Annotated in this window: 33 protein-coding genes and 4 pseudogenes; 15 read left to right on the top strand and 22 right to left on the bottom strand. The window is 72.5% G+C overall.

What is annotated here, in order from left to right; all coding sequences use genetic code 11:
- Positions 1-182: 182 nt before the first annotated feature.
- The 3 genes and pseudogenes from N5I75_RS22485 to N5I75_RS22475 all read left to right on the top strand — a co-directional run bounded on the left by N5I75_RS22485 (position 183) and on the right by N5I75_RS22475 (position 3,250).
- Positions 183-830: a D-sedoheptulose-7-phosphate isomerase gene (locus N5I75_RS22485; RefSeq protein ID WP_476679905.1), complete on the top strand. Its 648-nt coding sequence runs from the start codon at positions 183-185 to the stop codon at positions 828-830.
- A complete protein-coding gene (gene rfaE2, locus N5I75_RS22480; protein WP_476679903.1) occupies positions 827-2,236 on the top strand; it encodes a D-glycero-beta-D-manno-heptose 1-phosphate adenylyltransferase in 1,410 nt (469 codons plus the stop codon). The genes N5I75_RS22485 and rfaE2 overlap by 4 nt, the downstream gene beginning before the upstream one ends.
- A pseudogene (locus tag N5I75_RS22475) lies at positions 2,233-3,250 on the top strand (glycosyltransferase family 9 protein). The gene rfaE2 and the pseudogene N5I75_RS22475 overlap by 4 nt, the downstream one beginning before the upstream one ends.
- Positions 3,251-3,265: 15 nt before the next feature.
- Here the strand turns inward: N5I75_RS22475 and N5I75_RS22470 are convergent.
- Complete coding sequence (locus tag N5I75_RS22470; RefSeq protein ID WP_476680120.1) at positions 3,266-4,558, bottom strand: MFS transporter; 1,293 nt, start codon at positions 4,556-4,558, stop codon at positions 3,266-3,268.
- Between the two features lie 518 nt (positions 4,559-5,076).
- Between N5I75_RS22470 and N5I75_RS22465 the strand changes: the two genes are divergently transcribed.
- From N5I75_RS22465 to N5I75_RS22445, 5 genes are all read left to right on the top strand, one after another.
- A complete protein-coding gene (locus N5I75_RS22465) occupies positions 5,077-5,823 on the top strand; it encodes an SDR family oxidoreductase (protein WP_476679901.1) in 747 nt (248 codons plus the stop codon).
- Positions 5,824-5,863: 40 nt separating this feature from the next.
- Positions 5,864-6,754, top strand: coding sequence for an NAD-dependent epimerase/dehydratase family protein (locus N5I75_RS22460; RefSeq protein ID WP_476679899.1), 891 nt, complete (start codon positions 5,864-5,866; stop codon positions 6,752-6,754).
- Positions 6,751-7,728: a glycosyltransferase family 9 protein gene (locus N5I75_RS22455; RefSeq protein WP_476679897.1), complete on the top strand. Its 978-nt coding sequence runs from the start codon at positions 6,751-6,753 to the stop codon at positions 7,726-7,728. The genes N5I75_RS22460 and N5I75_RS22455 overlap by 4 nt, the downstream gene beginning before the upstream one ends.
- A gap of 47 nt (positions 7,729-7,775) precedes the next feature.
- The gene (locus N5I75_RS22450) at positions 7,776-9,434 is read left to right on the top strand and encodes a catalase (protein WP_476679895.1); all 1,659 of its coding nucleotides are present in this window, start codon (positions 7,776-7,778) and stop codon (positions 9,432-9,434) included.
- 135 nt (positions 9,435-9,569) lie between these two features.
- Complete coding sequence (locus tag N5I75_RS22445; protein ID WP_476679893.1) at positions 9,570-10,238, top strand: phosphatase PAP2 family protein; 669 nt, start codon at positions 9,570-9,572, stop codon at positions 10,236-10,238.
- Positions 10,239-10,250: 12 nt separating this feature from the next.
- Here the strand turns inward: N5I75_RS22445 and N5I75_RS22440 are convergent, their stop codons facing one another.
- From N5I75_RS22440 to N5I75_RS22340, 21 genes are all read right to left on the bottom strand, one after another.
- Complete coding sequence (locus N5I75_RS22440) at positions 10,251-11,570, bottom strand: glutamate-1-semialdehyde 2,1-aminomutase (RefSeq protein WP_476679891.1); 1,320 nt, start codon at positions 11,568-11,570, stop codon at positions 10,251-10,253.
- A 7-nt stretch (positions 11,571-11,577) separates the two neighbouring features.
- Positions 11,578-12,150: a dTDP-4-dehydrorhamnose 3,5-epimerase gene (gene rfbC / locus N5I75_RS22435; RefSeq protein WP_476679889.1), complete on the bottom strand. Its 573-nt coding sequence runs from the start codon at positions 12,148-12,150 to the stop codon at positions 11,578-11,580.
- A complete protein-coding gene (locus tag N5I75_RS22430; protein ID WP_476679887.1) occupies positions 12,147-13,358 on the bottom strand; it encodes a polysaccharide pyruvyl transferase family protein in 1,212 nt (403 codons plus the stop codon). Before N5I75_RS22430 ends, rfbC begins: the two co-directional genes overlap by 4 nt.
- A complete protein-coding gene (locus N5I75_RS22425; RefSeq protein ID WP_476679885.1) occupies positions 13,355-14,314 on the bottom strand; it encodes a glycosyltransferase family 2 protein in 960 nt (319 codons plus the stop codon). Before N5I75_RS22425 ends, N5I75_RS22430 begins: the two co-directional genes overlap by 4 nt.
- Positions 14,315-14,321: 7 nt before the next feature.
- Positions 14,322-15,611 (bottom strand): hypothetical protein, encoded by a 1,290-nt coding sequence (locus N5I75_RS22420; protein ID WP_476680118.1) that lies wholly within the window; start codon positions 15,609-15,611, stop codon positions 14,322-14,324.
- A 5-nt stretch (positions 15,612-15,616) separates the two neighbouring features.
- The gene (locus N5I75_RS22415) at positions 15,617-16,900 is read right to left on the bottom strand and encodes a DUF4910 domain-containing protein (protein WP_476679883.1); all 1,284 of its coding nucleotides are present in this window, start codon (positions 16,898-16,900) and stop codon (positions 15,617-15,619) included.
- Positions 16,888-17,913, bottom strand: coding sequence for an NAD-dependent epimerase/dehydratase family protein (locus N5I75_RS22410; protein ID WP_476679881.1), 1,026 nt, complete (start codon positions 17,911-17,913; stop codon positions 16,888-16,890). The genes N5I75_RS22415 and N5I75_RS22410 overlap by 13 nt, the downstream gene beginning before the upstream one ends.
- A gap of 3 nt (positions 17,914-17,916) precedes the next feature.
- Positions 17,917-18,567, bottom strand: a complete 651-nt coding sequence (locus N5I75_RS22405) for a PIG-L deacetylase family protein (protein ID WP_476679879.1) — start codon at positions 18,565-18,567, stop codon at positions 17,917-17,919.
- Positions 18,564-19,358, bottom strand: coding sequence for a glycosyltransferase family protein (locus N5I75_RS22400; protein ID WP_476679877.1), 795 nt, complete (start codon positions 19,356-19,358; stop codon positions 18,564-18,566). Before N5I75_RS22400 ends, N5I75_RS22405 begins: the two co-directional genes overlap by 4 nt.
- The gene (locus tag N5I75_RS22395; RefSeq protein WP_476679875.1) at positions 19,355-20,614 is read right to left on the bottom strand and encodes a class I SAM-dependent methyltransferase; all 1,260 of its coding nucleotides are present in this window, start codon (positions 20,612-20,614) and stop codon (positions 19,355-19,357) included. The genes N5I75_RS22400 and N5I75_RS22395 overlap by 4 nt, the downstream gene beginning before the upstream one ends.
- The gene (locus tag N5I75_RS22390; protein ID WP_476679873.1) at positions 20,611-21,825 is read right to left on the bottom strand and encodes a glycosyltransferase; all 1,215 of its coding nucleotides are present in this window, start codon (positions 21,823-21,825) and stop codon (positions 20,611-20,613) included. The genes N5I75_RS22395 and N5I75_RS22390 overlap by 4 nt, the downstream gene beginning before the upstream one ends.
- 2 nt (positions 21,826-21,827) lie before the next feature.
- On the bottom strand, positions 21,828-23,075 hold the full coding sequence (locus tag N5I75_RS22385) for an O-antigen ligase family protein (protein ID WP_476680116.1): 1,248 nt from the start codon (positions 23,073-23,075) through the stop codon (positions 21,828-21,830).
- Position 23,076: 1 nt separating this feature from the next.
- Positions 23,077-24,624, bottom strand: coding sequence for a right-handed parallel beta-helix repeat-containing protein (locus N5I75_RS22380; protein ID WP_476679871.1), 1,548 nt, complete (start codon positions 24,622-24,624; stop codon positions 23,077-23,079).
- Positions 24,625-24,678: 54 nt separating this feature from the next.
- Positions 24,679-26,625, bottom strand: coding sequence for a heparinase II/III family protein (locus N5I75_RS22375; protein ID WP_476679869.1), 1,947 nt, complete (start codon positions 26,623-26,625; stop codon positions 24,679-24,681).
- On the bottom strand, positions 26,622-28,814 hold the full coding sequence (locus tag N5I75_RS22370) for a bi-domain-containing oxidoreductase (RefSeq protein ID WP_476679867.1): 2,193 nt from the start codon (positions 28,812-28,814) through the stop codon (positions 26,622-26,624). Before N5I75_RS22370 ends, N5I75_RS22375 begins: the two co-directional genes overlap by 4 nt.
- A 44-nt stretch (positions 28,815-28,858) precedes the next feature.
- Entirely contained in the window at positions 28,859-30,790 is a 1,932-nt protein-coding gene (gene asnB / locus N5I75_RS22365) for an asparagine synthase (glutamine-hydrolyzing) (RefSeq protein ID WP_476679865.1), read from the bottom strand.
- A 3-nt stretch (positions 30,791-30,793) separates the two neighbouring features.
- Positions 30,794-32,311: a Wzz/FepE/Etk N-terminal domain-containing protein gene (locus N5I75_RS22360; RefSeq protein WP_476679863.1), complete on the bottom strand. Its 1,518-nt coding sequence runs from the start codon at positions 32,309-32,311 to the stop codon at positions 30,794-30,796.
- Positions 32,308-33,684 carry a Wzz/FepE/Etk N-terminal domain-containing protein gene (locus N5I75_RS22355; protein ID WP_476679861.1) on the bottom strand — a complete coding sequence of 459 codons (1,377 nt, stop codon included), beginning with the start codon at positions 33,682-33,684 and terminating at the stop codon, positions 32,308-32,310. The genes N5I75_RS22360 and N5I75_RS22355 overlap by 4 nt, the downstream gene beginning before the upstream one ends.
- On the bottom strand, positions 33,681-34,925 hold the full coding sequence (locus N5I75_RS22350; protein ID WP_476679859.1) for a glycosyltransferase family 4 protein: 1,245 nt from the start codon (positions 34,923-34,925) through the stop codon (positions 33,681-33,683). Before N5I75_RS22350 ends, N5I75_RS22355 begins: the two co-directional genes overlap by 4 nt.
- Entirely contained in the window at positions 34,915-36,231 is a 1,317-nt protein-coding gene (locus N5I75_RS22345; RefSeq protein WP_476679857.1) for a nucleotide sugar dehydrogenase, read from the bottom strand. Before N5I75_RS22345 ends, N5I75_RS22350 begins: the two co-directional genes overlap by 11 nt.
- A gap of 88 nt (positions 36,232-36,319) precedes the next feature.
- Positions 36,320-37,798: a sugar transferase gene (locus tag N5I75_RS22340; RefSeq protein ID WP_476679855.1), complete on the bottom strand. Its 1,479-nt coding sequence runs from the start codon at positions 37,796-37,798 to the stop codon at positions 36,320-36,322.
- 688 nt (positions 37,799-38,486) lie between these two features.
- Between N5I75_RS22340 and N5I75_RS22335 the strand changes: the two genes are divergently transcribed.
- From N5I75_RS22335 to N5I75_RS22305, 7 genes and pseudogenes are all read left to right on the top strand, one after another.
- Positions 38,487-38,714, top strand: coding sequence for a DUF2945 domain-containing protein (locus tag N5I75_RS22335; RefSeq protein ID WP_398195613.1), 228 nt, complete (start codon positions 38,487-38,489; stop codon positions 38,712-38,714).
- The gene (locus N5I75_RS22330; RefSeq protein WP_476679853.1) at positions 38,714-39,055 is read left to right on the top strand and encodes a DUF3140 domain-containing protein; all 342 of its coding nucleotides are present in this window, start codon (positions 38,714-38,716) and stop codon (positions 39,053-39,055) included. The genes N5I75_RS22335 and N5I75_RS22330 overlap by 1 nt, the downstream gene beginning before the upstream one ends.
- Complete coding sequence (locus N5I75_RS22325) at positions 39,042-40,550, top strand: cryptochrome/photolyase family protein (protein WP_476680115.1); 1,509 nt, start codon at positions 39,042-39,044, stop codon at positions 40,548-40,550. Before N5I75_RS22330 ends, N5I75_RS22325 begins: the two co-directional genes overlap by 14 nt.
- A gap of 104 nt (positions 40,551-40,654) precedes the next feature.
- Positions 40,655-43,110 (top strand): annotated as a pseudogene (locus tag N5I75_RS22320) (ATP-binding cassette domain-containing protein).
- A gap of 248 nt (positions 43,111-43,358) precedes the next feature.
- Positions 43,359-43,448: a K(+)-transporting ATPase subunit F gene (kdpF, locus tag N5I75_RS22315; RefSeq protein ID WP_476679851.1), complete on the top strand. Its 90-nt coding sequence runs from the start codon at positions 43,359-43,361 to the stop codon at positions 43,446-43,448.
- An 8-nt stretch (positions 43,449-43,456) separates the two neighbouring features.
- A pseudogene (gene kdpA, locus N5I75_RS22310) lies at positions 43,457-45,130 on the top strand (potassium-transporting ATPase subunit KdpA).
- Positions 45,127-45,326: pseudogene (locus N5I75_RS22305) on the top strand (hypothetical protein); the annotation flags it as partial. The pseudogenes kdpA and N5I75_RS22305, both read left to right, overlap by 4 nt.

The raw sequence follows: 45,326 nt of genomic DNA, 5'->3' as shown, positions 1-45,326 counted from the left end.
GCCCGGGGCTCGCAGCCCGGGGCTCGCAGCCTCGGGGCTCGCGGCCCCGGGGCACAGCGCCCCCCGGCCCTTGGGCGTCCCGCCCTCCCCCGCCCCCGTCCGACCTCATCGACCCCCCCTCGCCCCCCCGAAGGAGGTGCGGGCACGCCGACGCCGTTCCGGCGCGGTACGCCCGACCCGATATGAGTGAACAATCCGCATTCGATGCCGCCCATCATCACTGCCGCTCCCTGGAGCAGGCCCTCGGCCGGCTGCGGCGGGAGGGGCTCGGGCGGATCGCGGAGTGGGGTGGGCGGCTCGCCGCCGCGTTGCCCGCGGGGAGCCGGCTGCTCGCCGCCGGGAACGGGGGCAGCGCCGCGCAGGCGCAGCACCTGACCGCGGAGCTGGTGGGCCGCTACCGCCACGAGCGGCCCGCGTACTCGGCGATCTCCCTGCACGCGGAGACCTCCGCGATGACCGCGATCGGCAACGACTACGGCTTCGACCACGTCTTCGCCCGGCAGGTCACCGCGCACGGCAGGCCCGGCGACATCCTGCTGCTGCTCTCCACGTCGGGCCGCAGCGCCAACCTCATCACCGCCGCCGTCGCGGGCCGGGCCGCCGGGCTGCGCGTCTGGGCCCTCACCGGGCCCGGCCCCAACCCGCTCGGCGAGGCCGCCGACGAGGCCCTCCACATCGACGGCGACACCACCGCCACCGTCCAGGAGACCCATCTCGTCGCCGTACACCTGCTGTGCGAGGCGTTCGACGCGGCGCTCGCCGGACCCGTCGCGGCCACCGTCGGCCGGTCAGCGCCCCGCGTCGTCCCCGTCCCCGGGAACCTGTCATGACCGGCCCGGCCGGCCCGGCCGGCCCGAAGCCGCTCGTCGTCGTCGGGGACGTCCTGCTCGACGAGGACATCGAGGGCGTCGCCACCCGCCTCGCCCCGGACGCCCCCGCACCCGTCGTCGACGTCACCGCCGACCGGCGCCACCCCGGCGGCGCGGGCCTCGCCGCCGCGCTCGCCGCCCGCGCCGGACGCGAAGTGGTCCTGGTCACCGCGCTCGGCGACGACGACGCCAGCGAAGCCGTACGCCGGGGCCTCGCGGGCCGCGTACACCTCGTGGAGCTGCCCCTCGACGGCACCTTGCCCGTGAAGACCCGCGTCCTCGCCGCCGGCCGGCCCTTGGTCCGCATCGACCGGGGCGGCGGCACCCCGGGCGAGCCCGACGCCGCCGTGCGCGACGCGCTCGACCGGGCCCACGCCGTGCTCGTCGCCGACTACGGCCGGGGCACGGCGAGCGCCGTACGGGACCACCTCGCCGAGGTCGCCGCCCGCACCCCGCTGGTCTGGGACCCGCACCCCAAGGGCGACGCCCCCGTGCCCGGCGCGCGGCTCGTCACCCCGAACGCGGCGGAGAGCCGCGCCCTGTGCCCCGGCGGCGACGACACCCTCGGCGCGTACGCCGCGCGCGGCGCCGAACTCGCCGCCCGCTGGCGGGCCGCCGGTGTCGCGGTGACCCTCGGCGAACGCGGGGTGCTCCTGACCCGCCCCGGCTCCGGTACGCCCATGCTCGTACCGCCGCCCTACCGCGCGTCCGGCGACCCGTGCGGCGCCGGGGACTGCTTCGCCGCGACGACGGCCGCCGCCCTCGCCGACGGCGCGCTGCCCGAGGAGGCGCTGCAACGGGCCGTCGCCGAGGCCGCCGCGTTCGTGTCGGCGGGCGGCGCGGGCAACCCGGAGCTGTGGTGCGCGGCGCCCGCGCCCCGTACCGAGGAGGCGCCGGTGACCGACGCGTTCGCCCTCGCCGAACGGGTGCGGGCGCGCGGCGGCACCGTCGTCGCCACGGGCGGCTGCTTCGACCTCCTGCACGCGGGCCACGTCGGCCTCCTGGAGAGCGCCCGGCGCATCGGCGACTGCCTGATCGTCTGCCTCAACTCCGACGCCTCACTGGCCCGCCGCAAGGGCCCGGGGCGCCCCCTCAACAAGGAGGCGGACCGCGTCCGGGTCCTGGAGGCGCTGCACAGCGTCGACGCCGTCGCCGTGTTCGAGGAGGACACCCCGCAGAAGCTGCTCGCGCGGCTGCGGCCCGATGTGTGGGTCAAGGGCGGCGACTACTCGGTCCAGGACCTCCCGGAGGCCCGCACGCTGCGCGCGTGGGGCGGCCAGGCCGTGGTCCTGCCCTACCTCGACGGCCGCTCCACGACCCAACTGGCCCGCCGGGCGGCGGCAGCGGTGCCGCCGGGAGCGGCGTGACGGGGGCGGCGCGGACCGGCGTGCCCGACCGCCCCCGCATCCTCGTCCTCCGCGCCCTGGGCCTGGGCGACCTCCTGGCCGTCGTCCCCGCTCTGCGCGCTCTGCGGCGGCGGTACGGCGGGTACGAGATCGTGCTCGCCGGGCCCGCTCGGCTGGCCGTGCCCGCCGCCGCGACCGGGGTCGTGGACCGGGTGCTGCCCACGACGGCCGCCGGTCGCGCGGTCCCCGCCGAACTGGACTGGACCGGGCCGCCGCCCGAGCTCGCCGTGGACCTGCACGGCAACGGGCCGCCCAGCCACCTCCTGCTCCAGCGGCTGCGGCCCCGGCGCCTCTTCGCGTACGCCCACCCCGGTACGCCCGCGATCGAGGGGCCGGTCTGGCGGGACGACGAGCACGAGCGGGAGCGGTGGTGCCGCCTGCTGTCCTGGTACGGGGTCGACGCGGACCCGGCGGAGCTGCTGATCCCGGCCCCCGCGACGCCGTCACCCGCGCCCGGCGCGGTCGTCGTCCACCCCGGCGCCGACGCCGCGGCCCGCCGCTGGCCGCCCGGCCGGTTCGCCGCCGTGGCCGCCGCGCTGCGGGCCGACGGACACCGGGTCGTCGTGACGGCGGGGGCGGGGGGAACTCGCGCGGGCCGTCGCGGCGGAGGCGGGGCTGCCGGACAGCGCCGTGCACGGCGGCGCGGCGGACGTGCCGTTCGACCGGCTGGCCGCGCTCGTCGCACACGCCCGCTGCGTGCTCGTCGGCGACACCGGCCTCGCCCACCTCGCGACCGCGCTCGGCACGCCCTCGGTCGTCCTGTTCGGCCCCGTCGCCCCGCGTCTGTGGGGCCCGCCGCCCGACCCGCGCCACCGCGTCCTGTGGCACCCCGACCCCGACGACGCGCCCCGGCCCGGCGACGCCCACGGCGACCGCCCGGACGAACGCCTCCTGCGCATCACGCCCGGAGAGGTCGTCGCCGCCGTACGGGACCTGCCCGAGCGCGAGCAGCGATCCCTGACGAGAACCCCGTAGGACTTCGCGGGCCCCTTACGCGGCCGTGCCCAGCGCGGGCTGCGCCGCCACCTCGTGCTCTCCCGCGCGCAGGCGGACCGGCGCGGCGACCCGGCGCCTGCGCAGCAGGTGGCCCGCCGCGACCGAGACCGCGATGACCAGGCCGCCGGAGACCAGGGCGCCGCGCGCACCGGCCACCTCCATGAGCAGGCCGAGCGCGGGCGGGCCCGCGAGACCCCACGCCGTGCTGATGCTGCCCCACACGCCGAGGACACGGCCCCGCATGTGGGCGGGCGGGTCGGTCTGCAGGACGGTCGTGCCCGCCGTGTCCGACACCGTCTCCACGATCGCCATCGGCAGGACGAGGACGAGCAGGACGGCGAACGACGGGGAGAAGCCCGCGACGGCCTGGAGCAGTCCGCCCGCGGCGGCCAGCGTGCCGACGAGCCGCACGGACGGGCGCCGCAGCCGCGCGCCGAGGACCGCGCCCACGATGCCGCCGACCGCGAGGACGGTGGAGACCGTGCCGAACGACCCGGCGCCCCCGGCGAGCGGGCCCGTGACGAGCACGGCCAGGGTCAGGTTGTAGTTCCGGCCGAAGACCGCGCTGATGCCGGTGACGCCCGCGAGGGCCACGAGACGGGGCCGCCGCAGAAAGAACATCAGGCCCTGGCGCACGGTCATGTCCTGGCCGGCCGGTTCGGCGGCCTCGCGGGAAGGAGCGGCCTCGCGGGAAGGGGCGGCCTCACGGGAAGGGGCGGACACGGCCTTGCGCACCGCCCCGTACGCCGGTCGCAGGAACGGGATCACCGAGGCGACGAAGAGGAACGACACCCCGTTGGCGGCGTACGCGGCGGCCGTGCCGAGGAACCCGACCGTGACGCCGCCGAGCGCCGCACCGGCGAGGCGGCCCGCGCTGTGCACGAGCGAGCCCACCCCGATGGCGGAGGGCACGTCCCGGGGCGGTACGAGGTCGTTGCCGAGCAGGGCGCACGCGGGCCCGTCGACGGTGGCGATGACACCGGTGACGGCGGCGAGCACCATCAGCAGGGTCAGGTCGAGCCGGCCGGTCGCCACGAGCGCGGCCGTCGTGAAGGCGACCACGCCGAGCAGCGCCTGGCTGACCGCGGCGGTGAGCTTGCGGGGCAGCCGGTCGACGGCCGCGCCGCCCGCCACGCTCATCAGCAGCGCGGGCGCCGCCTGCACCGACATGGACAGGCCGGTCGCGGCGGCGGACCCGGTGATCTGCAGGACCAGCAGGTTCTGCACGGTCAGCTGCATCCACGTACCGGCGTTGGACACGAAGTTCGCCACCGACCACCAGCGCATGCTGCGGTACTTCAGGGACCGCCACGGCGAGGTGGGGGACGGCGCGGACAGGGCGCGCGCGAGGCGCGGGAAAGGAGAGAAAGACACAGGAGCACTCGGCAGACGAGGGGACGAGTCCGAGAGGACTCAGGTGAGGGATCGTGCGCCGTGCGGATCGGGGGGACATCCCGTGCGGCTCGTCATTGCGCGGCGGCGGATGCTCCGGAGTACGGCGATGACCATCGTGGCAGACGCTCCGGCAGCGCCTTTGAACCGCTCGGACGGCAGCGCGTCACAATTCCCCGAACTCGCCTGCACCGCAACGGATTTGGCGCTTCTGGTGTGCTTGCTCACACGCTTCCGCGACGCCCCTTTCCGCGCCCCGCGACGCCGTATTCCGTGAGGGGCGCCACAGCCGTCGGCCGCCTCGCGCGAGCCCGCGCCCGACATGCCGTGCGGCGCCCCCGGCGTCACAGTGGGAGGAGGAGCGGTCACGGTGCGTGCGCCGCGAGGAACGGCGCGACGAAAGGCACACAGTCATGGGCGACGCAGCACGGGTCGACCTCCGCGGCAAACAGGCCCTCGTGACCGGCGCGGCCCGGGGGCTCGGCGCCTCGATCGCCAGGAGGCTGGCCGGGGCGGGAGCGGCCGTCCTCGTCGCCGACGTCCGCAAGGACCTGGCCGGGGAGCTCTGCGACGAGCTGGGCGGGCAGGGGCACGACGTCCGGTTCGTCGAGATGGACGTACGGGACCCCGGAGCGGTCGCCGCCGTCTTCACGGACCTGGAGGAGGCCGGACGGCCGGTCGACGTCCTCGTCAACAACGCCGCCGTGGACGTCTCCAAGCCGATCGAGCACCTGACGGCCGACGAGGTGACCCGGGTCATCGGCACCAACCTCCTCGGGCCCATGTACCTGTGCCTGGAGACCTACCGGCGCATGATCGCCCGGGGCGGCGGCCACATCGTGAACATCCTGTCCACCGCGGCGAACCGGACGTGGACCGAGGCGGGCCCGTACGCGGCGGGCAAGTCGGGGCTGCGCGCCTTCACGCACACGCTGTTCCAGGAGGCGCAGCGCGACTGCGTGGGGATCGGGGTCACCGGCATCATCGCGGGCGGCATGGAGACGCCGTTCATCATGGAGCGCTTCCCGGACGCCGACACGAGCATGCTGCAGAGCCCCGACATCGTGGCCGACACCGTGCTCTACGCGCTGTCGGTCCCGGCGGGCAGCGTGGTGGGCGAGCTGGTCGTCGTCCCGCGCAGGGAACCGTCCTGGCCCTGAGAGCCTGTGTCCCCCGGTCGCCGGGAAGGAAGGTTGTCCCATGACGACGCCGGCATTGTTCTCCCTGGCGCCGGTCGCCCCGCCGCCCTGGTCGAGGGCGCTGGTCACGGCGGGCACCGGTTTCCTCGGCTCGCACCTGTGCGAGCGGCTGCTCGACGCGGGCGTCGAGGTCGACTGCGTGCACTGCGTGGACCGCGTGGCCGACGCGGCCGGTGACCTCGCGCACCTGGCGGACGCTCCCGGCTTCCGCTTCCTGGAGTGCGACCTCGCCCGTCCCGGCTGTCCCGGCTCGCTCCCCGGGCCCTACGACCTCGTCCTGCACCTCGTGCCTCCGAGCGACGGCCCCGAGGCGACGCGCAACGCCCTCGCCGTGGCCGACCGGGACGGCGCCCGCTTCCTGCTCGTCTCCACCTGCGCGCGGCACGACGCGGAGCGGCTCTGCGAGGAGCTGACCACCGCGCACGCCGCCGCGAGGGAGGCCGACGCGGGCATCGTGCGCGTCTTCCCCGCCTACGGTCCGCGCATGGGCCCGGACGACGGCGGCGGGCTGATCCCCGCGCTGATCCGGCAGGCCCTGGACGGCGGACCCGTGACCGTCCCCGGTGACGGCGGCGCGACCCCCTCGCTCTGCTACGTCGACGACCTCGTCGACGGCGTGCTCCTGGTCGCCGCCAGCCGGTCCGTGCGCCCGGTCGACATCGGCGGCGACCCCGGGGCGAGCGTCGAGCGGATCGCCCGCCGGGTCATCGAGCTGACCGGCTCCCATGCCCGCCTGGAGCTCGGCGGCCCGCCCGCCGCAACGCCCGACGCGCCGCTGCCCGAGACCGGTTTCGCGCACGAGCTGTACGGCTGGACGCCCCGAGTGACCTGGGAGGACGGCCTGAAGCGCACGATCGCCTCCTGCCTCGACCGGACGGGAAACGTGTCGTGAAGGCGCTCGTCGTCTGTCTCGACGGTATGACCGGGGTCCTGCTGTCCGGCCCCGCGATCCGCGCGGTCGGCGCCGGGGCCGAGCACGTGACCCTGCTGTGCGGGCCGCGCGGCGCGGACGCCGCCGCGCTGCTGCCCGGGGTCGACGAGGTGCTCGTCTGGGACGCGCCGTGGGAGGGCGCCCACCCGCCGACGGTCGACGAGGCCGACATCGACGGGCTCCTGCGCAGGCTGCGGGAGGCGGCGTACGACGTCGCGCTCGTCCTGCCCACCTCCGCGCGCGGCCCCCTGCCGATCGCGCTCCTGCTGCGGATGGCGCACGTGCGCCGGATCGGGGCCGAGGGCGCCGACCACCCCGCCACGCTCGTCGACGTCAGCCATCCGCGGCTGCCGGGCCGGCACGACGTCGAGGCGGGGCTCGATCTCGCCGCCGCCCTGGGGTTCGCCCCGAGGGCCGGGGACGACGGCCGGCCGCGCGTCCTGCCCGCCCCCGACACGAGCGGCCTCACCGGCAACGGCCCCTACGTCGTGCTCCACCCGGGCGCCGGAGTGCCCGAGCGCCGCTGGGGCGCCGGGCGCGCGGCCGAGGCGGTGGCGCTGCTCGCCGACGCGGGGCACCGGGTCGTCGTCACCGGCGGCCCCGACGAGAGCGGACTGTGCCGTGAGGTCAGCGGTGACACCGCCGTCGATCTCGGGGGCCGTACCGATCCGCGGACGCTGGCCGGGGTGGTGCGCGCGGCCGATGTCGTGGTCGCGGGCGGCACCGGCCCCGCCCACCTCGCGGCCGCGACCGGCACCCCGGTCGTCTGCGCCCTGCCCCCGGCGGCGTCGGCGGAGCGGCGCGGCCCGTACGGCGTACCGTCCGTCCTCCTCGGGTACCCGGCGGAGGCCACGGCGCAGGACGTGCTGCGCGCGGTGCGGAAACTCATGGCGCGGGGCCCGGCTGTTTGCCCCGGCGAAAATGGGCATAGCTAGATGAACTGAAGGAAGCGGCACATAACGGTTCGAAGGAGTCGACGCACGTGACGGACGCAGCGAGCAAGGGGCCCGGCCCGGACGACGACCGGGAGACGCTCACCAACCGGCAGGGCCACCCGGTCCACGACAACCAGAACCAGCGCACCGTCGGCGCCCGCGGCCCCGCGACGCTGGAGAACTACCAGTTCCTGGAGAAGATCAGCCACTTCGACCGCGAGCGCGTCCCCGAGCGCGTCGTGCACGCCCGTGGTGTGACCGCGTACGGGTACTTCGAGTCGTACGGGACCCTCGGCGACGAGCCGATCTCCCGCTTCACCCGCGCCAAGCTGTTCCAGGAGCGTGGCAAGCGCACCGACGTCGCCGTCCGCTTCTCCACCGTCATCGGTGGCCGCGACTCCTCCGAGGCCGCCCGCGACCCGCGCGGCTTCGCCGTGAAGTTCTACACCGAGGACGGCAACTGGGACCTCGTCGGCAACAACCTGGCCGTCTTCTTCATCCGGGACGCCATCAAGTTCCCCGACGTGATCCACGCGCTCAAGCCGGACCCCGTCACCCATGAGCAGCAGCCGCGCCGCATCTTCGACTTCATGTCGCAGACCCCCGAGGCCATGCACATGTTGATCAATCTGTTCAGCCCGCGCGGCATCCCCGCCGACTATCGCCACATGCAGGGCTTCGGCGTCAACACGTACAAGTGGGTCAACCAGGACGGCGAGAGCCTCCTCGTGAAGTACCACTGGCTGCCCAAGCAGGGCGTCCGCTCGATGACCGAGGAGGACGCCGCCAACGTGCAGGCCGACGGGCTCGGCCACGCCACCAAGGACCTGTACGAGTCGGTCGCCCGCGGCGAGTATCCCGAGTGGGAGCTGGTCGTCCAGACCATGGCGGACCACGACCATCCCGAGCTGGACTTCGACCCGCTCGACGACACCAAGGTCTGGCCGGAGCAGGAGTTCCCGCCGAAGCCCGTCGGCCGGATGGTCCTGAATCGGATGCCCGAGAACTACTTCGCCGAGAACGAGCAGATCTCCTTCGGCACCGGCGTCCTCGTCGACGGCCTCGACTTCTCCGACGACAAGATGCTGGTGGGCCGCACCTTCTCCTACAGCGACACCCAGCGCTACCGGGTCGGCCCCAACTACCTCCAGCTCCCCGTCAACCAGGCGAAGAACGCCCAGGTGCGCACCAACCAGCGTGACGGCCAGATGGCCTACCACGTCGACGGAGGCGGCGGGAACCCGATCGTCAACTACGAGCCGTCCATCACCGGCGGCCTGCGCGAGGCGGAGCACTTCACACCCGACGAGGTCGGCCCCGAGATCACCGGCAGGCTCACCCGCAAGCGCATCCCGCGCACCAACGACTACCTCCAGGCCGGACAGCGCTACTGCCTCCTGGAGGACTGGGAGCGCGACGACCTCGTCAAGAACTTCATCGACCTGCTCTCGCAGTGCGACCGGGCCGTCCAGGAGCGGATGGTCTGGCACTTCCTGCTCGTCGAGAACGACCTCGGCCTCAAGGTCGGCGACGGACTCGGCATCGCCCCGAAGGATGTGGCCCACCTCCAGCCGCTGGCGGGCCAGGACCTGACCGACGAGGACCGCGAGCGCCTCGGCCGCCTCGGCGAGAACCCGCCGCGCGACGTCAGCGGCCTGACGATGACGCACTCCGTCCCGAACGAGCGGCACGTCGTCACCCGGTGACCCGCCACCATCCGCCCGGCACGGCGGCGGCCCGGTCCCGGGCGTTTCGGGAACGGGCCGCGTCGGCGCGCCGCGGAAGGCATGCTTGAAGGGCGCGGCCAAGCGCGGCGGGGCACAGGGGGAGGCACTGTATTCATGGCTGGCCCGACGGTCGGACGTAGCAGCGAGGACCTGACCAACCGGCCGGAGCCCGCCGTGCCGCCGGCGGCGCCGCGCGCGTGGCTCGGCCTCGTCGCCGTGGCCGCCGCGCTGGTGGTCGTCGCGCTCGGGGTGGTGTACGCGGGGCACGGCCAACCGGGCACGGTGGACCGGTGGTTCGTCGACCCGACGGACGACAGCGTGGGGCCGCCGTGGCGGCCGGTCGCCCTCGTCGTCGACTTCCTGGCCGAGCCCGCGGGCTCCGTCGTCGTGATGGCGGCTGTCGTGGCGCTCCTCCTGTGGCGCAGACGGCCGCGCGCCGCCGTGTCCGCCGTCGTCGCGGCCGGGCTCACCGTGGTCGTCGCCTGGCTGGTCAAGTCCCTCGTGGGGCGCACCATCCACGGCCCGGACAACCTGTCCTACCCGAGCGGGCACACCGCCTTCCTCACGGCGGTCGCGCTCGTGGTGGCCCTGGCCCTGGTGCGCCGCACGGCGCTCGTCCTGCTCGTGGCGCTGCTCGCCGGGTCCGTCATGGGCTGGGCGCAGGTCGCCCTGAGCGCGCACTACCCGACCGATGTGCTGGCCGGGTGGTGCACCGCCCTCGCGGTGGCCCCGGTGACCGCGTGGGGCGTGGACCGGGTGGCCGACCGGCGCACCCGGCACTGACCGCCCCTCGGTTCACACCCGGCGCCGGAACACCGGTTTCACCGGCCGGCCGCCCGTCCAGGCCGTCGGGTCCTCCGCGTCCAGCGCCTTGCGGTACACCGCGCACGCCTGGGCCACGACCTCCACCGTGCGATCGATGTCGGCGTCGTCCAGGGCGCTGCTGACCACGAACGACGGGGCGAGGACGCCGCCCGCCAGGAGCTGGCGCAGGAACAGCGTCCGGTACGGCTGCGACGGCCGCCCCGCCTCGTCGAGCGTGGCGAAGACCAGGTTGCTGGCGCGGCCCCGCACCTGTACGTGGTCGGCGACGCCCATGCTCGCCGCCGCCGACCGGACACCCGCCGCCAACCGCTCGCCCAGCGCGTGCAGCCGGGCCGTGATGCCCTCCTCGACGTACGTCGTGAGGACGGCCGTCGCCGCCGCCAGGGAGTGCGTCTCACCACCGTGCGTGGTCGAGAGCAGGAAGACCCGGTCGTCCCCGTGGCGCAGGCCGCCCCGCTCCATCAGCTCGCGGCGGCCCGCGAGCGCGGAGACCGCGAAGCCGTTGCCGAGCGCCTTGCCGAAGGTGGAGAGGTCCGGGGTGACGCCGTACAGGCCCTGCGCGCCCGCCTCCGACCAGCGCAGACCCGTGATCATCTCGTCGAAGACCAGGACGCAGCCGTACCGGTCGGCGAGTTCGCGCAGGCCCGCCAGGTAACCGGGCGGCGGCTCGACATGCCCCGCCGGTTCGAGGATCAGGCAGGCGATCTCGCCCTCGTACCGAGTGAGCAGCTCCTCGGTCGCGGGCAGGTCCCCGTAGGGGAAGCTCACCGTCAACTCGGCCGTCGCGCGCGGGATCCCGGCGGACATGGGGGTCGTCGTGATGAACCAGTCGTCCGTCGAGAAGAACGGGTGATCGCCGCAGATCGCCACCCGGGGGCGGCCGGTGACGGCGCGCGCCAGGCGGACGGCGGCGGTCGTGACGTCCGAGCCGTTCTTCGCGAACTTGACCATCTCCGCGCTCGGCACGGTCGCCAGGAACCGCTCCGCCGCCTCGACCTCCAGGATCGAGGGGCGGACGAAGTTGCTGCCCCGGTCCAGCTCACGGCGGACGGCCTCGGTGACGCGCGGGTGCGCGTGGCCGAGGCTGACCGAGCGCAGCCCCGAGCCGTACTCGATGTACTCGTTGCCGTCGATGTCCCAGACGTGGGCGCCGCGGCCGTGGCTGATGACGGGGGCCAGGTGCTCGGGGTACTGGTCGTCGCCCTTGGCGTAGGTGTGCGCGCCGCCGGGGACCAGGGCGTGCAGGCGCTCGTTCGCCTGCCGGGACTGGGGGAGTTCGAACTCGTCCACGTCGGCCTCAGCTCTCCGGGTTCGCAACGTCGTTCTCCAGGTGCTTCAGGGCCTCGGCCAGGCTCGGCGCCCGCCGGTCCCGTTCCGAGACGAGGGCGGGCGGGAGCGGCCACGGGATCGCCAGCTCCGGGTCGTCGAACGCGATCGTCACGTCCTCGGCCGGGTCGTGCGCGCGGTCGATGCGGTACGAGGTGTCGGCGGTCTCGGTGAGCGCCTGGAAGCCGTGCGCGCACCCCGCCGGGATGTAGAGGGTCTTCTGGGTCTCGCCGGACAGCTCGAAGGCGGCCCGGCCCAGATAGGTCGGCGAACCGGGGCGCAGGTCCACCACGACGTCGAAGATCCGCCCGTACGAGCAGCGCACCAGCTTGGCCTCCCCGGCGCCGGAGCGCAGGTGCATGCCGCGCAGCACGCCCCGCACGGAGCGCGAGACGCTGTCCTGGAGGAAGGCGTGCGGGTCGATCCCCACGGAGCGGACCACGTCGGCGTCGAAGGTGCGGCAGAAGAAGCCGCGTTCGTCGGCGTGCGGCGTCGGTTCGAACAGGTACGCCCCGTCGATCTCCGGGACTGCGGTGGCCTTCATCGTGTCTCCTGCGGTGCAAGTGCCGGGTTCTCGTGCGGGAACAGAGCGCGGGTCAAGGCTCTGAACTGGTGTTTCAGACGGTCGGTGGCGACCGCGTTGTGCTCCTTCAGCGTCCGCCGCACCTCCGCCGCCCCCTTCTCCAGGGACCGGAACTGTTCGAGCAGGCGGTCCGCGTCGACCTCGCGCGCCGGGTGGCAGTGGGCGCCGACGCCCATGCCCGCCATGAGCGCGTCGCTCTTGGCGGCGTAGCTGAGCGCGAGGGTGGGCGTGCCGGCCTTCAGGGCGCAGACGAGGTTGTGGTAGCGCGTGGCCACCACCGCGTCGGCGGCCGCCGCCTCCGCCATCAGGTCGGCGAGGGACGCCGCGTCGGAGGCGGTCACCAGCGGGGAGCCGACCGCGGCGAGGATCGACTCCACCACCGGTACGTCGACGCCGTCGCCGGTGAGCAGCCGGACCTCGCGGCCTTCCTCAACCAGCGTCCGGACGAACCGGGTGACGCCGTCGAGGTAGCGCTCGTAGATCTCGTCGGCGCGGTCGCGGTCGTCGTTGGAGCCGTGGAAGGCCATGACGCCGACACAGACCCGGCCCCGCGCCTCCTCGCGCACCTCGGGCGCGGGCAGCGAGAACGCCAGGTCCGGACAGACCTCGTCGCGGGACGTGTCCACGCCCATCTCCCGCAGCGCGTCACGCGACAGCGCGTCGCGGTACGAGCGGTACGTGGCGCACCGCGCCGACCAGCGGACCAGGGTCCGTGTCGCCCGGACCCCGATCGGCCCCGCGCCCACGCCGACCAGCGCCACCCGCGTCCGCGTCACCTTGCCGCTCGCGCACAGCAGGAACAGGGAGTACGGGAACCCCCACGGCCGCAGCGGCAGCGTGGCCTCCAGGACACCCATGCCGGGGACGATCACGACGTCGTGCCTGCGCACCCAGGCGGCGGTGCGGAAGACATCGACGACCTTGCCGAAGCCCTTGCCCGCGATCGCGCCCGCCCGGGACGCGGTCCGGTACTCCCCGCGGTACCAGTGCAGCCGTGTCGCCGGTATCCCGTACCGGGAGGTGACCGTCTCGGGGCCGCCGCACAAAGCGTCCACGACGGCGTCGGGGTGCTCCTCGCGGAGGTAGCCGAGCACGGCCTCCAGGGAGCCGTCGTTGCCGAGGTTGCCGGAGCCGAGCAGGCCGAACACCCCGACGCGCACCGGCTTCACGGCTGCTCCCCGGCGCGGCTCTCGCGGCCCGCCACGATCGCGTCGAGGTCCACCGTGAGCAGCGCCGGGTCGACCGGCGCCCGGTCCTCGACGCGCTCGCCCGCGCCGCCCGGCCGGGCCCTGGTCGTCATCCACGTCGTGAGGTGGCGGTAGCAGGCGCGCCGGTCGGCGGCGGAGAGCGGGGCGCGCCGCACCGCCGACACGAACCCGAGGACGTACTCGGCGAGCAGCCGGGGCGTCGGGTGGAGCACGCCCGCGCGGCGCGGGTCGAGGTTGACGCAGCGGGAGCGCTTGGAGGGGTTCGCGCGCTCGGCGCGGGTGGGGTGGTCGCGGCGGAAGTAGAGCAGCTCGGGCACCTGGTGGAAGGGGCCGTGCAGGGCGATCTCGGCGACGAACGTGCGGTCGGCGTGGTGGTAGCTGTCGTGCGGCTTGACCCGGCGCAGCACGTCGGCGCGCATGACCCCGTAGAAGTCGTCGCCGCCGGACTCCATCAGCATGGAGCGGAAGCGCTCGGGCGCGCTCGGCGAGGCCGTGTTCAGCGTGTACGCGTACGGGACCGTGATCCGGCCGTCGCCGTCGATGACGGCCTGGTCGGCGTGGGCGAGGACGACGTCGGGGCGCTCGTCGAGCGCGTCGACACAGCGCCGCAGCAGGTCGCGGGCGTACAGGTCGTCGTGCGAGGCCCACTTGAACAGCTCGCCCTTGCACTGCGTGAAGACGTAGTTGTGGTTCGGCGCGGCGCCGATGTTGCGGTGGAGCCGGATGTAGCGGATGCGGGAGTCCTGCGCCTCGTACTTGCGGCAGATGTCCTGCGTTCCGTCGGTCGAGGCGTTGTCGGTGATGACCAGCTCGAAGTCCTCGTAGGTCTGCCCGAGCAGGGCGTCGAGCGACTCGGCCAGGTACTCCTCGCCGTTGTAGACGGGAAGGCCGATGCTCAGCCGGGGGTGGGTGGTCAAGGCGTCCTCACTTCGGGGGTGTGGGGTGATCGTGGTGCTCGCGCAGGGCGGACCGCAGCTGCAGCCACCACACGGCCGAGCCGCACAGGAGCGCGGCGGCGACGCCCCAGGCCGACCCGGACGTGCCGCCGACGACGGCTCCGCCGAGCCCTCCCGCGACGTAGAAGGCGGAGGCGCAGAGCTGGCTGCGCAGACTGCGCCTCGCCGCGCCGAGCGCACGGAGTCCGGCGGCGGCGCCGGTGCCGAGTCCTGCGCCCGCGACGCCGAGCGTGACGGGGACGATGAGCTGGGACGCGCCGCTCCAGACGTCGCCGAGGACGAACTCGCCGAGCCGGTCCGGCATCAGGAGCAGCAGAGCGCCCCAGGCCAGCGCGGCGAGGGCCTGGCCGCCGCCGAGGACGAGACAGAACGCGCCGAGGCGGTGCGGGGCCCGGCGGAGCACCCGGGCCGCCTCCGCGACGGTGACCAGCGACAGCCCCATCAGCACGGCCATGAACGGGCCGAGGAGCAGCTCCGCGCCCCGGACCACGCCGACGGCGCTGACGCCGACGATCGCGCCGAGCCCGTAGGCCCGCAGCTGGCTGGCGCCGCTGTTGGTGACGTTCTCGACGAGGTAGCGGTAGCCGAGGTCGCGGTGGGCGCGCAGCCAGGCGCGGGCCTGCGTCGCCCGGGGCCGGATGCGGGACTGGGACCAGCCGTACAGCGCGGCGACGGCGGCGGACCCGCCCCAGGCGAGCACGAACGCGGCCACGCTGCCCTGGCGTGCCGCGAGGAACAGGGCGGGGACGAGCGCGACGCCCCACACCAGGTCGTTGACGAACGCCTTGCGTCCGGCCCCGGCGGCGAAGAACGCGAACCGCCACGCGTCCTGGAGCAGCAGCCCCGGAAGCACGACACCGAGGCAGGCGAACGCGGGCCCCACCCGGCCGCCGACCACCAGGCCGACGACCAGGGAGACCGCGCCGAGGGAGGCACCGACGCCGAGCGCGGTGCCCGTCGCGCGGGCCGTCGCCGCGCGCCAGGAGTCCTCGGGGACACCGCTGAAGCGGACCATCAGCGGATCGGTGGCCACGCCGCGCGAGACGTTGAGCACCACGCCGTACGTCACCCAGGCCAGGCTGAACACGCCGAACGCGGTGAGTCCGAGCGAGCGGGCCACGTAGATGCCCACCGCGAAGTTGGAGATGCTGGAGGCCGCCTGGTCCGCGAGGCCCCAGGAAAGGCGGCCCGCGACGGCGCGCCGGGCGGAGCCGCCCGTCCGCGCCGGCGCCGGTGCCTTCTCCTCGTCGGTGGTCATCGGCGTCATGCCTTGATCAGTCCGGCGCCGTGCAGGGCGTCGGCCGCGGCGGCGACGGTGTCGAACGGCAGCCCCGCCCGTTCGGCGACGTCCAGGAGGCTGTGCTCGCCGTCGGAGAGGCTGAGCACCCACAACATCGCCATCTGCGCCTCCTTGGCGTCGCTGCGCCCGCCGATCGCGTCGTACAGCCCGCGCCGCCCGAGCTGCGGTTCGCCGTACGGGCTGAGGTTGACGTACGCCCGGTTCCGGTCCAGGACCGCGAACGCCTCCTGGCACACGGCGAGCGTGTCCGCCATCGACTCCGGGGAGACGAAGTCCGGGTTGTCCGCCGAGGTGTGGTACTCCGGGTAGCCCGCGTAGGGGGTCCGGCTGAGCGAGCCCACGCCGAGGTCGAACCCGGGGGAGCAGTACTGCCGCTCGTCGTACCCGTACGGGGTGAACTCCCGGATGGAGTGCGGGCGTTCGGAGCTGCTGAGGACGTGCCGCAGTACCCGGTCGATCTCCGCGTTCCCGCGCCGGCTCTGCTTGTACGTGAGCTGCCCGCGGTCGCCCGCGCAGGCCAGCACGAGCCCGTGCTTCACCCGCTCGATGCGGTCCGCGTTGCGTGCCAGCCACGTGATCGCGCCGATGGTGCCGGGCGCGAAGATGAACCGGTAGGTGTAGTACGGCTGTTGCTCGGCCAGGGCGCGTGCCAGGTACGTCGCCACCGCGACGCCCGCCAGGTTGTCGTTGGCGAGCGACGGGTGGCAGACGTGGCAGGAGACGATGACCTCCTCGGGGACCTGCCCGGGGATCACGTGCTCGGCGTAGGTGAGGTGTCCGTCGGCGAGCGTGGAGTCCACCCGTACCTCGTACTCGCCCTCCGGCAGCGCGTCCAGGGTCTCCTGCGCGAGGCAGAAACCCCACTCCGGCTTGTAGTAGCTGGTGCGGTACGGCACCCAGGACAGGTGGTCGGGCAGCGTGTACAGGTGCGGGCGCAGCTCCGACAGCGGCATCGTCGCCGCCACCGGCACGCTGTAGCCGAGCACGTGCAGGCTGGACGCCTTGAAGTCGACGACCCGGTTCCCCGAGCTGTCGGCGACATAGGCGTCCCGGATGTTCCACTCCTGCGGCACCGTCCAGTCGAGCACCTGCGTGCCCGTCGGCACCTCGTGCATGTCGAGCGGGAGGTACTCGCCGACGATCTCCAGGGTGGCGCGCACGCCGTCCCCGGTGATGCTCCGGCAGAGCGGGTACAGCCGCTCCACCAGGGCGTGCATCTCCTCGCCCGTGCTCGTCATCGGCGCCACCGCAGCGTGTCGTCGACGCTGCCGGACTCGGACGCCGCGCGGAGCACGGCGAGCCGGGTGAAGCGCTGGTCGAAGGCGTCCTTCGTCAGGCCGTGCGCGCGGTAGGCGTCGGCGAGTTCGAGCGCGCCCCGCTTGACCGACCACTCGCAGTCGAAGCCGGGGATCGCGGCGCGGAAGCGGGCGAAGTCGACGCGGTAGGAGCGCGGGTCGGCGCCGTTCTCCCCGGTGATGTTGACCTTCGCCCCGGGCACCGCGTCGGCCACCTGCTCGGCGATCTCGGCGACCGTGACGTTGTTGGACTCGGTGCCGATGTTGAACGCCTTGTCGTGCACGGCCTCGCGCGGCGCATCGAGGGCGGCGGTGAAGGCGCGCGCGATGTCGGCGGCGTGGACGAGCGGACGCCAGGGCGTGCCGTCGGAGAGGACGAGGACCTCACCGGAGAGCAGCGCGTGGCCCACCAGGTTGTTGAGGACGATGTCGGCGCGGAGCCTGGGGGAGTAGCCGAACGCCGTGGCGTTGCGCATGTAGACCGGCGTGAAGTCGTCGTCGGCCAGCGCGTGCAGGTCGTCCTCGACCCGCACCTTCGACTCGGCGTACGGCGTCACCGGGCGGAGCGGGGCGTCCTCGCCGACCAGTTCGTCACCGCCCGCCGCGCCGTAGACGGAGCAGGTGGAGGCGTACAGGAAGCGGCGCACCCCGGCCTCGCGGGCGAGGCGGGCCAGGTGGACGGAGGCGTGGTGGTTGATGTCGTAGGTGAGCTGCGGTGCGAGCGCGCCCAGGGGGTCGTTGGAGAGCGCGGCCAGGTGGATCACGGCGTCCACCCCGGCGACGTGCTCCGCCGTGACGTCGCGTAGGTCGACCCGCGTCCCCGGCGGGTCGTCGGGGGTGGGGCCGAGGACACAGTCCGCGAACAGGCCGGCGTCCAGGCCGACGACGTCGTGTCCGGCGGCCTTCAGGACCGGGGCCATGACGGTGCCCAGGTAGCCCTGGTGTCCGGTGAGCAAAACGCGCAAGGTTCAATCCCCCAGGTCGAGAGTGAGTTTGGTGACGGCGAAGGCTTCGGCGTAGCGGGCGTGGCACTCGATCCCGCGGATCCGGGCGAGGCCGAGGAAGGCCTCGCGGTCGTACCAGGGACGGTGGCGCTGAGAGGCGTAGTGCTCCTGGAGCAGTTGCACCTTCCGCTCGGCGGTCTCGTCCGGCAGCGGCTGGTACGCCGCCATCCGGCCGAGGTCGCCGTCCCACTTGACGATCTCGTAGCCGAGGACGAGGTGGTCGCGGAAGGCGGTGGTCATGAGCTGGGCCAGGCCCCGGTGGTCCTGGTGCGCGTCGTCGGTGCGGGGCGCGAGGACGAGGTCGGGCTCGGTCCGCGCGCGGAGCTCCTCGACGGCCGCCTTCGCCTCCTCCCACTGCGCGGGAAGGCGGCCGTCGGCCAGCTTGAGCACGGTCAGGCGCAGGTCCGCGCCGGGGCAGAAGGCGGCGAGGGCCGCCTGTTCCTCCTGCTCCCGTTCGGTGCCGCCGCCGGAGAGCACGAGGGCGTCCACCTTGATGCCGGGCTGCGCCTCGCACAGGGCGAGCAGGGTGCCGCCCGCGCCGATCGCGATGTCGTCGCAGTGGGCGCCGACCGCGACGACCCCGGCGAGCGGGCGCCCGGCGCCGAGCCGGATCACGCGCGCACCCCGGCGCTGTCCTGCTCCCACACGGCCCACGGGCGGTCGCCGCGCGCGTAGGCGGCGTCGAGGGCGGCCCGCTCCTTCACGGTGTCGGTCGGCTTCCAGAACCCGCGGTGCTTGTACGCCACCGCGCGCCCCTGCTTGGCCAGTTGGGCGCAGCCGTCGGCGACGAGGTCACCGTTCTCCGGTATGTGGTCGAAGACCTCCTGGCGGAGCACGAAGTAGCCGCCGTTCTCCCACAGCGGCATGTCGCTCACCGCCGTGATCCCGCCGACGAGGTTGTCCTCGCCGAGGTCCACGCAGTGGAACGAGGACTGCGGCGGCACGACCATCATCGAGGCGCCCGCGTCGCGCTGGGCGAAGTGGTCGATCATCTGCGGCAGCGGCGCGTCGGTGAGGACGTCGGCGTAGTTGGCGAGGAACATCTCGTCGCCGTCCAGGTGGTGGCGGACCCGGCGCAGGCGCTCACCGATCGGCGACTCGATGCCGGTCTGCGCGAACGTGATCGTCCAGTCGGCTATGTCGGTGGAGAGCAGCTCGGTCCTGCCGCCTCTGAGCACGAAGTCGTTGGACGTCGTCTCCTCGTAGTTGAGGAAGAAGTTCTTGATGTGGTGGGCGCCGTAGCCCAGGCACAGGATGAACTCCTTGTGGCCGTAGTGCGCGTAGTAGCGCATGACGTGCCAGATCAGCGGGCGCGGCCCGACCATCGCCATCGGCTTGGGCATGTCGTCGGAGGCACCGGCGCGCATCCGCAGACCGTAACCGCCGCAGAACAGGACGACCTTCATGCTGTGACCTCTTTCGCGACGGACTCGACGGGCTCGACGATGCTCAGTTCCGGGATCGGGAAGACCAGACGGCCGCCCCACTCGCGCACGAAGGCGAGCTGCTCGGTCAGCTCCGCCCGCAGGTTCCAGGGCAGGATCAGGACGTAGTCGGGCTTGTCGGCCTCGATCTGCTCGGGCGGCAGGATCGGGATGCGGGTGCCCGGCGTGTACCTGCCGTGCTTGTAGGGGTTGCGGTCGACCGTGTACGCGAGCAGGTCGGGCCGGATGCCGCAGTGGTTGAGCAGCGTGTTGCCCTTGCCGGGCGCGCCGTAGCCGACGACCGTCTTGCCCTCCTCGGCCGCTGTGATGAGGAACTTGAGGAGGTCGCGGCGGACCTTCGCCACCCGCGCGGAGAACTCGGTGTACCCGGACAGCTCCTGGAGCCCGGCGGCCTTCTCCTTGTCGAGCACGTCGGCGACCCGCTGCGACGGCTCGCCCGCCACTTCCCGCGGGCGCGCCCACAGCCGGATCGAGCCGCCGTGCGTCGGCAGCAACTCCACGTCCACCAGGGCGAGTCCGCCGCTGGCGAGCGCACGGATCGCGGAGGCGACCGTGTAGTACTGGAAGTGCTCGTGGTAGATCGTGTCGTACTGGTTCTCCTCGATCAGCGTCAGCAGGTGCTGCACCTCGATGGAGACCCAGCCGTCGTCGGCGACCAGGGCGCGCAGCCCTTGCGTGAAGCCGACCACGTCGGGGATGTGCGCGTACACGTTGTTGGCCACGACCAGGTCCGCCGGGCCGTTCTCGGCGCGGACGTCCGCCCCGGTCTCCGGGGACAGGAACGCGGTGAGGGTGGGCACCCCCGCGTCCCGTGCCGCGCCGCCGACGTTCACCGACGGCTCGATGCCCAGGCAGCGGATCCCCCGGTCCACCACGTGCTTGAGCAGGTAGCCGTCATTGCTCGCGACCTCGACCACGAACGAGTCGGCGCCGAGGCCCACCCGCTCCGCGGCGTCCGTGACGAAGGTGCGCGCGTGCTCGACCCAGCTGGTCGAGAAGGAGGAGAAGTACGCGTACTCGCTGAACGTCTCCTCGGGCGTGATCAGCGGCGGTATCTGCGCCAGCCAGCAGTCGGTGCAGACCCGCAGGTGCAGCGGGTACGCGGGCTCGGCCTGGTCCAGCTGCTCCGCGGCGAGAAAGCTCTCGCACGGTGGGGTCGCCCCCAGATCGACGACGCTGGTCAGCGCCGCCGAGCCGCAAAGTCGGCATCTCGTCATCTCGTTCCCCCCATTGCTCTCGACCGGTCCGCGATCACGGCCCGGTACCCCTCCTCCAGGCGGTCGAGGCCGACGGCGGGGCTGAAGCCCCGCTCGTAACGGCGCCGGGCCGCCCGGCCCATTTCCTGGTTGCGTCCCCGCTCTCCCGCGATCCGGCGGATGCCGTCCGCGAGCGAGGCGCTGTCGCCGGGCGTGTGGAGCAACCCCGTCACGCCGTCGTCGACCAGCTCGACGAAGGAGCCGTGCGCGGCGGCGACGACCGGGACCCCGGCCGCCATCGCCTCCACGACCACCAGGCCGAACGTCTCCTGATAGACCGAGGGCGCGAGTACCGCGACGGACCGTGCGACGGCCTCCTGGCACTGCGCCGGGTCGTACAGACCCGCGTAGCGCACGTCGTCGCGGCCCGCCGCCCAGGCGGCCACCTCGTCCTTCAGCGGGCCCGCCCCGGCGATGACGAGCGGCACACCGATCCCGCCGTCCGCCCGGAGCCGGTCCCACGCGGCCATGAGCAGCCGCACCCCCTTGGCCTCCGCGAGCCGGCCGAAGTACAGCACGTGCTCGCCGGTGCCGGACGCGCGCCGGACACCGGGCTCATTGACGAAGTTGTGCTTCACCGCGAGCCGGTCGGCCGGCATCCCGGCGCCCACGAGGATGTCGCGCTGCGCGGCGGAGATGCAGAAGAACCGGTCCACGTCGGACCACCACCGCCGCCGGTTGACCGCGATGCTCACCGCGAGCGGCACCGTCGCGAGCCGCGAACCCCGGTAGCAGCCGTGCCGGACCCCGGCCAGCGGCACCCGCGTCCCCACGCACTCGGTGCACGGCGCCCCGTTCCGCTCCAGCGTCCCCGGCGGGCAGACCTGGTAGTAGTTGTGCAGCGTCGTCACGACCGGCACCCCGGCGTCGGCGCAGGCGGCAATCACCGCGGGCGAGAGCAGCGGGAACACGTTGTGGACGTGGACGACGTCGGGCCGCTCGGCCCGTAACCTCGCCGCCAGCTCCTTGCGGACGGCCGGGTTCCACGGCACCTGGAGCGGCACCGCGACCTTGCCGGGCAGGGAGCGGCCCGCGATGTCGTCGCTGTGCCGCGCGAACACCTCGACCCGGTGGCCCGCCTCGCGCAGCAGCCGCACCTCCTGCTCCACGACTTTGTTCTCACCGCTCGGCTGCGCGGACTTGTAGAAGCTGTGCACCACGAGGACGTGCATGGTCAGGTCACCTCCGAGGTCCGGGCCCAGCGCGGGACACGCCGTCGCGGATCCGCGGGCGTCGAGAGGGGCGTGGCGGCCCGCGCGGGCGTCGCGAGCAGCGACGCGGCGAGCGACAGGTGCAGCAGGTACGGGGAGGCGTCGCCGAGCCCCGCCTCGGTGTACGACGACATCACGACGTACGTGATGAGGAAGATCGCGCAGGCCCGCGCGAGCGACGGCGGCCGGAGCAGCGCCACGGCGAGCAGGACGAGCAGCATCGACGCGACGAGCCCGACGCCGGTCAGGCCCTGCTCGTTGTAGACGGCCAGCCAGCTGTTGTCGATCGGCAGACCGTTGAACGACTTGTCGCCGAGGCCCGTGCCGAACAGCTGCTCGGCGGTCGACCGGGGCGCCGCGAGCAGCGCGTCCCACACCTTGGCGCGCCCGGTCAGGCTGGTGAAGTACTCCTTGGACTGCCCGCGCAGGAACCACGCCTGCACCGCGCCCGCGAACCCCACCGCGGCGACCGTGACGACCACCACCGACCAGGCGAAGAACCGCCGCGCCGCCGCACTGTTGAGGACCAGCGAGAGAATCGCGACGACGAGCCCGACGAGCATCCCGACCGTCGCCGTTCGGGTATGGGTCAGCGCAAGGACGACGAAGGACGGCACGATGATGACCGCCGCCGTTCGCCCGTCGGTCTGCCGGCCGAGCAGGAGCAGCGTCGTCAGGCCGATGATCACCGCCGAGTACTGGCCGATCTGCGGCGGCGTCAGAGGCCACAGCGCGCCCACGAGACGGCCGCCGTACAGCTCGGGCATGGCCGCGCCCGGCGAGACCGCGAGCCCCGCGACGGCCGTCCCGATCGCCACGAAGTAGAACCGGATGTGGTAGCGGACGAACGTCGTGTCCCCGTTCCACCAGCGGCTGAGCAGCCACAGCGTGCCCACGAACAGCGACAGGCGGAAGCAGCGGAACAGCGCCCCGAACCCGGCCTCCAAATGGATGCTGGAGAGGATGCTCGGCACCAGCAGGAAGGTGAGGAGCAGCAGGAAGGCGCTGGCCCTGACCCGCAGCCGTAAGTTGACCGCGAGCGCGAGGGTGAACGCGGCGACCAGCGCGCCCATCGTCACGAGCTGGATGAGCGAGCGCGGCAGCGGGATGATCGTCTTGGCCCCGGCGGAGCCCAGCGTGTTCATGCCGAGCAGCGCCCAGACGACCCCCACGGTCCGCGGGGTGCGCGCCGGCATCAGGTCCTGGACCATCTCAACCACCGGCCTGGAGGTCGAAGGTGGAGCCCGCGTCCTGCTCGTACGGCATCGCCTGCCACTGGCCGCTGTCGAGCACCTTGCCCATGTCCCGGGCGACGAAGTGCCACGGCCCGATGTACACGTTGTCGTGCCAGCGGTTGTGCTGCTTGTCGGTGATGGTCTTCTGCACCTTGTCGCCCTTGTACGGCGACCAGTCGGGATAGGTGCCGTAGTTGGAGAGCAGCGCCATCCGGTCGCACCGCGACGAGCACTTGATCTTCGCCTTGGCCAGCACGAACCGGTTGTCGTGGATGTCGACCCGCTGGGTCTTCCACCGGCAGTCGGCGTACAGCGGGTCCGTCGTGATCCCGGGCCGCTCGCACCGCTCCTTGTCCTTCACGAGCAGGGTGCAGTCACCGGAGGAGGTGTTGGCGGGGCTGTTGCAGAACCGGTCGGCGCTCTCCCACAGGGTGATGCCGTTCCAGTTGTTCTCCAGCCGGTTGCGGTAGATCTCTATTCTGTCCGTACGGGCGTCGACGCGGGGTTCGCCGCCCGACTCGGAGATGTAGACGCTCCCGTAGGGGAAGGCGTCGCCGCGCTCGGCGGACCTGCGGCCCTCGACCAGGTTGTTGCGGCGGATCGTGTTGTCCCGCACGACCGCGTTGTAGCTGATCTCGTAGATCAGCGCGGCGCCGTCGTTGGCCTCGATCAGGTTGTTCTCGATGAGGAAGTCGTTGTTGTTGGTGTCCGCCCACAGGCCGGTGCCCCGGTTGTCGTGGACCCAGTTGCCCCGGATGTCGGCCCGGTCGACGGCCCAGAACTTGATGCCGCCGGTGCAGCCGCAGCCCTCCCGGCGCTTCTCCCAGTCGTCGGTGTTGTTGCCGGTGATCTCGTTGCCCTCGACCACGAGGCCGCGGATGGAGTCACCGTCCTTGTAGGCGTTCATGCCGTACTGCCCGTTGCCGCGCAGGCAGTTGTCGCGGACCTGCTGGCGGGCGCCCGCCATGAGCCCGGCGCCGGAGTTGTACTGGATCGTGGAGTGCTCGATCACCCAGCCGTCGGCCGAGCCCTTGTTGACGGCGCCCTCGTCCTGCGGCGGGACGAACCCCTGCACGGTGAGGTGGCTGAGCGTGACGTCGGGGGCGTCGCCGCCGAACGCGTACTGGTTCTTCTTCTGCCCGTCGAGGACCGCGCCCGGCGCGCCGATGTAGCGGTTCCCCTTCTTCGGGATGACCTGGGCGAAGCGCTCGGCGGCGAGCTGGTGCCTGCCGGGGCGCAGCCAGAACGTCGTGCCCGGCGGGCTGTCCCCGGTCTTCGCCGCCAGGTCGCCGACCTTGCCGGGGTCGATCTCCACCGCGCCCTCGGGCGGCTTCTCCGGTCCGGCCGGCGGCTTGGCGCACACCCGCGCCACCTGCTGCCGGACCCCGGACGTGGACGGTGAGGCGCCCGGCTTCGCCGAGGAGCCCGTCGAGCCCGTGCCCGTGCAGCCGGCCGCCGCCAGCAGCACGAGGGCGAGGGCCGGCAGTACCGCGGGCCGTGCCCGGTTGTGCCACTTCGTCCTCACGCGTCCTCCTCTCTCTCCGCGTCGATGCGCTGTCCCGTGGTTCTGGCTGTTTCTCTACGAGAACGTGAGCACGCTCGTGAACCGCTGGGTGCCGTCTGTCGATCCGGCACCGGTGCCGATCAGCGTGGTGGCCGGTTCCTTGCGGCCGAAGCCGGGGGAGTACCAGCCGAGCGGGGGCCCGCTCTCGCCACGGTGCGCCTGCCACGTCAGCCGGCCGGGCAGGTCGAGCACCGCCGAGCGCCGCTCGCCGTCCCGGTCCCAGGTGAGCGTCGCCCGGTTCCCGGCCAGCTCCGCGGTGACCGCCGGGCCGAGGTGGAAGGCGAGACGCACCTCTCCGTGCGGCCCGCGCACCTCGTCGACGATACGCAACTCCCGTCCCACTGACGCGAGTTCGACCCTACGACGATGCACGGCGGGCCGGTACCCGTCGTGCTCGGCCACCCAGCGGGACACCTTCGCATCGGAGGTGTCGGCGACCAGGACGCGGGTGCGGGCGTGCCGGGTCCACAGGAACGGGCCGCCGGAGACCGACTGGTCGGCACCGTCGATCTCCAGGGTGTTGTGGCCGAGCGTGGAGCGGAAGTACCGCCGCCACTCGGGCTGCCCGTGGTAGCAGAAGGTGCCCGGGTCGGCGAGCACGTCGACCCCGTCCTGCCGGACCTCCACCGAGAGCGCGTCCGCGTGGGCGTGCGCGGCGATCGAGAGGAACCCGTGCGGACCGCCGTCGAGGCGGCACCAGAGCTTGTCCGGGCCGCGCAGGATCGTCATGCCCGCGTCGGGGAAGTGCACCGGCCTGCGTGCCGGACGCTTCGGGGCCGCCGGATACGGCCTGATCAACGCGGAGAGCAGCGGCGTGCGCACATCGGTGCCGGGCGCCTCGGGCCACCAGTCGAGGCGGCCGAACACGGCGGCCCCGGTGGTGAGGAGCGAGCCCCAGCGGTCGGTGCCCGCGCCGTCCACGACGAGGCCGTGCCCGTCGTCGGCGTCGCCCTGGCGCGGCGGCCGGAGCCGGTCGTCGACGACGGCGGCGAGCGCGTCGGTCATCCGGAGCAGCACGAGCCGGGTGGTCGCCGGGACCTCCACACCCGCCGCGTCGGCCTCGGCGAGCGCGGCCAGGCCCAGTTCGAGGACGAGCCCGTGGTACTCGGAGGCCAGTTCGCGGTTGAGCCCGGACAGGTGGGTGTTGGCGCGCAGGTTGCGGTCGAGGGAGCGCAGCGCGTCGGTCCGCCAGCGCGCCGAGGACGGGAACCAGTCGAAGGCGCAGGCCGCCGCGAACTGCCCGGCCGTCTCCGCGATGACGTGGTTGTTCGCGGACGAACCCCGGCTCGGGAACGCGGCGAGCCAGCGCTGGTGGTGCCAGATCTGCTCGACCGCCGCCGGGTTCTCCTCGAACAGCGCGGGCGCGCCCTGCCAGCCGTCGAGCAGCCGGCGCACCCACACCCACGACAGGAGCCTGATGCCCAGCTCGATGCCGCTGACCCAGTGCACCCCGCGCAGCGGTGGGTTCGCCGCCCACCACGACTCCAGGTGCGCGGCGACGCGTTCGGCGTACCGCTCGTCCCCGCTGACCGCGTAGGCGGCGGCGAGCACCGTCAGGTACTGGTGGCGGGACGGCTCCCAGATCTGCTTGATGTCGCCGACCGTGTCCTCGCTGCGGTAGGGCACGTCGAAGGCGTAACCGTCGGGCGCCCGGCGGCCGGTCTTCGGGTCGTGGAACCAGTCCGGGTCGACGAGGTCGTCGCGGACCACGCCGAAGAACTCGGCCTGCCCGACCATCAGCCGGTCCGCCTCGGCGAGCAGGCGCTTCGCGGCGTCCGGCGCCACGGCGTCGAGCGCGCCCGCGGGCAGCGCCGCGGTGAACCGGACGCCGGTCACGGCCGGGCTGTGCGGCGGCGCGGTGCGCCACTGCCGCCTGCGGACGGCGTCGGCGGCCCGCCCGCCGACCTCCTGCGGACCCATCCGGGACAGCCGCCGCAGGTACCAGGTGGGGCTCATGGTCATCGCGGCGACCTCGCGAGCGTGACGGGCGCGCCGCCCGCGAGAGCGGTCCGCACGGCGAGCGTCGCCGCCGTGGTCGCGGTGAGCGACTCCAGCGGTACGGGCATCGGGCCGCCGGTGCGCACGGCCCGGACGAACGCGGCGAGTTCGGCGTTCTGCCCCTTGTCGCGGGCCTTCGGCAGCCGCGAGCTGACCCACTTCTTGTGGCCGTGGACCGACGCCCGTACGAAGTCGTCGAGGCGCAGCACCTTGCCGTCCGCGATCAGGTCCAGGGTCTCCTTGGGGAAACCGGCGGAGCCGGTGGTGACGTAGCTGATGGTGGCGGTGGACCCGTCGGGGTAGCGGAGCTGCACCTGGAGGTCCTCGCCGCCGGGTGTCGCGGTCGCGTACACCGACTCCGGCTCCGCGCCGAGCAGCCAGCTCGCCGTGTCGATGAAGTGGCCGCCTTCGCCCGCGAACCGGGAGCCCTCGGTGGACTGGCGCAGGTACCAGCTGCCGTGGTCGAGGCGGCCCGCGTTGACCAGGTAGCGCAGATTGGCCGGGCCCGTCCGGGCGCCGAACCGCTGCTTCGCCTCCTGGAGCAGGGGCGCGAAGCGGCGGTTGAAGCCGACCTGGAGCCGGTCGTTGCCGGTCTCCTCGACGGTCGCGAGGACGCTCGCCAGCTCCTCCTCGGTGAGCGCGAGGGGCTTCTCCACGAAGACGGTCTTGCCCGCGCGCAGCGCCTGCTTGGTCAGCTCCGCGTGCGAGCTGTGCCGGGTGACGACGAAGACGGCGTCGATCGACTTGTCGCCGAGCACGGCGTCGAGGTCGGTGGTGGCCTCGGCGAAGCCGAACTTGCGCTGCGCGTTGGCGGCGGACAGCGCGGTCGTGGTGACGACGGTCGAGAGCACCACGCCGTCACGGCCGCTCAGGTGCGGCAGGAGCATCGAGGAGGCGTAGTTCCCGGCGCCGATGAACGCGCAGCGCACCGGGGAGCCGGTCGCGCGGGCCTGCGCGGGCACGGAGGCGCCGCGCCGCACGGCGGGCACAGTGACCTCGGCCGGCTGCGGCTCCGCCGCCTCCGAGGGCTGCCCCGGGTAGCGGAAGAGGACCGCCACCGCCTTCAGCTCGCCGTCCTTCAGGCTCTGATACGTCTCCACCGCCTCGTCGAACTCGGCGATGTGGGAGATGAGGGGCTCCACGTCGACCCGCCCCCGGGCGACGAGATCGAGGAAGCACGCCAGGTTGCGCCGCTCGGTCCAGCGCACGTAGCCGATCGGGTAGTCGCGCCCCTCCAGCTCGTACGACGGGTCGTAGCGGCCGGGGCCGTAGGACCGCGAGAAGCGGACGTCCAGCTCCTTCTCGTAGTACGCGTTCCACGGGAGGTCGAGGCGGCACTTGCCGATGTCGACGACGCGGCCCCGGTCCCGGGCCAGTTCGGCGGCCAGCTCGACCGGCTGGTTGCTGCCGCCACCGGCCGCCAGGTACACCTGGTCCACGCCGTGGCCGTCGGTGAGGTCGGCGACGGCGGCCTTCAGGGCGTCGGAGCCGGGGTCGCCGCAGGCGTCGGCGCCCGAGCGCTCGGCGAGCGCGCACCGCTCCGGGTCGGGGTCGGCGCCGACGACGCGGACGCCCGCGGCGGTGAGGAGCTGCACCACCAGCTGGCCGATCAGCCCGAGGCCGATGACGAGCGCCACCTCGCCGAGCTGCGGCTCGCCCTGACGGACACCCTGCATGGCGATCGAGCCGACCGTGCCGAAGGCGGCGTGGCGCGGGGCGAGGCCCTCCGGCACCGGGACGTACAGGTTCTTCGGGACCCAGTTCACCTCGGCGTGCAGCGCGTGCTCGTTGCCCGCGCACGCCACCACGTCACCGACCTTGACGTCGTCGACGCCCGCGCCGACCTGCTCGACGATCCCGCACAGCGAGTAGCCGAGCGGCGTGTACGAGTCGAGCTTGCCCATCACCTTGCGGTAGGTCGCGGGCACCCCGTTGGCGGCGACGCTCTGCATGACCTTGGCGACCTGGTCCGGGCGCGAGCGGGCCTTGCCCACCATCGACATGCCGGCCTCGGACACCTTCATGAGCTCGGTGCCGGTGGATATCAGCGAGAAGGCGCTGCGGACGAGCACGCCGCCCGGCTTGCACCCCGGCGCGGGGACGTCGAGCAGCGCCAGTTCGCCGCTCTTGTAGTTCTGCACAACCTGTTTCACCCGAGCTCCTCTTGTTTCCACGCTTCGTTCAGGCCGCTTCTTGTTCAGGCCGCCGGGCTCCGGCCGGAGCCGGAGGTCGCGCCGCGATACCAGTACTCGAGGGTCAGCACATGCCACAGGTGCTTGGAGAAGTCGTGCTGCCCGGAGGCGTCCTCGGCGACCATCCGGGCCAGCGCGTCACGGCGCAGGAACCCGGAGCTGACCAGCACGCCGTCATGGATCACCTCGCGCACGAGCGGCGCCAGGTCCCGGCTCATCCAGGCCCGCAGCGGCGCGCTGAACAGGCCCTTGGGCCGGTACACGATCTCATCCGGCAGGACGGTCGCGGCGGCCTCCTTGAGCACGGCCTTGCCCTGCCGCCCGGCGATCTTCCGCTCCCCGGGGAACGTGAAGGCCGCATTGACCACCTCGACGTCCACGTACGGCACCCGGACCTCGGTCGACGCGGCCATGCTGGAGCGGTCCGTGTAGGTGAGGTTCAGGCCCGGCAGGAACATCCGGGAGTCACCGAGGCACATCCGGTTGACGAAGTCGTCCAGCTCGTTGTCCTCGTAGACGTCCGCGTGCTCGGTCAGCACGTCGTCGACCGTCCCGGCCAGATCGGGGTTGATCAGAGCGAGCAGTTCGTCCTGGTCGTACATGGTGTAGCTGCGCCGGAACGCGGTCTCCTCCGGCAGGTCGGCGAAGGACAGGAACCGCTTCGCGAACCGCACCGACCGGTAGCCGCGCTTGGCCGAGGCGACCGGCAGCCGGTCCACCGCCGCCGAGACGCCGCGCCGCAACGGACGCGGGACGCGCTGGTAGCGCAGCGCCAGCGTGTTGGCGAGGTGCTTGCGGTACCCGGCGAACAGCTCGTCGGCGCCCATCCCCGACAGCATCACCTTGACCCCGGCCTCCCGGGCGGCCGAGCAGATCAGGAACGTGTTGATCGCCGCCGGGTCGCCGATCGGCTCGTCCAGGTGGTACGTCATCTCCGGCAACAGGTCCAGCACGTTCGGCGCGATCTCGATCTCGTGCAGATCCACCCCGAACCGCTCCGCGACCTGGCGCGCGTAGCGCAGATCGTCGGGCATCGCCTCGAACTTGGCGTCCTCCGCGCGGAACCCGATCGTGTAGGCCGAGATCCCCGGGCGGTCGCGCGCCGCGAGCGCCGTCAGATAACTGGAGTCGAGCCCGCCCGACAGGAACGTCGCCACGGGCACGTCGGAGAGCAGGTGCTGGCGCGTCGACTCCTCGACGATGGCCGCCAGATCCGGGATCTCCCCGGCCCGCGCCCGCTCCTGGCCCTCGGCGGCGACGTCCCGCAGATGCCAGAACCGGCCCCGCTCCACCCGGCCGTCGGCCCGGCACGTCAGCCAGCTGCCCGGCGGCAGCTTCTCCGCCTCGCGGTACGCGCACCGCGAGTCCGGCACCCAGTAGTAGAGGAGCGAGGCGACGAGCGCCGCCGGGTCCACGTCCAGGGTCCCGCCGGTCGCGGTGGCCAGCGCCTTCAGCTCCGAGGCGAAGACCAGGCCCTCGCCGCGGCGCAGGAAGAACAGCGGCTTGATGCCCAACTGGTCGCGCACCAGCGTCAGATCACCCGTGCGCTCGTCGAAGACCGCGAACGCGAACATGCCGCGAAGCCGGGGCAGGCACTCCGTGCCCCAGCGCCGCCACGCCTCAAGAAGTACCTCGGTGTCGGAGGTGCCGCGGAAGCGCACGCCGGACGCGGCCAGCTCGGCCCGCAGCTCCGGCGCGTTGTACAGCTCGCCGTTGTACGTCAGGGCGAGCCCGTCCGAGACCATCGGCTGGGCGCCGGTCTCCGACAGGTCGATGATCGAGAGCCGCCGGTGCCCGAGGTGCACCTCGCCGTCGCCCGTGACGGAGTGGCCGTAGCGCCCCGCCCCGTCCGGGCCCCGGTGGGCGAGGATGTCGGTGAGCCGGTCGGTGACGGCCTTCCCGTCCGGCCACCGGTACGTGCCTGCGATGCCACACATGTCCTACCGCGCCTCCTGGTCGCTGTCCGGGACCCGCGCGGCCCACATGGGCACGCGCTCGGCGCGCCGCTGCCCCGTCTTGTTCTGCCGGGCCAGACGCTCGCTCTGCCCGCGCAGCGCGGTGTGCAGGCCGTCCCAGAGCGTGCCGTCGGTCCGGTCCCGCGGGTCGGGGTCGATGAGGACGACACCGAGTACGGGGATGTGCTGGTCGGCGAGTTGCCGCGCGACCGTGTGCAGCCAGGCGGCACTGGCGTGCCCGGCCCGTACGACGAGCACGGTCTGGCTGCCGAGGTACTGCAGATCGGTCCAGGCGGTGCCGGGCGCGACCGAGCCGACGCCGATCCGCCGGTCCTGCGGCGAGAGCGCCGCCGCCTGCTCGCCGCTGATCACGTTCGGCCCGCCCTGCTGTGCCCGCGCCTTCGCGAGCTGGTTCCCGGGCAGCCCGTCGATGATCACCAGCGGGCCGTCCGCCGCGAGGGCACCGGCCAGGTTCAGCGCGATGACGCTCGTGGCGCGGGCGCCGCCCAGTTCGAGCAGCGACAGCGGTTCCGCAGAGCCGCGCACGGTGCGGGCCAGCGTCGTCGTGAGCCGTTCGCGGGCCGCCCTGGTCCGCCCGCGCTGCCACAGCCGGCCCGAGCTGTGCGGCAGTTCGGCGATGACCGAGGCGCCCAGGTTCGCGGCGACCTCCCGGCGCAGCACCGGCCGGTCGGCCACCACCACGCCGACCGCGGAGAGCGCGAGGCCGAGGACGAGACCGAGGACGAGCCCGATCGCGGCGTTGGTCACGGCCGCCTTCGGCAGGGAGTGCGCCACCGCGCGCGGGTCGTCCACGATCTGCGTCCCCGCGATCAGCCGGGGCGTGCCGACGCGTGCCTCCTCCGCGCGCTGGTTGAAGTCGGCGATACGGGAGTTGAGTTCGGCGCGGCGGGCGAAGAGCGACTCGATGCTCGCCGAATTGGCCGGATCGGTGTCCGGGGACCGGCCGCCGATCTCGTCGTTGACCTCGGCCAGCTCCTTCTGCATCCGGTCCCGCTGGTCGAGCAGCGCCTTGGACTCGGCCTTCGCGGTCTCCCGCATCCGCTGCACGTGGTCGGCGACGAACGCGTCGGCCAGCGCCTTCGCACGCGCCACCGCCTGCGCGTCGGTGTCACCGGTCACGTCGATCTGCAGGACGTTGTTGGTCAGCCCCCTGCCCGCGTACGTCTTCATGAAGTCCTCGGGCTTCTCCTGGGACTTCAGCGTCTTCAGGGCCCGGTCGGCGATCCGCGTGGTGCCGAGGACCTCGACGTCGGTACGGATCAGCGTGCCGGTGTCGTTCGGCTGGTCCTCCGCGTGCGCGACCAGGAGCTTGGTCGTCGCGCTCGGCGCCGGCGGCATCAGGACCGCGAACGCCGCGCCGGCCAGGAACCCGAGGACGGCGAGGGAGCACCACAGGCGACGGCGTCTGCGCACCGCCACCACCAGGGCGTGCAGGTCGAGGAGCGGAGGGGTCGTCGGCCCTTCCGCGGGCGTGCCGCTCATGACACGGGACCTCCCGTCGCGTGGCCGCGCACCGCGAGCGCGAGCGTGGCGCTCTCCGGAGGCTGGTCGGCGGAGCGCGACGGCCGGGCGCGGACCGCGCCCGCCACGACGACACCGACGACCTCGTGGCCGCCGTCCGCGCAGGCCGAGGCGATGCCGCCCAGCTCCTCCGCGGTCCAGGCGCCCGCGCTCAGCACCACCAGGACACCGGACTCGGCCTCCCGGTCGGGCACCATCGGATGGGTCGGCGAGACCTCCACGACCCGCAGCAGCGGATCGTTCTTGGCCTCGGTGACGAGCTGCCCCGCGGCCCGGCGGGCGACGTCGTCACCCTCCGGGACGACGATGAGCAGCCGCCTGGGCACCGGCAGCTGGTGCCGGAGCCGCATGCACACCCGCCGGTAGCGGACCCGTCTGCTGGTCTCGTCGCCCGACGTGTGCGGGGCAGGGGTGTCCCACCGCGCGTCGATTCCGAGGAAGCGCCGGACCCGCGCCCGCGCGCCCACCGCCTTCGCCGGTTCGGCGCTGTGGCCACCCGGGACGTCGACGGTCCCGATCGCCGTCGAGCCGAGCGCGGCGGCGATCTCCGCCTCCGTGCGCAGCCGGCGGTTCATCCGGGCCGCGGTGAGGTGCGCGATGACCGCCACGAGCAGGAAGAGCAGCGCGCCGCCCGCGACGAGCTGGACCCGCGTCGGCGGCGCCTCGCTCGTCGGCTTCGCCGCGGGCCCCATCACGACCATGCTGTTCTTGGCCCCGATGGACGGATCGGCCTCCTCCAGCTTCTTCATGGCGTCCTGCAGCGCCGTCCGCAGCTTCTCCAGCTCCGTACGGGCCTGCACGCTCTCCACCGTCTGCCCCGGATCCGCCGAGTCGGCGAGATCGCTGATGCGGCGGTTGGTCTGCGCGACCTGCTTGCGCAGGGCCTCGGGGCCGTTCTCCGCGTCGTCGGAGTCGGTCTCGTCACTCCCGATCCGCGAGGCGAAGCCGACGAACTGCTGCGCCACCTGGTCCGAGAGGCGCTGCGCCTTCTCCGGCGTGTCGGCCGTGCCGGTGATCTTGATGATGTTCCCGTCCGCCGCCTTGGCGGTCACCTTGGTCTGCAGCTCGGTGCCGTCGACACCGGGCCACTTCAGCGCGGCGGCCGAGCGGTCGACCACGGCCGAACTCGTCGCCACCTCCACCTGGGTCAGCAGCTCGCGCTCCTCCCACTGCCCCGCCATGAGGACCGACGTCGACGTGGTCCAGCTCGGCGGGAACAGCAGCGAGGCGCCCAGGCCGACGACCCCGCCCACCAGCGTGAGCAGGGTGAGGAGCCGCCAGCGCCGACGGAGAATCCGCCCGATCGTCGCCAGGCGTATCGTGTCCTCGCTCAACGGCGCGGCCTCCTCCCTGTCCGGCCGCGGCAGGCAGCGTCATAGGCGGCCAGCAGCGACTGCTGCGAGTTCCGCCAGGACAGCCGCCCGCTGATCCGCTCCTGCCCGATCTTGCCCATCTCCGCCCGGCGCTCCGGGTCGTCCAGGAGCTCCCCGACGAGCCGGGCGAACGCGGACTCGTCGTTCGCCGGCGCGTACAGCGCGGCGTCCCCCGCGGAGACCCGCGCCTCCCGCAGCTCGAACGAGACGATCGGCCGGCCCATCGCCATGTACTCCAGGACCTTGTTCATGGTCGACACGTCGTTGAGCGGGTTGCGCGGGTCGGGGGAGAGGCACACGTCCGCCGTGGACAGATAGCGCACCAGATCGGCGTCGGGTATCCGCCCCGTGAACTGCACCTGGTCCGTCAGGCCCAGCTCCTCCGACAGCTCCACCATCGCGTCGAAGGCGTCACCGCCGCCGACGAACACCGCGTGCCAGTCCGTCCGCCCGACCTCGTCACGGAGCTTCGCCAGGGCCCGCAGGGCGTAGTCCACCCCGTCCTGCGGCCCCATCACGCCGAGGTAGCACAGCAGATGGGGCTTGCCGCGCTTCAGCTCCTGCTCGGGCGGCACCGGCCGGAACCGCTCGATCTGCGGCGCGCTGCGCACCACGAACACGTCCTCGGGCCGCTTGCCGCCGCGGCGCACCGCGACGTCCTTGTAGCTCTCGTTCGTCGCGAGCACGACGTCCGCCGCCCGGTACGTGAGCCGCTCCAGGCCGCGCACGGCCCGGTAGAGCAGGTCCTCGCCCCGGTCGAACCGGGACAGGTACAGCTCGGGCACCAGGTCGTGCTGGTCGAAGACGAACCGCGCGCCGAGCCGCTTCAGCCGCAGCGCGGGCAGGAAGAGCAGGTCGGGCGGGTTGCAGGCGTGCACCACATGGACCGGGCCGACCTTGCGGGCCAGACGCGCCGTGTGCCACAGCGCCGCCCCGTACTCGCGCAAGTAACCGGCCGGACCGCCGGTGGCGGCGTTCAGCGGGTAGCGGTGGATCCGCACCCCGTCGATCTCCGCCTCCGCCTCGGTGTCCCGCTTGGTGCCCTGCGGGCAGATGACGTGCACCTCCCACCCCGCGTCGCGCAGGGTCAGGCACTCCTGCCAGACCCGTCGGTCGAACGGCACCGACAGGTTCTCGACCAGGATCAGCGCGCGCCGCCCCCGGCCCTCGTTGCCACTTCCACGTGCTGTGTCACCAAGCAAGGCCCACGTACCCCGGTTCGGCCCGGCGCGTGTCCGCGTCGGGAAGACGGATGAGATCGACGATCAACGGGCCGCCGTCACCGTGCGGCAGCGCCGAGAGAACGTCCGGGTCCTTGGTGCCGACCAGGCACACGTCGGCGTGGTCGAGCACCTCGTCGACGGAGTCCGCGAGCAGCTGCGCGAGGTGCGGAAGGCGGGTCTCGATGTACTCGCGGTTCGCGCCGAGCAGCCGGGACAGGCTCACGTTGGCGTCGTAGATCTTCAGGTCGTAGCCCTTGCCGTAGAGCCGCTCCGCCAGTTCGACGAGCGGGCTCTCGCGCAGGTCGTCGGTGCCGGGCTTGAAGGAGAGCCCGAACAGGCCCGCCTTCCGCTTGCCGGTGCGCTCCACCAGCTCCACCGCGCGCTGCAGATGGTCCTCGTTGGACGGCAGCACGTGCGACAGGATCGGCACCGACACATCCGCGCGCCGCGCCGCGTGGACCAGGCTGCGCAAATCCTTGGGCAGGCAGGAGCCGCCGAAGGCGAAACCGGGGCGCAGATAGGCGGGGCTGATGTTCAGCTTGCGGTCGGCCAGGAAGACGTCGATCACCTGGTGGGAGTCGACGCCGAGCGCCTGGTACACCGCGCCCAGCTCGTTGGCGAAGCCGATCTTGAGGCCGTGGAAGGCGTTGTCCGCGTACTTGATCGCCTCGGCCACCGGGACGTCCACGCGGAACACCTCGCCGGGCAGCCCGTCGTAGAGCGCGGCGACCACGTCACCGCTGGCCTCGTCGATCTGGCCGATGACGGTCTTCGGCGGGTCGAAGTAGTCCCGCACGCTGGTGCCCTCGCGCAGGAACTCCGGGTTGACCGCGACCCCGAAGTCCACCCCGGCGGTGCCGGCGTGCTTCTCCAGGATCGGCACGAGCAGGTTCATGCAGGTGCCCGGGAGCATGGTGGAGCGGAAGACGACGGTGTGCCGGCCCTCCCGCTCCGCGAGCGCCGCGCCGATCTGCTCGGCGACCCGCTCCAGATAGGTGGTGCACAGACTGCCGTTGGCCTCGGAGGGCGTACCCACGCACACCAACGACACGTCGCTGTTCAGGATCGCGTCGCGCACGTCGTCGGTCGCGCGCAGCCTGCCGCTGCCCACCGCCTCGGCGACGATCTCGCCGATCCGCTCCTCGACGACCGGCGCCTTGCCGTCGTTGACGAGGTCGACCTTGACCTTGCTGACGTCGACGCCGATGACCTCGTGGCCCGAGGCGGCCAGGCACGCCGCCGACACGCACCCCACGTAGCCCAGTCCTAAGACGCTGACTCTCATGACCTGTTCCTCCCCCCAAGGCGGACTCTCACGGTCCGCGATTTCCGTGCTCTGCCGGGCAGTTGTGCCGCAGACCCCCCTGCGTTTCTCAGTACGCTCCCTGCCCCCGGAGCACCGCGCGCAGCGTCTTCCACAAGATCACCGAGTCCAGGGCGAGCGACCAGTCCTCCACGTACCGCAGGTCGAGGCGGACGGCCTCCTCCCACGGCAGGTCACTGCGCCCGCTGATCTGCCACAGGCCGGTCAGACCCGGCTTCACGAGGAGGCGCCGCCGGATGTCGGGCCCGTACGCCGCCGACTCCTCCGGCAGCGGCGGGCGCGGCCCGACGAGCGACATCGACCCGGTCAACACGTTGAACAGCTGCGGGAGTTCGTCGAGCGAGTACTTGCGCAGGACGGTGCCGACGCGGGTCACGCGCGGGTCCCTGCGCATCTTGAACATCAGGCCCGCGCCCTCGTTCCGGTCGGCGAGCTGGGCCCGCACCCGGTCGGCGTCGGCGACCATGGTGCGGAACTTGAAGATCGTGAACTCCTGGCCGTCCTTGCCGACCCGGCGCTGGCGGTAGACCGCCCCGCCCCGGCTGTCGACGACGACGAGCAGCGCGACAAGGAGCATCACCGGCGCGAAGAACAGGATCAGCGCCGCCGCGCCGAGCCGGTCCACGACGCCCTTGATGACCCGGCGGCCACCGGTGAAGGCGGGCATGCTGACCCGCAGCAGCGGTATGCCGAGCACGGCGTCGACGTGCAGCCGGGGCCCCGCGACCTCCATCAGGACGGGGGCGACGACCATCTCGGCGTCGCTGCCCTCCAGGTTCCAGGCGAGGCGCTGCAGGCTGTCGGGCGACCAGTGCGCGTCGGGCGTGACGGCGACGACGCGGTAGCCGTCGCGGTGGACGTGGCCCGCGACGTCCGAGAGGCGGCCGACGACCGGCACACCGTCCAGCTGGTCGCTGTCGGGCCCGTGTCCGTCGGGCGTGCACACCGCCTCCACGCGCCAGCCGAGGTGCGGGAACTTGCGGGTGCGGGTGATCAGGTCGTGCACGGTGGCCGGGGAGCCGGCCGCGAGGACCGGTCTGAGGCAGCGCCCCTCCTTGCGCTGCTTGTGCAGCCACAGGCGGAGCAGATACCGGGTGGTCATCGTGGTGATCGCGATCGCGGGGATCGCGACGAATATCCAGAGCTTGATGTTGCGCGAGGTCAGCGCTATCCCGCCGAGCGCGAGGACGACGGTCGCCGTGAACAGCGAGCGTCCGAACCGGCGGAACTCCTCGGCGCCCTGGCCGAGCACCGCGGGCGCCCAGGCCCGGCTCAGCGCGAGCGACGCGAGCACCAGCAGCTCGGTGCCGAAGGCGAGGATGCCCCACTTCTCATGCCAGTTGGCCGCGTCGCGGGCCCCGAAGAACTGGCCGATCGACGCCACCACCACGGCCGTCGCCACGGTGTCGGCGATGATCACGGTGCGCCGGTACCGCTGTTCCCAGTCGGTGGCGGGCTGTCCGAGTGTCCCGTTCCCCAGACGCCCGCGGGCCGGCGGTAACGGGCTTACTAATTCCCCCTGCTGCACGGAACCCCCAGGTCACCAGCGGGCTCGACGTGTTCGCTCCACACGGTTCCTCCCCCCAGGAGGCGCCCCCGCCCCCCGCACTGTGTTCTCCCCCGGGAGGCTCCGCCCCCCGTGCCGCGCTGTTCTCGTCAGCGCTGTTCTCGTCAGCGAAAGGCCCCCGCCTTCCGCGCCGCACCGTTCTTCCCCCCGGAAGGCCGCTTCCGGCCTCCCGCGCATGACATTTCGGCTGAGCAGCGTTGTTTGAACACCTCGCCCGGGCGGCAATGGTCTGTTGGGCCCGCCAGGGCGTCACGGTGTGCGGAACCCGCCGAAACCCCGGATGCTCCCCACACCCAGGGCCCTGGTCCGGGCCCGAAGAATCGATCACCCCCACGCCTGGCACCGGGGGCCCAGCCACTGGCTGTTCCCGGCGCCCGACTTATAGATCGTCATTTGTCGCCTCGTGTCCACATGTGGAGCACGGTCAATCTAGACCATCAGCGCCGCCGTGTAGAGGGTATGTGTGGAACTCGTGCGCAAGCTTTGAGACTTGATCCAGATGTCGAACGTGCGTGCAGTGGGGACAGCGCTTTCCGGCTGAACGATCTCGGCCACGCCCCGGACCCGGTCCCGGAATCGGACCTCGTTCGAAATATCGGACGGATCTGCCGGAATGCGGTACCTGCCGAAGGGCGGGAGAGTGTGGGGCATGGCAAAGAAGAAGAAGGACCTCAGCAAGGGCGACAAGGTTTCCTGGAGCAGTCACGGACAGGACGTCCCGGGAAAGGTCGAGAAGAAGATCACCAAGAACACGGAGGCGGCGGGCCGCACCGTCAAGGCGTCCAAGGAAGAACCGCAGTACGAAGTCACCAGTGACAAATCCGGTAAGAACGCCGTGCACAAGCCGGAATCCCTGCGCAAGAAGAACAGCGGCTGATGAGCGGGAAAAGCGACGACGACCGGCAGGACACCATCAAGGAGTTCGGCGAGGTCGTCAACATGACCCCCGCCGCCCTCAAGAAGTGGCTGGACACCGACGAGTCCAAGAGCGTCGGCCAGTCGGACGGCGGCGGCGAGAGCGTCGGCCACGCCTCCGGGCGCCGCATCATCGACCTCAAGGAAAAGAAGAAGGGCGACCTCACCGACGACGACGTCGCCCATATGCGGAAAGTCGTCGGCTATGTGCACCGCCATATGAAGCAGCGCCCCTCCGGGGACGTCACGGACACCCGCTGGCGTTACTCGCTGATGAACTGGGGCCACGATCCGAAAAAGTGACGAGGGCGACGACGCCGCCACCCCGCACTGGCTCTTCGGTGACCAGCTGGGCCCCCACTTCGTCCCGCACCGCTCCGCACCGCTGGTCATGATCGAGGCGCGCGGTGTCCTCCGGCGCCGCCGCTTCCACCGCGCCAAGGCGCACCTCGTCCTCTCCGCGATGCGGCACCGGGCCGCCGAGCTCGGCGACCGCGTCCGCTACGTCAAGGCGGACACCTACCGCGCGGGCCTGCGCGAGGCGGTGGGCGACGGCACCCCGGTGACCGTCCACCACCCGACCTCGCACGCGGCCCGCACCTTCGTGGACGCCCTGCCCGCAGTACGCGTGCTGCCCGCCCGCGGCTTTCTCGTCCCGCACGACGACTTCACCGCCTGGGCGGCCGGCCACGGCACGAAACACCTGCGCCAGGAGGACTTCTACCGCTGGGTCCGCCACACCCACGACCTCCTCATGGACGGCGACCAGCCCGCCGGCGGGCGCTGGAACCTCGACCACGACAACCGCGAGCCCCCGCCCAAGGGCGCCGGCCACCTCGACGTGCCCCCGCCCTACCGGCCGCGCGAGAGCGACATCGACGCCGAGGTGCGGGCCGACCTCGACCGCTGGGCCCGCGACGGCGACGTGGAGTTCGTCGGCGAGGACGGCCCGCGCGAGTTCCCCGCCACCCGCCGCGAGGCGCTCGCCGCGCTCCGCCGCTTCCTCGACCACCGGCTCGCCACCTTCGGCGCCTACGAGGACGCCGTCCTCGCCGACGACGCGGCCATGAGCCACAGCCGGCTCTCCTCCTCGCTCAACCTCGGCCTGCTCGACCCCGCCGAATGCGTCGAAGGGGCCGAGGCGCGCTGGCGCGCGGGCGACGTCCCGCTCAACAGCGCCGAGGGGTTCATCCGGCAGATCGCCGGGTGGCGCGAATTCGTCTGGCACCTCTACTGGCACTTCGGCACCGGGTACCGCGACAGCAACGAACTGCGCCACCGCGCGCCGCTGCCCGACTGGTTCACCGAGCTGTCCTCGGCGGGGACCGACGCGAACTGCCTGACCCACGTCCTCGACCAGGTCCGCACGACCGGCTGGACGCACCACATCCCCCGCCTCATGATCCTCGGCAGTTACGCGCTGCAACGCGGCTGGGAGCCGAAGGCCCTCACCGACTGGTTCCACCGCAGCTTCGTCGACGGCTACGACTGGGTGATGGTGCCGAACGTCGTCGGCATGTCCCAGTACGCCGACGGCGGCCGCATGACGACCAAGCCGTACACGTCGGGCGGCGCCTACATCGACCGGATGAGCGACCTGTGCGGGCCCTGCCGGTACAAGCCGTCCGTACGCGTCGGCGACGACGCCTGCCCCTTCACCGCCGGCTACTGGACCTTCCTCCACCGCCACCGCGAGCGCTTCGAGCACAACGCCCGCATGTCCCAGCCGGTCCGCGGCCTCGACCGCCTCCGTGACCTCGACGAACTCCTGGAACAGGAGCGGGGCCGCCGGGACTGAGGCGCCTTGAGCGCGGCTCGAATCGGTCACGAACGGAGAAGCTCCGGAGCGTCCGGCCTGTACATACTGCTCCCAGCCGGGTCGCCCGACGTATGGAGACAGTGATGACCGCCAAGGCCAGGAAGACCGACACGCCGCAGTCCGGACCGTCCGGGGAGTCCGCGCGGCACGTCGCCGACAGCCATGACCTGATCCGGGTGTACGGGGCCCGCGAGAACAACCTCAAGGACGTCAGCGTCGAACTGCCCAAGCGCCGGCTGACCGTGTTCACCGGGGTCTCCGGGTCGGGCAAGAGCTCCCTGGTGTTCAACACGATCGCCGCCGAGTCGCAGCGCCTGATCAACGAGACGTACAGCGCGTTCGTCCAGGGCTTCATGCCGACGCTCGCCCGCCCCGAGGTCGATGTCCTCGACGGGTTGACCACAGTGATCACCGTTGATCAACAGCGGCTCGGCGCGGACCCGCGCTCCACCGTCGGCACCGCGACCGACGCCAACGCCATGCTGCGCATCCTCTTCAGCCGCCTCGGCACCCCGCACCTCGGCTCGCCCAAGGCGTTCTCCTTCAACGTCGCCTCGATCAGCGGCGCCGGCGCGGTGACCGTCAAGCGCGGCGGCGTGGATGTGAAGGAGCGGCGCGCCTTCAGCATCACCGGCGGCATGTGCCCGCGCTGCGAGGGCCGCGGCGCGGTCTCCGACATCGACCTGACCGCCCTGTACGACGACAGCAAGTCCCTCGACGAGGGCGCGCTCACCATCCCCGGCTACAGCATGGACGGCTGGTACGGCCGCATCTTCACCGGCTGCGGCTTCTTCCCGCCGGACAAGCCGATCGCCCGCTTCACCAAGCGACAGCTGCACGATCTGCTGTACAAGGAGCCGACGAAGATCAAGGTTGACGGGATCAACCTGACGTACGAGGGGTTGATCCCGCGGATCCAGAAGTCCATGCTCTCCAAGGACGTCGACTCGCTCCAGCCGCACATCAGGGCCTTCGTCGAGCGCGCCGTCACCTTCGCCGTCTGCCCCGAGTGCGAGGGCACGCGGCTCAACGAGGGCGCCCGCTCCTCCAAGATCGAGGGCGTCAGCATCGCCCACGCCTGCGCCATGGAGATCCGCGACCTCGCCGCCTGGGTGCGCGGACTGACGGACCCCTCGGTCGCCCCGCTCCTCGAGACGCTCCAGCAGACCCTGGAGTCGTTCGTCGAGATCGGCCTCGGCTACCTCTCCCTCGACCGGCCCTCCGGCACCCTGTCCGGCGGTGAGGCCCAGCGCGTCAAGATGATCCGCCACCTCGGCTCGTCCCTCACCGACACCACCTACGTCTTCGACGAGCCGACGACCGGGCTGCACCCGCACGACATCCAGCGGATGAACGAGCTGCTCCTGCGCCTGCCGACAAGGGCAACACCGTCCTCGTCGTCGAGCACAAGCCGAGATGATCGCGATCGCCGACCACGTCGTGGACCTCGGGCCGGGGCCGGCGCGGGCGGCGGCAGCGTCTGCTTCGAGGGGACCGTGGAGGGGCTGCGGGCCGCCGACACCGTCACCGGACGCCACTTCGACGACCGCGCCGCCGTGAAGGACTCCGTGCGCAAGCCGACGGGCGCCCTGGAGATCCGCGGCGCCTCCACCCACAACTCCAGGACGTCGACGTCGACATCCCGCTCGGCGTGCTGACCGTCGTCACCGGTGTGGCCGGATCCGGCAAGAGCTCCCTCCGTGCACGGCTCGATCCCGGCGGGGAGGGCTCGTCTCCGTCGACCAGGGCGCGATCCGCGGCTCGCGGCGCTCCAATCCGGCCACGTACAGCGGTGTCCTCGACCCGATCCGCAAGGCGTTCGCCAAGGCCAACGGCGTCAAGCCCGCTCTCTTCAGCGCCAACTCCGAGGGCGCCTGCCCCACCTGCAAGGGCGTCGGCGTCGTCTACACCGATCTCGCGATGATGGCCGGGGTGTCGACGACCTGCGAGGAGTGCGACGGCAAGCGGTTCGACGCCTCCGTCCTTGAGTACCGCCTCGGCGGCCGGGACATCAGCGAGGTCCTCGCGATGCCGGTGGCCGAGGCCGAGGAGTTCTTCCGCGCGGGCGACGCCCGCACGCCCGCCGCGCACAAGATCCTGGAGCGCCTCGACGACGTCGGGCTCGGCTACCTCACCCTCGGCCAGCCGCTCACCACGCTCTCCGGCGGCGAGCGGCAGCGGCTCAAGCTCGCCGCGCACATGGGGGAGAAGGGCGGCGTGTACGTCCTCGACGAGCCGACAGCCGGGCTGCACCTGGCCGACGTCGAGCAGCTGCTCGGGCTGCTCGACAGGCTCGTCGACCGGCAAGTCCGTCATCGTCGTCGAGCACCACCAGGCCGTCATGGCGCACGCCGACTGGATCATCGACCTCGGCCCCGGCGCAGGTCACGACGGAGGCAAGGTCGTCTTCGAGGGCACCCCGGCGGACCTCGTCGCCCACCGCGGGACGCTCACGGGACAGCACCTCGCGGAGTACGTGAAGGGTGACCGGCGGTCCAGCGCGGCCGTGACGGGCGGCCCCGCCCGGCCACCCGTATGAGAAGCGTCAAGGGCACGCACGTTCCCGTATAGGAGGCGTCAACAGGGATCGGAACCGGCCACGAGCGGATGTTTGCTCTAACCGTTCCAACGGATCCAACCGTTTCCGTCCGGTTCGGATCGGTCCGGTTCCGTCCCTGTCCCTCTCGCACCCATCCGGGAGCCCACGATGGCCGATCTGGCCTTCGTCGTCACCACGGTCGCGGTCTTCGCGCTGGTGGCCCTCGTCGCCAAGGGGGTGACCAAGCTATGACCGTCGAACATGTCGTCGGCCTCGTCGTGGCCGTCGCCCTCCTGGGCTATCTCGTCCTCGCCCTCCTGTACCCGGAGAGGTTCTGAGCGCCGACATGAGCCCCGTACTCGCCGCGGCGCTGCAGTTCTCGCCCTCTGCGGCGCTCGCCCTGGCCCACCGTCCGCTCGGCGACCACATGGCCCGGGTCTACTCCTCCGAGAAGCACCTCCGGGTGGAGAAGTGGATCTACAAGGGCATCGGCGCCGACCCCGACACGCGGATGCGCTGGACCGCGTACCTGCGCGGCGTCCTCGCGTTCTCCGCCGTGAGCGTCCTGTTCCTCTACCTCCTCCAGCGGCTCCAGGGCGCGCTGCCCGGCTCGCTCGGCTTCACGTCGATCGACCCCGACCAGGCGTTCAACACGGCCGCGTCCTTCGTCGCCAACACCAACTGGCAGTCGTACTACGGCGAGCAGGCCATGGGCCACGTCGTGCAGACCGGCGGCCTCGCGGTGCAGAACTTCGTCTCGGCCGCCGTGGGCATCGCCGTCGCCGTCGCCCTCGTACGCGGCTTCGCCCGGACCCGCACCGGCGAACTGGGCAACTTCTGGGCCGACCTCGTCCGCGGCGTCGTCCGCGTCCTCCTCCCCGTCGCGGTGGTCGGCGCGCTCGTCCTGGTCGCCTGCGGCGCGATCCAGAACTTCTCGGGGATCCACGAGGTCGGCCAGTTCATGGGCGGCTCGCAGCAGTGGAACGGCGGCGCCGTCGCCTCCCAGGAAGCCATCAAGGAGCTGGGCACCAACGGCGGCGGCTACTTCAACGCCAACTCCGCCCACCCCTTCGAGAACCCGAACGGTTTCACCAACCTCTTCGAGGTCTTCCTCATCCTGGTCATCCCGTTCGCGCTGACCCGCACGTTCGGCGTCATGGTCGGCTCGGTCCGGCAGGGCTACGCGATCCTCGCCACGATGGCGTCGATCTGGGTCCTCTTCTCCGGCCTCATGATGTGGACCGAGTTCGCCCACCACGGCCCCGCCTTCGACCTCGCGGGCGGCGCCATGGAAGGCAAGGAGAACCGGTTCGGCATCGGCGGCTCGTCGATCTTCGCGGTCGCCACGACGCTGACCTCGACCGGCGCGGTCAACTCCTTCCACTCCTCCTACACCGGCCTCGGCGGCGGCATCACCATGCTGGGCATGCAGCTCGGCGAGATCGCGCCCGGCGGCACGGGATCCGGCCTCTACGGCATGCTGATCATGGCGATCATCGCGGTGTTCCTCGCCGGACTGATGGTCGGCCGAACCCCGAGTACCTCGGCAAGAAGATCGGCACCCGCGAGATCAAGCTCGCCGCCTGCTACATCCTGATCACCCCGGTGCTCGTCCTGCTCCTCACCGCCTTCTCGATGGCCCTGCCGACGCCGAAGGACTCCATGCTCAACGGGGGCGCACACGGGTTCTCCGAGATCCTCTACGCGTTCACCTCCGGCGCCAACAACAACGGCTCCGCCTTCGCGGGCCTGAGCGCCGACACCACCTGGTTCAACACCACGATCGGGCTCGCCATGCTGCTCGGCCGCTTCCTGCCGATGGTGTTTCGTGCTCGCGCTCGCCGGCTCGCTCGCCGGGCAGCGGCCCGTCCCGGCCACGTCGGGCACCCTGCGCACCGAGAAACCCCTGTTCACCGGCCTGCTCGTCGGCACGGTCGCCATCGTCGCCGGGCTGACGTACTTCCCCGCCCTGGCGCTCGGCCCGCTCGCGGAAGGCTCGCCTCATGACCGCGAAGACTGAAGTCCCTGCCCGACGCCTGCCGCAAGCTGGACCCCCGGGTGATGGTCAAGTCCCCGGTGATGTTCGTGGTGCTCGTCGGCTCGGTCCTGACGACCGTGTTCTCCTTCGCCCACCCCTCCGACTGGTTCGGCTGGACCATCAGCGCCTGGCTCTGGCTGACGGTGGTCTTCGCCAACCTGGCGGAGGCCGTCGCGGA

The organism is Streptomyces sp. R818 (genome assembly GCF_056172735.1).
The sequence above is the reverse complement of the archived record's forward strand: the minus strand, read 5'-3'. Positions and strand labels throughout refer to the sequence as shown.

Excerpts from the sequence above, each read along its gene's own strand:
- N5I75_RS22485 (WP_476679905.1), top strand. The coding sequence starts at position 183 with ATGAGTGAACAATCCGCATTCGATGCCGCCCATCATCACTGCCGCTCC.
- rfaE2 (WP_476679903.1), top strand. The coding sequence starts at position 827 with ATGACCGGCCCGGCCGGCCCGGCCGGCCCGAAGCCGCTCGTCGTCGTC.
- N5I75_RS22470 (WP_476680120.1), bottom strand. The coding sequence starts at position 4,558 with ATGCGCTGGTGGTCGGTGGCGAACTTCGTGTCCAACGCCGGTACGTGG.
- N5I75_RS22465 (WP_476679901.1), top strand. The coding sequence starts at position 5,077 with ATGGGCGACGCAGCACGGGTCGACCTCCGCGGCAAACAGGCCCTCGTG.
- N5I75_RS22460 (WP_476679899.1), top strand. The coding sequence starts at position 5,864 with ATGACGACGCCGGCATTGTTCTCCCTGGCGCCGGTCGCCCCGCCGCCC.
- N5I75_RS22445 (WP_476679893.1), top strand. The coding sequence starts at position 9,570 with ATGGCTGGCCCGACGGTCGGACGTAGCAGCGAGGACCTGACCAACCGG.
- rfbC (WP_476679889.1), bottom strand. The coding sequence starts at position 12,150 with ATGAAGGCCACCGCAGTCCCGGAGATCGACGGGGCGTACCTGTTCGAA.
- N5I75_RS22420 (WP_476680118.1), bottom strand. The coding sequence starts at position 15,611 with ATGACCACCGACGAGGAGAAGGCACCGGCGCCGGCGCGGACGGGCGGC.
- N5I75_RS22400 (WP_476679877.1), bottom strand. The coding sequence starts at position 19,358 with ATGAAGGTCGTCCTGTTCTGCGGCGGTTACGGTCTGCGGATGCGCGCC.
- N5I75_RS22395 (WP_476679875.1), bottom strand. The coding sequence starts at position 20,614 with ATGACGAGATGCCGACTTTGCGGCTCGGCGGCGCTGACCAGCGTCGTC.
- N5I75_RS22390 (WP_476679873.1), bottom strand. The coding sequence starts at position 21,825 with ATGCACGTCCTCGTGGTGCACAGCTTCTACAAGTCCGCGCAGCCGAGC.
- N5I75_RS22385 (WP_476680116.1), bottom strand. The coding sequence starts at position 23,075 with ATGGTCCAGGACCTGATGCCGGCGCGCACCCCGCGGACCGTGGGGGTC.
- N5I75_RS22375 (WP_476679869.1), bottom strand. The coding sequence starts at position 26,625 with ATGACCATGAGCCCCACCTGGTACCTGCGGCGGCTGTCCCGGATGGGT.
- asnB (WP_476679865.1), bottom strand. The coding sequence starts at position 30,790 with ATGTGTGGCATCGCAGGCACGTACCGGTGGCCGGACGGGAAGGCCGTC.
- N5I75_RS22360 (WP_476679863.1), bottom strand. The coding sequence starts at position 32,311 with ATGAGCGGCACGCCCGCGGAAGGGCCGACGACCCCTCCGCTCCTCGAC.
- N5I75_RS22345 (WP_476679857.1), bottom strand. The coding sequence starts at position 36,231 with ATGAGAGTCAGCGTCTTAGGACTGGGCTACGTGGGGTGCGTGTCGGCG.
- N5I75_RS22335 (WP_398195613.1), top strand. The coding sequence starts at position 38,487 with ATGGCAAAGAAGAAGAAGGACCTCAGCAAGGGCGACAAGGTTTCCTGG.
- N5I75_RS22330 (WP_476679853.1), top strand. The coding sequence starts at position 38,714 with ATGAGCGGGAAAAGCGACGACGACCGGCAGGACACCATCAAGGAGTTC.
- kdpF (WP_476679851.1), top strand. The coding sequence starts at position 43,359 with ATGACCGTCGAACATGTCGTCGGCCTCGTCGTGGCCGTCGCCCTCCTG.